63 protein-coding genes and 4 pseudogenes (1 of these 67 cut by a window edge) are annotated in these 54,910 nt (G+C 61.5%); 63 read left to right on the top strand and 4 right to left on the bottom strand.

Annotated elements, in window-relative coordinates:
* From ACPUER_RS18330 to ACPUER_RS18305, 6 genes are all read left to right on the top strand, one after another.
* Positions 1–217: the 3' portion of a hypothetical protein gene (locus ACPUER_RS18330; RefSeq protein ID WP_425131802.1), read on the top strand. The gene continues 59 nt to the left of window position 1, outside the view; the window shows 217 of its 276 coding nt (coding positions 60–276); its start codon lies off the left edge, out of view; it ends in the stop codon at positions 215–217.
* A gap of 59 nt (positions 218–276) precedes the next feature.
* A complete protein-coding gene (locus tag ACPUER_RS18325) occupies positions 277–537 on the top strand; it encodes a hypothetical protein (protein ID WP_310143834.1) in 261 nt (86 codons plus the stop codon).
* Between the two features lie 55 nt (positions 538–592).
* Positions 593–874, top strand: coding sequence for a hypothetical protein (locus tag ACPUER_RS18320; RefSeq protein ID WP_425131801.1), 282 nt, complete (start codon positions 593–595; stop codon positions 872–874).
* 46 nt (positions 875–920) lie between these two features.
* Positions 921–1,142, top strand: coding sequence for a DUF3717 domain-containing protein (locus ACPUER_RS18315; protein WP_105833893.1), 222 nt, complete (start codon positions 921–923; stop codon positions 1,140–1,142).
* A 31-nt stretch (positions 1,143–1,173) separates the two neighbouring features.
* Complete coding sequence (locus tag ACPUER_RS18310) at positions 1,174–1,386, top strand: hypothetical protein (RefSeq protein ID WP_425131800.1); 213 nt, start codon at positions 1,174–1,176, stop codon at positions 1,384–1,386.
* 84 nt (positions 1,387–1,470) lie between these two features.
* Positions 1,471–1,602 carry a hypothetical protein gene (locus ACPUER_RS18305; RefSeq protein ID WP_258181775.1) on the top strand — a complete coding sequence of 44 codons (132 nt, stop codon included), beginning with the start codon at positions 1,471–1,473 and terminating at the stop codon, positions 1,600–1,602.
* A gap of 185 nt (positions 1,603–1,787) precedes the next feature.
* Here the strand turns inward: ACPUER_RS18305 and ACPUER_RS18300 are convergent, their stop codons facing one another.
* Both ACPUER_RS18300 and ACPUER_RS18295 read right to left on the bottom strand, forming a co-directional pair.
* Positions 1,788–2,099, bottom strand: a complete 312-nt coding sequence (locus ACPUER_RS18300; protein ID WP_425131799.1) for a hypothetical protein — start codon at positions 2,097–2,099, stop codon at positions 1,788–1,790.
* Between the two features lie 336 nt (positions 2,100–2,435).
* Positions 2,436–2,693 carry a hypothetical protein gene (locus ACPUER_RS18295; RefSeq protein ID WP_425131798.1) on the bottom strand — a complete coding sequence of 86 codons (258 nt, stop codon included), beginning with the start codon at positions 2,691–2,693 and terminating at the stop codon, positions 2,436–2,438.
* A gap of 1,003 nt (positions 2,694–3,696) precedes the next feature.
* Between ACPUER_RS18295 and ACPUER_RS18290 the strand changes: the two genes are divergently transcribed.
* The 44 genes from ACPUER_RS18290 to ACPUER_RS18075 all read left to right on the top strand — a co-directional run bounded on the left by ACPUER_RS18290 (position 3,697) and on the right by ACPUER_RS18075 (position 44,045).
* Positions 3,697–4,125, top strand: coding sequence for a hypothetical protein (locus ACPUER_RS18290; RefSeq protein ID WP_425131797.1), 429 nt, complete (start codon positions 3,697–3,699; stop codon positions 4,123–4,125).
* A complete protein-coding gene (locus ACPUER_RS18285; RefSeq protein ID WP_425131796.1) occupies positions 4,122–6,044 on the top strand; it encodes a type IV secretion system DNA-binding domain-containing protein in 1,923 nt (640 codons plus the stop codon). Before ACPUER_RS18290 ends, ACPUER_RS18285 begins: the two co-directional genes overlap by 4 nt.
* Positions 6,041–6,478, top strand: coding sequence for a protein-disulfide reductase DsbD N-terminal domain-containing protein (locus ACPUER_RS18280; protein ID WP_425131795.1), 438 nt, complete (start codon positions 6,041–6,043; stop codon positions 6,476–6,478). Before ACPUER_RS18285 ends, ACPUER_RS18280 begins: the two co-directional genes overlap by 4 nt.
* 112 nt (positions 6,479–6,590) lie before the next feature.
* Entirely contained in the window at positions 6,591–9,410 is a 2,820-nt protein-coding gene (mobF, locus tag ACPUER_RS18275) for a MobF family relaxase (protein ID WP_425131794.1), read from the top strand.
* Between the two features lie 335 nt (positions 9,411–9,745).
* Positions 9,746–10,102: a hypothetical protein gene (locus ACPUER_RS18270; protein WP_425131793.1), complete on the top strand. Its 357-nt coding sequence runs from the start codon at positions 9,746–9,748 to the stop codon at positions 10,100–10,102.
* Positions 10,077–12,314, top strand: a complete 2,238-nt coding sequence (locus ACPUER_RS18265) for a diguanylate cyclase domain-containing protein (protein WP_425131792.1) — start codon at positions 10,077–10,079, stop codon at positions 12,312–12,314. Before ACPUER_RS18270 ends, ACPUER_RS18265 begins: the two co-directional genes overlap by 26 nt.
* Before the next feature lie 11 nt (positions 12,315–12,325).
* A complete protein-coding gene (locus ACPUER_RS18260; protein WP_425131791.1) occupies positions 12,326–13,354 on the top strand; it encodes a LuxR C-terminal-related transcriptional regulator in 1,029 nt (342 codons plus the stop codon).
* A gap of 122 nt (positions 13,355–13,476) precedes the next feature.
* The gene (dctP, locus tag ACPUER_RS18255; protein WP_425131790.1) at positions 13,477–14,517 is read left to right on the top strand and encodes a TRAP transporter substrate-binding protein DctP; all 1,041 of its coding nucleotides are present in this window, start codon (positions 13,477–13,479) and stop codon (positions 14,515–14,517) included.
* Entirely contained in the window at positions 14,514–14,747 is a 234-nt protein-coding gene (locus tag ACPUER_RS18250) for a hypothetical protein (RefSeq protein WP_425131789.1), read from the top strand. Before dctP ends, ACPUER_RS18250 begins: the two co-directional genes overlap by 4 nt.
* The gene (gene pxpA / locus ACPUER_RS18245; RefSeq protein ID WP_425131788.1) at positions 14,734–15,504 is read left to right on the top strand and encodes a 5-oxoprolinase subunit PxpA; all 771 of its coding nucleotides are present in this window, start codon (positions 14,734–14,736) and stop codon (positions 15,502–15,504) included. The genes ACPUER_RS18250 and pxpA overlap by 14 nt, the downstream gene beginning before the upstream one ends.
* 121 nt (positions 15,505–15,625) lie before the next feature.
* Positions 15,626–15,898, top strand: a complete 273-nt coding sequence (locus tag ACPUER_RS18240; RefSeq protein WP_105833903.1) for a hypothetical protein — start codon at positions 15,626–15,628, stop codon at positions 15,896–15,898.
* 433 nt (positions 15,899–16,331) lie between these two features.
* Positions 16,332–16,808 carry a lytic transglycosylase domain-containing protein gene (locus ACPUER_RS18235; protein WP_425131787.1) on the top strand — a complete coding sequence of 159 codons (477 nt, stop codon included), beginning with the start codon at positions 16,332–16,334 and terminating at the stop codon, positions 16,806–16,808.
* Positions 16,805–17,149: a hypothetical protein gene (locus ACPUER_RS18230; protein ID WP_425131786.1), complete on the top strand. Its 345-nt coding sequence runs from the start codon at positions 16,805–16,807 to the stop codon at positions 17,147–17,149. The genes ACPUER_RS18235 and ACPUER_RS18230 overlap by 4 nt, the downstream gene beginning before the upstream one ends.
* 28 nt (positions 17,150–17,177) lie before the next feature.
* Positions 17,178–17,570, top strand: coding sequence for a TrbC/VirB2 family protein (locus ACPUER_RS18225; protein ID WP_310143871.1), 393 nt, complete (start codon positions 17,178–17,180; stop codon positions 17,568–17,570).
* A 12-nt stretch (positions 17,571–17,582) separates the two neighbouring features.
* Positions 17,583–17,876: a type IV conjugative transfer system protein TraL gene (gene traL / locus ACPUER_RS18220; protein WP_425131785.1), complete on the top strand. Its 294-nt coding sequence runs from the start codon at positions 17,583–17,585 to the stop codon at positions 17,874–17,876.
* A gap of 6 nt (positions 17,877–17,882) precedes the next feature.
* Complete coding sequence (locus ACPUER_RS18215; RefSeq protein WP_105833908.1) at positions 17,883–18,473, top strand: TraE/TraK family type IV conjugative transfer system protein; 591 nt, start codon at positions 17,883–17,885, stop codon at positions 18,471–18,473.
* Positions 18,412–19,155: a TraK domain-containing protein gene (locus ACPUER_RS18210; RefSeq protein ID WP_425131784.1), complete on the top strand. Its 744-nt coding sequence runs from the start codon at positions 18,412–18,414 to the stop codon at positions 19,153–19,155. Before ACPUER_RS18215 ends, ACPUER_RS18210 begins: the two co-directional genes overlap by 62 nt.
* Positions 19,148–20,581 (top strand): TraB/VirB10 family protein, encoded by a 1,434-nt coding sequence (locus tag ACPUER_RS18205; protein ID WP_425131783.1) that lies wholly within the window; start codon positions 19,148–19,150, stop codon positions 20,579–20,581. The genes ACPUER_RS18210 and ACPUER_RS18205 overlap by 8 nt, the downstream gene beginning before the upstream one ends.
* Positions 20,574–21,368: a DsbC family protein gene (locus tag ACPUER_RS18200; protein ID WP_425131782.1), complete on the top strand. Its 795-nt coding sequence runs from the start codon at positions 20,574–20,576 to the stop codon at positions 21,366–21,368. The genes ACPUER_RS18205 and ACPUER_RS18200 overlap by 8 nt, the downstream gene beginning before the upstream one ends.
* The gene (gene traV / locus ACPUER_RS18195; protein ID WP_425131781.1) at positions 21,365–22,015 is read left to right on the top strand and encodes a type IV conjugative transfer system lipoprotein TraV; all 651 of its coding nucleotides are present in this window, start codon (positions 21,365–21,367) and stop codon (positions 22,013–22,015) included. The genes ACPUER_RS18200 and traV overlap by 4 nt, the downstream gene beginning before the upstream one ends.
* A gap of 2 nt (positions 22,016–22,017) precedes the next feature.
* Positions 22,018–24,624: a type IV secretion system protein TraC gene (gene traC, locus ACPUER_RS18190; protein WP_425131780.1), complete on the top strand. Its 2,607-nt coding sequence runs from the start codon at positions 22,018–22,020 to the stop codon at positions 24,622–24,624.
* Entirely contained in the window at positions 24,621–25,136 is a 516-nt protein-coding gene (locus tag ACPUER_RS18185; RefSeq protein WP_425131779.1) for a hypothetical protein, read from the top strand. The genes traC and ACPUER_RS18185 overlap by 4 nt, the downstream gene beginning before the upstream one ends.
* Complete coding sequence (locus ACPUER_RS18180) at positions 25,133–25,897, top strand: hypothetical protein (RefSeq protein ID WP_425131778.1); 765 nt, start codon at positions 25,133–25,135, stop codon at positions 25,895–25,897. Before ACPUER_RS18185 ends, ACPUER_RS18180 begins: the two co-directional genes overlap by 4 nt.
* 634 nt (positions 25,898–26,531) lie before the next feature.
* Positions 26,532–27,284, top strand: coding sequence for a hypothetical protein (locus ACPUER_RS18175; protein WP_425131777.1), 753 nt, complete (start codon positions 26,532–26,534; stop codon positions 27,282–27,284).
* Positions 27,281–27,640, top strand: coding sequence for a hypothetical protein (locus ACPUER_RS18170; RefSeq protein WP_425131776.1), 360 nt, complete (start codon positions 27,281–27,283; stop codon positions 27,638–27,640). Before ACPUER_RS18175 ends, ACPUER_RS18170 begins: the two co-directional genes overlap by 4 nt.
* 31 nt (positions 27,641–27,671) lie before the next feature.
* A complete protein-coding gene (locus ACPUER_RS18165) occupies positions 27,672–28,244 on the top strand; it encodes a phospholipase D family protein (protein ID WP_425131775.1) in 573 nt (190 codons plus the stop codon).
* 13 nt (positions 28,245–28,257) lie between these two features.
* A complete protein-coding gene (locus ACPUER_RS18160) occupies positions 28,258–29,055 on the top strand; it encodes a FadR/GntR family transcriptional regulator (RefSeq protein WP_425131774.1) in 798 nt (265 codons plus the stop codon).
* Complete coding sequence (locus tag ACPUER_RS18155; protein WP_425131773.1) at positions 29,048–29,266, top strand: hypothetical protein; 219 nt, start codon at positions 29,048–29,050, stop codon at positions 29,264–29,266. Before ACPUER_RS18160 ends, ACPUER_RS18155 begins: the two co-directional genes overlap by 8 nt.
* 17 nt (positions 29,267–29,283) lie before the next feature.
* Positions 29,284–29,814, top strand: coding sequence for a signal peptidase I (lepB, locus tag ACPUER_RS18150; RefSeq protein ID WP_425131772.1), 531 nt, complete (start codon positions 29,284–29,286; stop codon positions 29,812–29,814).
* A complete protein-coding gene (traW, locus tag ACPUER_RS18145; protein WP_425131771.1) occupies positions 29,801–30,439 on the top strand; it encodes a type-F conjugative transfer system protein TraW in 639 nt (212 codons plus the stop codon). Before lepB ends, traW begins: the two co-directional genes overlap by 14 nt.
* Positions 30,436–31,446 carry a conjugal transfer pilus assembly protein TraU gene (gene traU / locus ACPUER_RS18140; protein ID WP_425131770.1) on the top strand — a complete coding sequence of 337 codons (1,011 nt, stop codon included), beginning with the start codon at positions 30,436–30,438 and terminating at the stop codon, positions 31,444–31,446. Before traW ends, traU begins: the two co-directional genes overlap by 4 nt.
* A complete protein-coding gene (gene trbC / locus ACPUER_RS18135) occupies positions 31,443–32,144 on the top strand; it encodes a type-F conjugative transfer system pilin assembly protein TrbC (protein WP_425131769.1) in 702 nt (233 codons plus the stop codon). The genes traU and trbC overlap by 4 nt, the downstream gene beginning before the upstream one ends.
* Positions 32,145–32,208: 64 nt before the next feature.
* A complete protein-coding gene (locus ACPUER_RS18130; protein WP_425131768.1) occupies positions 32,209–33,267 on the top strand; it encodes a hypothetical protein in 1,059 nt (352 codons plus the stop codon).
* A 7-nt stretch (positions 33,268–33,274) separates the two neighbouring features.
* Positions 33,275–34,519 (top strand): conjugal transfer protein TraN, encoded by a 1,245-nt coding sequence (locus ACPUER_RS18125; RefSeq protein ID WP_425131767.1) that lies wholly within the window; start codon positions 33,275–33,277, stop codon positions 34,517–34,519.
* Positions 34,520–34,521: 2 nt separating this feature from the next.
* Positions 34,522–34,947, top strand: a complete 426-nt coding sequence (locus ACPUER_RS18120) for a hypothetical protein (protein ID WP_425131766.1) — start codon at positions 34,522–34,524, stop codon at positions 34,945–34,947.
* A gap of 246 nt (positions 34,948–35,193) precedes the next feature.
* A complete protein-coding gene (locus ACPUER_RS18115; RefSeq protein WP_425131765.1) occupies positions 35,194–35,502 on the top strand; it encodes a hypothetical protein in 309 nt (102 codons plus the stop codon).
* Between the two features lie 38 nt (positions 35,503–35,540).
* A complete protein-coding gene (locus ACPUER_RS18110) occupies positions 35,541–35,888 on the top strand; it encodes a hypothetical protein (protein WP_425131764.1) in 348 nt (115 codons plus the stop codon).
* 4 nt (positions 35,889–35,892) lie between these two features.
* A complete protein-coding gene (locus ACPUER_RS18105; protein WP_425131763.1) occupies positions 35,893–36,720 on the top strand; it encodes a conjugal transfer protein TraF in 828 nt (275 codons plus the stop codon).
* A 187-nt stretch (positions 36,721–36,907) separates the two neighbouring features.
* Entirely contained in the window at positions 36,908–37,369 is a 462-nt protein-coding gene (locus ACPUER_RS18100; RefSeq protein ID WP_425131762.1) for a hypothetical protein, read from the top strand.
* Between the two features lie 52 nt (positions 37,370–37,421).
* Positions 37,422–37,952, top strand: a complete 531-nt coding sequence (locus ACPUER_RS18095; RefSeq protein WP_425131761.1) for a hypothetical protein — start codon at positions 37,422–37,424, stop codon at positions 37,950–37,952.
* Complete coding sequence (locus ACPUER_RS18090; RefSeq protein ID WP_425131760.1) at positions 37,949–38,392, top strand: HNH endonuclease; 444 nt, start codon at positions 37,949–37,951, stop codon at positions 38,390–38,392. The genes ACPUER_RS18095 and ACPUER_RS18090 overlap by 4 nt, the downstream gene beginning before the upstream one ends.
* Entirely contained in the window at positions 38,389–39,531 is a 1,143-nt protein-coding gene (locus ACPUER_RS18085) for a phage Gp37/Gp68 family protein (protein ID WP_425131759.1), read from the top strand. Before ACPUER_RS18090 ends, ACPUER_RS18085 begins: the two co-directional genes overlap by 4 nt.
* On the top strand, positions 39,524–40,978 hold the full coding sequence (locus tag ACPUER_RS18080; protein WP_425131758.1) for a conjugal transfer protein TraH: 1,455 nt from the start codon (positions 39,524–39,526) through the stop codon (positions 40,976–40,978). The genes ACPUER_RS18085 and ACPUER_RS18080 overlap by 8 nt, the downstream gene beginning before the upstream one ends.
* A 10-nt stretch (positions 40,979–40,988) precedes the next feature.
* A complete protein-coding gene (locus ACPUER_RS18075; protein WP_425131757.1) occupies positions 40,989–44,045 on the top strand; it encodes a conjugal transfer protein TraG N-terminal domain-containing protein in 3,057 nt (1,018 codons plus the stop codon).
* Here the strand turns inward: ACPUER_RS18075 and ACPUER_RS18070 are convergent.
* A complete protein-coding gene (locus tag ACPUER_RS18070; RefSeq protein ID WP_425131756.1) occupies positions 44,035–44,427 on the bottom strand; it encodes a hypothetical protein in 393 nt (130 codons plus the stop codon). The two genes, ACPUER_RS18075 and ACPUER_RS18070, sit on opposite strands and share 11 nt — an antisense overlap.
* 86 nt (positions 44,428–44,513) lie before the next feature.
* Here ACPUER_RS18070 and ACPUER_RS18065 point away from each other — a divergent pair, with 86 nt between their 5' ends.
* The 13 genes and pseudogenes from ACPUER_RS18065 to ACPUER_RS18005 all read left to right on the top strand — a co-directional run.
* Complete coding sequence (locus ACPUER_RS18065; protein ID WP_310143972.1) at positions 44,514–44,849, top strand: hypothetical protein; 336 nt, start codon at positions 44,514–44,516, stop codon at positions 44,847–44,849.
* A gap of 221 nt (positions 44,850–45,070) precedes the next feature.
* Positions 45,071–45,337 carry a hypothetical protein gene (locus ACPUER_RS18060; protein ID WP_105833935.1) on the top strand — a complete coding sequence of 89 codons (267 nt, stop codon included), beginning with the start codon at positions 45,071–45,073 and terminating at the stop codon, positions 45,335–45,337.
* Positions 45,338–45,542: 205 nt separating this feature from the next.
* Positions 45,543–47,288 carry a zeta toxin family protein gene (locus ACPUER_RS18055; protein ID WP_425131755.1) on the top strand — a complete coding sequence of 582 codons (1,746 nt, stop codon included), beginning with the start codon at positions 45,543–45,545 and terminating at the stop codon, positions 47,286–47,288.
* Positions 47,288–48,601, top strand: coding sequence for a DUF1173 domain-containing protein (locus tag ACPUER_RS18050; protein WP_425131754.1), 1,314 nt, complete (start codon positions 47,288–47,290; stop codon positions 48,599–48,601). Before ACPUER_RS18055 ends, ACPUER_RS18050 begins: the two co-directional genes overlap by 1 nt.
* On the top strand, positions 48,598–48,765 hold the full coding sequence (locus tag ACPUER_RS18045; protein WP_425131753.1) for a hypothetical protein: 168 nt from the start codon (positions 48,598–48,600) through the stop codon (positions 48,763–48,765). Before ACPUER_RS18050 ends, ACPUER_RS18045 begins: the two co-directional genes overlap by 4 nt.
* Before the next feature lie 74 nt (positions 48,766–48,839).
* Positions 48,840–49,334 (top strand): PH domain-containing protein, encoded by a 495-nt coding sequence (locus ACPUER_RS18040; RefSeq protein ID WP_425131752.1) that lies wholly within the window; start codon positions 48,840–48,842, stop codon positions 49,332–49,334.
* Positions 49,335–49,348: 14 nt separating this feature from the next.
* Positions 49,349–50,002, top strand: coding sequence for an HNH endonuclease signature motif containing protein (locus ACPUER_RS18035; RefSeq protein WP_310143990.1), 654 nt, complete (start codon positions 49,349–49,351; stop codon positions 50,000–50,002).
* Positions 49,999–50,241: a hypothetical protein gene (locus ACPUER_RS18030; protein ID WP_425131751.1), complete on the top strand. Its 243-nt coding sequence runs from the start codon at positions 49,999–50,001 to the stop codon at positions 50,239–50,241. The genes ACPUER_RS18035 and ACPUER_RS18030 overlap by 4 nt, the downstream gene beginning before the upstream one ends.
* A gap of 38 nt (positions 50,242–50,279) precedes the next feature.
* Entirely contained in the window at positions 50,280–50,771 is a 492-nt protein-coding gene (locus tag ACPUER_RS18025; protein WP_425131750.1) for a hypothetical protein, read from the top strand.
* A gap of 65 nt (positions 50,772–50,836) precedes the next feature.
* Positions 50,837–50,947, top strand: a pseudogene (locus ACPUER_RS18020) (YadA-like family protein); the annotation flags it as partial.
* A 37-nt stretch (positions 50,948–50,984) separates the two neighbouring features.
* On the top strand, positions 50,985–51,770 hold the full coding sequence (locus ACPUER_RS18015) for a hypothetical protein (protein WP_425131749.1): 786 nt from the start codon (positions 50,985–50,987) through the stop codon (positions 51,768–51,770).
* Positions 51,771–52,112: 342 nt separating this feature from the next.
* A pseudogene (locus tag ACPUER_RS18010) lies at positions 52,113–53,011 on the top strand (Crp/Fnr family transcriptional regulator).
* 728 nt (positions 53,012–53,739) lie between these two features.
* Positions 53,740–54,249 (top strand): annotated as a pseudogene (locus ACPUER_RS18005) (IS66 family transposase); the annotation flags it as partial.
* 64 nt (positions 54,250–54,313) lie between these two features.
* Here ACPUER_RS18005 and ACPUER_RS18000 read toward each other — a convergent pair.
* Positions 54,314–54,910 (bottom strand): annotated as a pseudogene (locus ACPUER_RS18000) (hypothetical protein); the annotation flags it as partial.

Genomic DNA, 54,910 nt, shown 5'->3' with positions numbered 1-54,910 from the left:
CGTTTTCATGGTCCCCAACGTTCTGGTCACCGACAACGACGGGATGCTGCTGGAGGAAGGCGGGATTGATCTGTTTGTTGTGACGGTCAATTCGCCCTCGCCGTTTGCCCGGACGGACTTGTCGATTCCCGACGCCAGAACCCGAGAGGACGCATGGATGCTTGCATGGAAGTTCGTGGAAGAACGCGATCCCACGTTGTTATCTAGCGCGATCTAAAACGATTGCGGACTAGCGCGCCCAACACATCACCACTTTTCACCAGACGGAGGTTCAAGATGACCTATCAAGCTGACGCACTGATGATCGAAGGTATCACCGAAGGCCATTACGCGATTACAAGCGACGACGGATTCGCGCCGCATATTTCGGTCCACGACGCAGACGGCGACAAGATGTTCACGCTGCCGGCTGGTTGGACACCGGAACAAATTAACGCGGCCATCGCGGTCTACGACCGAGGGTACCGGCACGGCGAAAAATTCGGCTCAGCGAAAGCACAGCGCGCAATCCGCGACGCCCTCGGAATCGTTCATTAACCTCGTGCGCGTCCGCCGTGACGCGCTTTCGATCCTTCACATACGGAGTTGAACCATGCGCGGTCTTGATATTCGTGTTTCGTTCGCCCTTGCCCGGATAGCCGCAATCGCTGACCCGGAAAGTTGGGACATGATCGATGTTGAATGCGACGCCGAGACTCTTGGGCGCAACGATTACTGGAATGGGCGCAAAGAGTTGCCGACAATGTTCGCAGACGAACCGTTTCTCCGGGACGCATGGAAGCGTGGGGAAGCAGATGCGGCGATGTGCGACGAACTCGAAAACTGTTCAAGCTGCATTGCTGCGCGGGGCGATCCCTGCCCGATTCACGGATGAAGTCACCTTAGCGCTGAACCGCAGCGTCTATCACGGAGAGCACACGATGAACACCGCAACGATTCTGAGCATCGAGCAGCTTGAGCGAGCGATCAATATCTGGCGTTCGCGTCGACCGAGCGGGGACGGCGACCCGATCCTGTGCCGCGAGGCGCGAATTCTCGCCGATCCGTACGCCCTGATGATTTTCCACGGCGCGACGCAGATTGACGCGGCGAAGCTCACCGACGACCAGCGCGCCGCATACAACGGTGCGTTCACCCTGTAAAGCATCGTTCACCCACTCAACAGGAAAAGTGATGAACGTAGACCAACAGCATGAGTGTCTCGCCATCCTCACCGCAACCATTGGCGAGAACCCGGTTCACTGGTCGGAGATCAAAGCCGCCGTGAGCGAAAAAATGTCGATCCGGAACTGGCTCGATGTGCGTGGCGTGCTCCAGTGGGGAATCAAAAACGGCCGGTTCAAACGGCTTCCGGACATCCACGTCGAAGCGTATCAGCGTGTTTGAATTTTACGCCCGCGCCGGCGGGCGCCCCCCCTGCATCGGGAGGATCGAGATATGGTCGTATACAGTTATAGCGACGCGTGCGAAATGACCATCACGCGTGCGGAGGCCGAGGCGGAGGTTCGTAGGCACGACGGAAATTTCGCGGAATTTTTGGCCGACGTAGGCGACCGTGAGGAATACGAGGGACGGGAAATTCTCGACTGGCTCGGCTACTAAACCGCCCGTTCGGTCCGACGACGCTACGTTTTCGCGCGGCGTCGCGGGCTGGCGGGCGCTCGCCGCTACGCCGCGACCACCCGCCAGCCCGCGACCAATGCTTTATCCAGTTTGCGCGCTGCGCAAACGAATCGGGGCAATCCCGCTCAGCGCAAACTGCGCGCTTCGCCGGATTGCCCCAACGATCACACCGACGCGCCGTCCGCAACAGTAGCTGGCGTTTCGCCCTGGGCGGCCGGTGCCGGCGTCCGCTTCGCTGCGGTTTCGCTGAGCGCCGCTTTCACTGCCTCGAGCCGCACTTTCCACTTTTCCGCCCGAATCTCGTCGAGCCCTTCCGAACGCAGCAGCTCAAGTACTTCCTTCTGGTTCCGCTCGCGATCCTTCCGGACCTTTTCGCGCAGCTCATCCTGCAGCCGTTTCAACTTGGCTGCCGCCTTCGTAATCTCGTCTTCGATCGATCTCGGCTTCCGCGCTGCTTTTTCCGATTGCTCACTCATTTTCGGGTTCTCCCCATTGTGATATCGGCCCTCGCCGCGCATTGTACCCATTTGCCATTCCGAAGCGATAGCAGCAAATCTCATCCAGTTGCCCGCAAGCGGGCAAGCTCAGGCGAGCGTGCCGAATACCCTGGCACACTCGCAACCCCGCGCGATCCACATATCCACCGCGCCCCGCGCTCGCCCCGGTGTTGCCACACACTTCCGTGTGGACAACACCGCGCGGCCCCCGGCTCTGTGATCTGTATCGATCACGGCCGGGCGTCCGGCACCGTGGATATGTGGATCGCGCGAATTTCATCCAGTTCGGCCGCGCCGGTGCGCGTCCGAAAATCTTCACTGGCCCGCAATCAGTCCGCGGACCAGCTCAACGACGCGCGCGCCGGATTCCCACTCGCCGTCGTCGAGTGAAAATCCGGCGCGCGCCAAAATCACGTTTGTTTGCGGAATGCATGCATTCCGCAAATCACCGACTCCCCGCCCGACACCGACGTCGAGCGGTACACCGATCATCCGCACGCGCCCAAATTTTCCCGGCGCCGCATTGTCCACATGTCCACCGCGCCCCGCGCCCAAATCGGTGTTGCCGCACACTTACGTGTGGACAACACCGCGCGGCGAACGGCTCCGTGATCTTTATCGATCACGGCCGTTCGTTGGGCACCGTGGATATGTGGACAATGCTCATCATTCCGCTACCGCCTCACCTGCTGACCACGTCTTACCGATCCCACACTCTCGCGCCGAACCTGCACATTCCCCGCTACCTCACCTTCCATCCCTACTCCCGAAGTTGCACTGAACCGCTCCGCTACGCTTCGAGGTGAGAACGCCGAAAATCAACCGCTCACGATCCAAACTACGCCGTCGCGTTTTCCCCGTTTACGCCGATTCCCTTGAGCGGGAACCGCCGTACCTCACGGGGTGACGGCTCCGCGAACGGCCCAAACCTGAAGTGAAGTTGACCACGATCGTCTTAGGAAGCGGGGGAATCCCCGCCCCCTAAGACGATCGTCACACACCATGCAACGTTGTTGCGGTGTGTCGCGCCTTATGGCGCGGTGCCTTCGGCGTCAGACACCCGGCGAAACCGGTGTCACAGATGGCCATTTGATGGCCCGGTGTGCCGCAACCGTCATATCGTCCAACGTCAGACGAAACGGGGATCGATCTATATGATTCGCACTGCGTAGTGAATTGCGAATGCCATGTAATGATTGGGCTACTTGGTGGCCAGCGTCAGACAGTGGATTGCGATGTGTCTGACGCGTCACTTAGATATGTGCGCCGTCGCTAGGCCGAATATGGGGTTTGTGGTCAGACGCGCCAGCGCTCGAAGAACGCGAAGTGATGCTGATCGCCGTGGGAACCACGTCAATGCTCGCGTTCCGTGTCAGACAGTCGAATGCTCGACGTCTGACAATCAATAAGTAGCTCTATGAAAACAAAGCGCTTATTGCGGATTGAAGCTCAACGTGCTACTGTCGCTGCACAAAAATGCAGTCATGAGGGCCGTAATCGAGCGCGGTGTCGTATGCGAGGCGAGGTTTTTCCTCGACTCCACGGGCGCCCGCTCTATTCATTCCAGGCGCTTTTCATGACATCACGGAAATCCCCCTCGGGCATCGAAACCGGCCGAGTCAGTTTTCGCGACAATCCCGACGTCGTCCGCTTTTACAAGAAATCCGCGCGGGCGCGTGGAATCTCCTTTTCCGAATATGCCCGGCGGCTCGCCGAGCGCGGCGCTCTTGCCGAATCGGTCGATCAGCTCATTGAAACGGTCCAAACGTCTATTGCGAAGGCCGACACTCTGCTGCAAGAAGCTCGCCGAGCGTCCGGCACAGGGACAGCAACTGCGTCGAAGTCGGCAGTGTCGGCGCTGCCGGTGGAACTGGTCGAGGCGATATTTCTCTGTGAATTTCTCCTGACCGAGATTGTGTCGCGCAATGACATGACGGCCGAGCGCCGGGCGAAGGATGCGGCCAGGCAGCGCGCCTCCGTGTTTCTCCAGGGAGGCCAGAAATGACGCAAAAAAAGCCAAACGGGCTTTTCCAGGATTTCTCTACGGGCTCTGAAATCTGGACGCATCGAGTTCAGCTGGTCTTCGTTGCGATCCGCAACATCGTCTTGCTTTCGCTGTTCCTGGGTTTCGTCGCTGGTTTCATCTACGCCGCATTCTTTGTTGACCGCGAAATCTGGCGGATGGCAGTCGCAAACGTCATCGCTCATCTACGGTCGGTGCTCATGATGACTGCCGTCCCAATGGAGTACGAGGTCAACGGGCAGTTGGTGCATCTCCCGGTCGACCAGATAGCCGCCCTCACCGACCCGGTGTGGGATGTCGCCAGTTACGCGTTTCGTCGATTTCTGATCATCGTCGGAACTGTCACGGTTTGCACTTGCGTCGCGATCGCCGGTTACTGGTACGAGTTCGGTCGCAGCACTATGGCCGACAAAAATCTTCGGGGCGCAACGCTCGTAAACGGAAGGCAGCTGACAAGGCTGATACGCCAGAACGATGATGCCAGCCCGTATTCGATTGCCGGCGTCCCGATGCTGCGAAATGCAGAAACGATACATACGCTGGTTGTCGGCGCACAAGGTACGGGTAAATCTCAACAATTCTTCGACCGCCTCAGACAGGTCCGCGCCCGAGGAATCCGGGCGATTGTCTACGACCCGTCCGGTGAATACGCCGAGGAGTTTTACCGCCCTGGAAAAGACATCATGTTGAACCCGTTCGACGATCGCTCGCCAAACTGGAACATCAAGTACGAGATCGAAGAGGAGTACCACTACGACAGCATGTCGAATGGCCTGATCCCCGATCCGCGCGAGGGAGACCCCTTTTGGTCGCTCGCCGGCCGTGAGGTGTTTCGTGATGTTGTTCGGACGTTGCATAACGAAGGCAATCTGACGAACCGGAATCTCTATACGTCGATTGCGATGAGCAACCTCGACGGAATCTACCAGCTGCTCCGCAACACCGCCGGCGCGTCGTATGTTGATCCGAAGACCGAACGTACCGGCATGTCGCTGAAGATGACTGTACAGAATCAGCTTTCGGCATTCCGATACCTGCGCGACGACGGCGAGCCGTTCTCGATCCGGAAATGGGTTCAGAATGACGACGGCGATTCGTGGATCTTCATTTCCACACGCGAGGAAATGCTGGAGGCGATCAAGCCAATCCTCTCGCTGTGGGTCGATATCGCGATCAAGGCGGTACTGAACCTCACGCCGATTCATCGTGAGCGACTGCACCTCTCGGTCGACGAAGTGCCGACATTGCAGAAGCTCGACATCATGAAGCTGGCGGTCAGCAACACGCGGAAGTACGGCCTGTGCATGATGCTTGGTGCGCAGGACATGCCCCAGTTTCTTGACATTTACGGCGACTACTTGGCGAGGACAATCATCAACGGTTGCCAAACCAAGTTGCTTTTGCGCGTCACCGATGCCGAAGCGGCGGAAATGTTTTCGAAGATCATCGGGCAGACAGAAGTCGAAGAAAAGGATGAATCCCTGTCGTTCGGCGTCAACTCGCAGCGCGACGGATTCAGTATCGCAAAGCGCCGCTTGCTGCGCGACCTCGCGTTGCCTTCGCAGGTGTTGAGGCTGCCGAATATGACGGGGTATCTGGTCTATCCCGGCGAATATCCAATTGCCCGTGTGAAGTATGGCTTCGTGAAGCCGCAAAAGAACCAGCCGTCATTTATCAAGCGTAAAGCATTCAGCGAGCTGTTTTCGCCCGTCGACGGCGTGCCGATGCTGAGTCAAAATTCGGAGGCATCCCCTGCCACTCCGTCGCCGGACTGGATCGCTTACCCAGAGATTCTCGCATCTGCGACAGGTGGCGTCGACCCGGACACGGGTGAAATCGTTCCACCGAACCCCGGCTCTTGGCGCTGGGGCCGTGGCGCCGAGCAAGGAGACCGAGCATGAAGTTGATTCGCCATTTTTTGTCAGCTGCCCTTCTTACGGCGGCCCCGGCTTTACCGGCACTTGCGCAGTCAGCCCCTACGCTGCTGCCGCCCGGTGAAGCGTTCACCATGCGGATGGCCGATGCGTCCGACGGGTATGTGAGCGTGATATTCCACGTCACACCGGGCTACCGGCTGTATCGCGATCGCGTCACTGTCACGACGCCTACGCCGGGCCGGATGATTTACACGGTCCTGAAGCCGCCAGGAACGATTGTGTACGACGCAGCCTTGGGAAAATCGATCGAGACCTACGATCGCGATTTCCGGGTTGATGTCTCGATGTCACCCACCCGACCGATAGACCTGGTCGTCCGGATCCAAGGGTGTGCGATCGACGCCGGTGTCTGCTATCCACCAGTGGAAAGGAAATTCCACCTTTCCACGCGCGGGTAACGTGGGCAAACATCGAAATCCCAGGCGCGCGCGCCGGTTGAGAATGATCGCATCTATCCCTTGACCGACTCGGCGTGGTGATCAACGGCATTATCCGAGCACGCGACAAACCATGCTGAGTTTGCACAACATCGCCAGCGCAGCGCAGACGCGCAGCTATTTCTCGAAGGACAACTATTACACGCAAGATGAGAACACAGAGCACTCGGCCTGGTTCGGGGCCGGCGCAACCCGTCTTGGCCTGACCGGGCCGGTCCAGCCCGGTGTGTTTCTGAATTTGCTCGAGGGGCGGGTCGGGGATCAGCAACTCGGGAAATGGGTGACAGACGAGGCGACGGGAGAACGCAAGCAGGACCACCAACCCGGCATCGATCTGACCTTCTCCGCCCCAAAGAGCGTGTCGCTTCTAGCTGAAGTCGCCGGCGACGCCGGCGTCCGGGATGCACACGAAGCGGCTGTGCACGCCGCGCTTTCGTATCTCGAAGAGAACGTGATCCGCACGCGTGCTACTCAGAACGGCGTCACCACGATCGAACATACCGGCAACCTGGTCGCAGCGCTCTTCAAGCACAACACAAGCCGGGATCTTGATCCGCAGACCCACACCCACGCCGTCATCATGAACGCGACTGTGCGCTCTGACGGGAAGTGGCGGTCGATCGACAACCGAGAGATTTACCAGACTCAGAAGCTTGCCGGCGCCATCTACAACGCTCAGCTCGCATCCGGACTCCAGCAGCTCGGGTACCGCTTGTCGAACCCGGATCGCCACGGGAACTTCGAAATCCAGGGAATCTCTCGAGATCAAATTGAGCACTTCAGCCAGCGGCGGACAGCAATCAAGGAAAAACTCGGCAAGCGCCAACTCGAACTCGACTCGGCGTCCGCGGCCGACAAGGAGCGCGCGGCGCTTGCGACACGAGAACGGAAAACCGACGTCGACCACGAGCAGCTGCTGACCGACTGGCAGGGTCGCACACAGGAGCAAGGTATTGACCTCGCCGCATTGCGTACGGAAGCCGCAGAGCGCAAGGCGCAAGGCATCGAGCCGCCAGCAAAAATGACGGGCCGCCAGGCGCTTTCGTTTGCCGCCGCTTACCTGATTGAGCGAGAGGCAGTAGTGGACAAGTCCGAGCTCGTCGAGACCGCGGTCGTCCACGGTACCGGCCGGGTATCTCCCCAGGACGTGATGAAAGCATTTAAGCAGCTCGAGAAGAACGGCGACCTGGTGCCGTTACCAGATGAACGCTATACCACGCGCAAAATGTTGGAGAGCGAGCGCTGGGCCCTCGACTTCGTCAAGCAGGAACAGGGTAAAGCGCCGGTGGTGCTGGACGAGGCCAAGGTGCAGGAGCACATCGCCGAAGCGGAGCGTGTACAGCAGTTTGCCTATACGCTCGGTCAGCGCGATGCGATCGTGCTTGCGCTTACGTCCGAAGACCGGTTCGTCGCGATCCAGGGGCTGGCCGGCACCGGAAAGACCACCATGCTGCGAACGCTGAACGAAATCGCGGCGAAAGAAGGGTACGTCGTGCGAGGCATGGCGCCGACCGGCGCAGCCGCAAAGGTGATGGTGAAAGAGACTGGCATCGCAGCAGAGACGGTCGCAATGTTCCAGATCAAGGAACGGCAACTGCAGAAGGACATCGAGTTCGCCCAGCAGTACGCACCGGATTTCAAGCGCCGCCCGGAAGTATGGGTGGTAGACGAGTCGTCGTTTCTCGCGCAGCGGCAGATGGCGCAGCTACACCGGCTCGCAGAGCTTGCCGGCGCGAAAGTTGTGTACTTGGGTGACACGCTCCAGCTGCAGGGTGTCGAGGCCGGCAAACCATTCGAACTCGCGCAGAAAGATGGTATTTCGACCGCCTACATGACGGACATCAACCGACAGAAGACGGACGTCATGAAGGAGGTCGTGGACATTATCACCGGCAGAAACCAGCTGGATGCAACTACGCGCCTCACCGACATCGAACTCAAGCGGAATGCTCAGTCGTTTCAGTACCTGTCGAAGCAAGGTAAGGTTCTCACGACCGACGAAGTTGTGACATCAACGGTCGATCGGATCTTGGCCATGAGCCCGGAGCAGCGCTCGCGGAACATTACGATAACGGCATTGAACCGCGATCGCATAGCGATCAACCAGGGCGTGCGTGAAGGTCTGCAGGAACGCGGCGAACTGTCGAAGAAGGAATCGATGCACGAGATCCTCATCTCGAAGGGATTCACGCGCGCGCAGATCAAAGAGGCGCAGTACTACAGCGTAGGTGACGTCGTGCGCTTCAATCGTACGTATCAGCAGATCAACGCCGACAAGGGCGACTATACCCGTGTGAAAAGCGTCGATCACGAATCTGGTGTGGTGACCCTCACCAAGCGCGATGGATCTACCTTCGCGTGGGAGCCCGCCAAGCACAACAAGGTTGAGGTCTACGACCCGGAATCTCGACTATTGGCTGTCGGTGATCTTGTCCGCCTCACGCGCAATGACGAGACGTTCAAGAACGGCGAGACCGCGCGTGTCGTCAAGCTCGCCGGTGAGCATGCCGTCCTCGAGGTCGACGATCGAGGGATGATCAGCCACCATGCTGTGAATCTTGAGACGAGCCAGCACTGGGACCACGCGTATGCGTCGACCGTCCACGCGGCGCAGGGGGCGTCAAAGAACACGGCGATCTTTGCGATGAACATGCCGGACAGCGAAGACCCAAAGGAGCGCGAGCGAGAGTTTCAGGCGCAGGCGAAGGTGTTCGGCGACCGAAGCTACTACGTCGGCGTAACCCGCGCGTCTCATGACATTCAGATCATTACGAACGATGTCGAGCTCGCGCAGCGGGCGATTACCGGAAAGCTTGATAAGTCGACCGTTATCGAAGCGATGAACCAGGAGGTTCGCGAACAAACGATCCAGCGCGAACAACGAGAGATTTGAGCAACCGCTGCCGAATATCATTCGGTATGCAAATGAAAGTTGGAAACCGCGCGCTGCCGCTGGACTGGTTGGTGCGAGGTCGAGGTTGCGACGGCTTATCGGTCGCGACACTGGCCAAGTGTTTGAGCAGGAAAGTCCTCGTAAAAGTGACAGGAGTGATCAAAAGCCACAGGGAACTGGTTCATTTTGACTGACGCATCTTGTAATATTTTGTCGGCGAGTGGCCTACCCGTCACCGTCCTCCCATCAAGCGGCCAGCGGGAGAGCTGTCGATCATCCACCTAACCAAGCGATTCGATGACACAGATATGCGCTGCAGGAGCCCAATTTTTCCTTTGATCGTTCTGGCAACAGTAGCAAGGGCAGAGCCGGTTTTTCTGATTCGGGACACTCCCGCCCGGACGCTGTACCTGCAGACCGAGTCGGTCCGGCAAGACACGTTCGGCAACGTCGACTTTACGGTGAAGGCGATCGCGAAGCGCGGATATAAGCCTACAGGGGCGTCCGAAACGATTGCTATCGCCTTGACCGACTATCAGATGGATTGTTCGAGAAACCGCGTCAGAGAAACCGGTACCCGATACGTCACTGACGAAGATAAGGATGCCGGCCGGGCGCCGGATTCCAGCCGATCGTGGGCTGCTATTGCACCGGGGAGTGAGATTGATGCTGTTCGCAAAAAAGGCTGTTGAGGCTGCCGACCCTCAAGTTCATCCCAAGGGAATCGAACGAGCAACGATCGCGATTTTCGCCGTCTTCGTCGCACTTTGCCTGCTCGTCGTATTTATCGTCGACCAGGCACTTAATTCAGCCGAGCAGTTCACAAATCGTTCAGCGGATGCGCGAGCAACAGCGATCGCGCGATCCTATGCCAACTATCTTTCTGAACGGACAGCCGCTGCGGACATTCTTGCGCGAACCGTCGCCTTCCAGTACCGAAACTACAAGGGAAAGGTCGACCTTACCCGCCTGGTCGCCGCCGGGCTGCTTGCCCCGACAGACCAAACGCTCGTCACGCTCGTCGATGTAGACGGGAAGGTGGTCCAGGCCTGGCCGACGTCGCCCGAATCAATCGTGCATCTTGGCGACCGCGAACACTTTGTCGCACAACAAAATTCGGTCAAGGACGAGCTGTACATCGGCGCGCCAGTGTTCGGCCGAGTGTCGAACGCCTGGACGCTGCAATTCACACGGAAGTTATTCGACGATGCTGGCCGCTTCGCAGGAGTGGTCGTGGTGTCGGAGCCCCTCGACTTCTTCACGAAGAGCTTCGCAAACCATGCGAACCTTGGAACGGATGGTGCAGTGCTCGCGTTTCGGCAAGACGGCCGGCTGCTCGTGCGTGCATCGTCTGACGGTACACCCTTGCCGACAGGTGAAGCGCTCGAACGCTATGTTGCTTCCGACGAGTCATCGAACTTCATTTTCGATCCGGTCGACCATCATCGTCGGCTCTATGCGCGGCAGCCCGTCCCCGGCTATCCGGTAACCGCAATCGTCGCGCTATCCGTCCGTGACATCTATGCCGATCTCGAGCGACAGAAGAATGCATATTGGGGTTGGGCATTCCTCTTGGTGCTCGCCCTGACTGCTGCAGCGTTCCTTGCGAAGTCTTACGTCAGAACCCTGCTGCAACAGCGCGCAATCAACGCCAACATTGCCGAGACTGATCAGTTGACTGGTCTCGGAAACCGGCGCGCACTCGACACCTACACAACGAATCGGTTCAAGCGCGACGACCGTCCCCCGGTGGCGCTTGTGTTATTCGATATTGCTGATTTCGCGGTGATCAACGACCGGTATGGCGACGACGTTGGCGACAGCTTCTTGAAGATGGTCGCGAATCGGCTTACGCAGCTGACGAAGACGGCCGACCTCGTGGTACGAGTAAAGTCGGATCAGTTCGGCGTTTTGCTTTCCGGCAATGAACCAGCCGCTCGTGCTCTCGAGTTCGTGCGTGCGCTATTCGATTCATACCGCTTCCCTGTTCATTTCCGAGGCTACAGCCAAGACGTTACGTTGTGCGTTGGCATAGGTACCTCGGAATACGAGGACGCGCCTGGAGCCCTTCGCGGCCAGGCGAGCTACGCGCTCGACCTTGCGAAGCGCGCGGCCTCGCAAACGCAGCGGAATGAATATCGCGTCTACGATCACGCGATGTTCCAGCAGTTCGGAGACGAGCGCGGCGTCGAAGAAGCAGTCCACGAGGCAGTCTTGCATGGTGGAATTGAAGCGGCATGCACACCCACACTGAATCCGCGAGCGAACACCGTAGTCGGAATCTGGGCCGCGCCGTTACTCCGCCGCTCTGCGGGCGATACCCTTGCCGCAGGCACTTTCATGGACGCCGCAGATCGGAGCCGCTTGTCGAACTCCGTATGGACCCTGGCGATCGAACACGCGACGCACACGGTCGCGCGCTTCGGAGATGACGCGCTGCTGTGGGTCCGCGTGCCCGCGACATTTATCCGAGACATCGACCCAGACCGCTACATCAATCCAAACGTGTTGTCGCCGGCTCGATACAGACTGGCCGTCACAGGCCTACTCGATCGGCAGCTCGATGAGATCAGTGTCGCGCGCATTACTGCCTTGCGCGGGCGAGGCGTCATGATCTACGCCATTGTGGATCTCGACTGCGGCTCGCCATTCGCCCTATTGTCAAGTTTACCGGTTGACGGGATGGTGATAGAGGGGGCTTGGGTTCACGCGTCGCCTGGGTCTTCGACTGCAGCGCCGGTGCTGAATGGACTCATCGAAGCCGCCGCGGCGACAGGCTGGCAGACGGCGGTTACTGGCGTCACAACACCGGAACAATTGGCGTGGCTTAGCGCTAGATCCGTTGCGACCGTCTCCGGGCCTTACGTCGACGCGACGTGGCCGGTCTCGCTGCACCAGAACTAAGGTGACGTGCGATGGGCGGCATCTGGAACGGTGACGCGCTGCCGAACGACACGTTGCGCAACGTCGCGGTTCCAGTGTCGGATGGACGGCTTGTCTTGAGTGTCCGAGGAGGCGCGGACACCGGATACCTGTTGGAGCGCCGACGCTGGTACGTCGACGGCCACCTTGGGATTCAGCGGTTGTCGCTCGAGAACCCATCCGCGCTTACGGCGTTCGCAGAATGGGAGACCGCTTTCCTATTCCCGGAGCAACACTATGGCCCGCTTCGCGAGGCGGTGCCAAGAGCACCGCGCCGCTCGAGGGGCGGTGCCAGCCTGCTACACGTGACGAATCGAGCTGACGCCGAGCTCGTTCGCATGCTTTCCGACGCAGCAGAGCGCGCCGGATTGGCCGACTGTGTCTTTCACGCGTTTCTACTCGATGGAACCGAGCGAAACGTTGTCTTGCACGACACCCTGATCGCAGGGATCGGTCCGGACTCCGCACTGTGGTCGCAACACTACTCGAACAAGGCGCTTTATCGAAGTGATCCGGTGTTCCTCCAGACGCGTCACCACAACTACCAACCAGTCACCGCGTCCGATCTCCTTCATGCGCCAGGAAGCCCCCTCGAGGAAGTGCGCAGCTATCCTGCGTTTCAGAGCAGCGTTTTCTTCCCGGCGCGCCACGAGGCTGCGCTCGGTATCCTGCATGTCGGTCGCTCGTTTCCGGCACCGGCTGGAGAAGCTGCGTTTCTCAACGCCCGGTCGCGAAGCGACTGGACCACACTCGCGCACGACATCCTGCGCTACTATCTGGCCAACCGACGTGCCGAAGCGGTCAATCAGCTGGCCCTCACGGAGCTCGAACACCAAGTGCTCGCCCTGCTCGTCGCGGGGATCAAAGCAGACGAGATCGAAGCGCGCCTGGGGATTTCGCATGCGACCTTGCGAGACGCTCGCCAGTCGATCAATCAGAAAATGGGGACGCATGACATTCGAGTCAGCGTCAACGAGGCCAAGAGTTACGGACTCGTCGTACCTTCATATTTCTCCCGGTAATATCAGACAAGATTTTCATTGGCCACTCATCTATGGCAAATGTGGCTTGCCGCACAGTAACCTCTCGGTAAATCGGCAGTCCGCGCGATCCATCGCCTGCGGACCTAACAGCGAATACCGCAATGAAGCTGCGAACGATAGCGACACTAATCACGTTACTGGGGGCCACACAAGCCGCATTGGGTTTTGCCCAACAGCTGCCCCGCCATCCATCGACCAACTGGACGATCGCGACCGCTTATCCTGCTGACACCGTTTCCGGGCACGCTGCGACAGACTTTGCACGCATGCTTGAAGGTGCGCTCCACGGCGCCATTCACGTCTCCCCGCGTTTCGAAGTCAAGATGCTGCCGGCCGCCATGGCCGAAGACCCCGCCCGACTGCCTTTTGCTCTACTTTTCGCTGGCGATCTGGCCGCGAAAGAGCCGATCCTCGCGTTGTCCGTTCGTCCGTACAGCGTCACATCGATCGATGAAGCACGTGAAATGGCACAGCTGGCGAAACCAGCGTATCGCACGGCGCTCGCGCATCAGGGCTTGGTGCTGTTGGCTGTCGTACCGTGGCCGCCGACTGGCATCTGGTCCCGCAAACCGATCGGTTCGCCCAGCGATTTCTCCGGCATGCGCGTGCGCGCCTACGACGAGTCGTCGCGACGTGTCATGGCAACGCTCGGAGCGCGGGTCGTCTCTCTCCCGATACAGGAGGCGCTCGTCCAGCTGAAGGCGGGAAAGATCGACGCAATCATTTCGTCGGGCGACGGTGATGCCGGACGCGCGTATGCGGACGTGTTGCCGAACTTCACGGCGCTCCGGTACGCCTATCCGGTTTCGTTTTTGGTGGTCAGCAAGCGGTTCCTCGACAACCTCGCAGTTCCGCAACGGGCAGCGGTGTTCCAGGCCGGTGTAGAAGCTGAACGCCTGGCGTGGGAGCGGCTGCCGGAACGCGTTCACCGGAACTACCGGTCGATGTCGACCTGGGGTGTAACCGTTCATGATCCGGCGCCGAAGTCGTTGATCGCAGCCGTCGAGCGCGCGGCCAAGGCTGACACCACCATCGCGATTGACACGGACTACGAGACCACGCAGCTGCTGACTCAGTTTCACAGCTGCTCGGTATCCCATCGAGCGTGCGATCCGCAAATTGACCGGGAGGCGGCACGATGAGTTCATCCAAGCGCAGGCTCACGATCGTCGCGATCGTGCTCGGCTATCTCGCCGCACTTGCTCTCGGGCAGCGTCACGCCGAGTCCCAAAGCGGCGTCACCGTCCTTCCGGTGGAAGAAGCGAACTCACGTTGCCAGATTGAGAACCACTATGTTGGCGACGGGCAGATTCGCGGCCGGCAAACGTGTTCTCCGTCGAATCCGCAGGGTGCAGGCCATGACCGCGATTGACCTGAACGTCGACATTGGCGAGGGCGGCGCACACGACGACGCCCTGCTCCCCTATGCGACGTCGATCAACATCGCATGTGGCTGGCACGCGGGTGATCCGATGACAATGCACAGGACCGCCGCGGCAGCGCTTGCTCGAGATATCGCTATCGGTGCTCATCCGAGTTACCCCGATCGCGAGCATTTCGGTCGGCGTTCACTCGAAATGGACCGTGAGGAACTGTACGCCGGGATCCAATACCAAATCGGCGCACTTGCTGGCATCGTAAAAGCGCTTGGTGGCCGCCTGGCTCACGTCAAGCCGCACGGTGCGCTGTACAACGACGCCGAGCGGGATCCGTCGGTCGCCGACGCTGTCGTCGCGGCTGTTCAGGCTTTCGATCCGTCGCTTGCAGTTTTCGGTCTTTCAGGTGGCCGCCTTGTCGCTGCAGCTCGTCACGCCGGGCTCACCGCGATCGATGAAACGTTTGCGGACCGTGGCTATCGGCGCGACGGAACGTTGGTGCCGCGGTCGGAGTCGGGCGCTCTCATCGACGATCCGAACCAGGTCGCGCGCCGCACCGCAGAAATGGTTATTACAGGTCGCGTCCAGGCCCATGACGGGTCTTGGGTCTCGATCGCAGCCCAGACCATGTGCCTGCACGGCTATGGGCCGCACGCGATTGTGTTCGCGCACGAAATTCACGCGGCTCTCCGAGCCGTATCTTGCACGCTAAGCCGTCCGTTAAGGGTTGACACCAACTCTGCAATCCCTTAGCCTATAAATCAAACATGATATCAAAACATCAAATTTGATTTTTGATTATCTGAACTTGAGAAAACTGCGCAAATCACCCAAAACGTCTGCTTCTTTGTATTCGAGGAATGCCGGCACGAACATGGGGATCACTCAGGAAGAGCTATCGCGCAGGGTAATTTTGATAGACGAGACCTATGAGGTCGACGTCTATTTAGGACCGTCCAAGACGTGGCAGGTGGATCTGGTCTTGAAGTCTGGAAAACGTATTGAAGTTGAGACGCAGCGCGGGACGCCCAAGATGTGGCGAACGCTGGATAAGGCACTGGACTTTGCAATTGCCTTCTGCACCCAGCGATCCAAGCTGACCGTCCGGTACCAGGACTTAAAGCTAGAGAGTCCGCCGCAGGACTGAAGTGAGCGGTTGATGCAGGTGCGGGAACACCGGCATCAACCTGACCATATAGCAGTGTCTTGAGAGAGCACCCATGGCTTTGGCCATTGTACGCCATCCGGCGGGCGTCGCCGCGCTCGTACGCCAGCACGCGCGCGTTAACTCGTTACCCGATGTAACGCGCCCCGCCATTCGCTCAGCTGCCTCCGACGCTGCAGCAGCCATCGTGCGCCTCTCTCGCGCGCTCCCTGCCTGGTTCCATCGCACCAGCCGGTTACTTCACATTTCCCTCGACGCCAGTTTCGACAACCTCTTGCGTCGTGCCAGCGGACTTTCCGGCCCTCGGATGCTGGCGTTCCGCTTCGTGCAGCCCCCCTTGCACGAAGCGCTTTTTATTCCTACTCGGTCCTGCAGCTCGGCGCTGCGCGATCGGCGCCCCTGGTAGGTAGCGAAAATGCGCCTCCCGGCTCCTACCATAAGACAAATAGGACTACTGATTGCACTGGTAGTCCTGTCGTGTCGAATCGCACATGCGTCCTGCTGGGAAGACGCCGGTTCGCAGTATGGCATCGACCCGGCACTCCTGAAGGCAATCGCGTGGAAGGAGTCGCGAGGCTGGACGGGTGCCCGCGGCCCGATGCTGAAGGACGGAAACCAGGCAATCGGCCTGATGCAAATCAACACCGTCCATCTACCAACGCTCGAGCGCGTCGGCATTCAGCGCAGAGATCTGTTTGATGCGTGCACGAGCCAGCGCGTCGGCGCCTGGGTGCTGGCCAACTGCGTTTCGCAGTTCGGGTCGACCTGGAAGGCGGTCGGTTGCTACAACACCGGCCCTGCCTCCACCAATACGGCGGCTCAGCTCCGGTACGTCCGCGACGTGCAGCGCTACTACGCCGCCTACAAACGCGCCCAACCGGAGGCCCGATGACCCGTTCTATCACGTCGATCGCTGTTCGACTTGCCACGGCGGCGCTTTGCAGCGCGCTCGCCTTCTCGTGCGGCGCGCAAACCCTTGCCTCGCCGCAACCCGTTGGCCGGCTCTCAGACGTCACGCAGTTTGGCATGGACCCCGACGGCCAGTTTGTGCTCTGCGATGGCGACGATTGCCCTCCGCGGACGGTAAAGCACATTGCGCAAGCGCCTGTTGCGCGCGCACCCGAAACCGAGTGGACGGTACCCGAACCGGCTGCTCGGCCGGCCACGAAACGCAAGGCCGTTAAGCACAAGCGGCACGTCTCGCACAAGCCGCGCGTGCGTCTCTGCAAGTAGTTCTCAACCGTCACCGCAAGGAGCCAGCATGTCCGTCATTTTGAAGTCTTTCGCCACCTCGCTGATTGCGCCGGAACACGTCGCTTATCAGCTCGACCCCGGACGTCGCGACGCGATGTTCGAGGAACTCCGCCAATGGGCGAAGGCCCTGCTCTTCACCATCCTGATCGTCGCAATCGTCTTCACGTGTCTGCACGTGGCTGCCTCCGATGGCACCGAGTTCCAGGATGCTTCGCAGAAGTTCGAGAACTGGATCAAGGGCAACGCCGGCAAGCTCGCCGCACTCGTGTGCGTGATGATCGGCATGTTCATGGCGGCCGTACGCAAGGATTGGAACTGGCTCTTCGGCGGTGTCGCGCTGGGCCTGCTCGTCGGCATCATCGTCGGCATCATCAACGCGAGTTTCACGGCGACTATCTAAGGAGACCGAATCATGGCAGCCGAGGATCTCTCCCACGCCATCCCCGTCACGCTGGACGATGCCCCGAAGTTGCTTTTTTGGGATTGGGACGTCGCGATGGTGGTCATGACCGGCATCACTGTTGGCCTTGGCACCGGGTTCCCGATCCTCGGCGTTGCCCTCGGGGTCAGCCTGGCCGCTATCTACTCGAAGTTCTTCAAATCCGGTACCCACCAGGGTGCCCCATTTCACCTGCTCGGTTGGATGACCGGGCAGCCCCCCATGTCGGACCTGCCCGACAGCTACCTGCGTGAATTCCAGGGGTAACTGACCATGAAACCCGACCTCGCCGAGAATGAACGTGCCGACCTGCGCGGGCAAGTGAAGTTCCTCAAGCTCTGCCTCGTCTTCAGCGACAGCGCCATCGTTCTGCTTCTCATCCTCGTGATGTTTCTCGTACTGCGCGACCCTACCCGGCTCGTTCCGCCGGAGATCCGCCACGCCTACGTGATCGGATCCGGTACCGCGAACGGCGACTACCTCAGCGACATGTCCGACTATGTCCTGAACCTCCAGGCGACCACGACTCCCGAGACCGTCGACCACAACAACGCGGTCATTCTCAAGATGACCGATCCGGCATCGTACCCGGCCATGAAGACGATGCTCGACGCGGCAGCAATCCGGATCAAGCGCGAGCGCATCACTACGATCTTCGTGATGCGAACCAAAAGCATCGATCGGCCGAACAACCGCGTCACCACCACCGGCACGTACAAGACCTACATCGGCGACAAGCTTGTCGGCGAAGAGGATCGGATTCTTCTCGTCGCCTTCAACATCACCCTGACAGGACAGACCTATGTTCAGCAACTTGCGCAAGTGGATAGCCGCGGCAACGTTGTTCCCAACGGCAGCCGCTAACGTTCTGCCCGCGATGGCCGCGCCCCCCACAACGAGTGATCCGAGGGAATACACCGTCTCGGCCACTGAGCAGAACCGCCTCGAGATTGCGGGGCGAGCGATCAAGCAGGTCGTCCCGGCGCACAAGGGGGCGTTGACGTACGCCAAGGACAGGAAGAACGGGGTCTTCTACTTCGCGTTCGCCAACGGCGACGCGATGGGCACCGAGACCCTCTTCGTGATCGACGAACAGGGCGCGACGTACCAGTTGCTGTTGCAGCCTCGTCGTGTGCCGTCCGCAAACATCATTGTGCCGTCCAGTGGTAACGGCCCGGCCCGAAGTTCCGGAGCACGCACGGCCGCCACCTCGTCGGCCTATCAGAGCGCCATCAAGGATCTGGTCTATGAGATGGCTGCCGCGCAGGGCGATCCCGTTGCCGATCCGATAGCGTCTGCCGTCCCCGTGAATCAGGACGTGCCGCTGTGGAAAGAGGCCAGGCTGACCTTTCAGACGAAGTTCGTTGAGGACGCGTTCGTCGGTGAGCAATACACGCTTACGAACGTGTCCGGCACTGACATGGTGATCGCCGAACAAGAGCTGTATCGCCCTGGTGTCGTTGTGGTCGCAGTCGAGCAACAAACGCTCGCGCCGGGCGATAGCACGCGCGTCTATATTGTTAGGGAGCGGGCCCGCGATGAGTGACCGAGACGATTCGTCCGCAGTGGCGGGCACGAACGATCGCATCAAATCGCGCCAGCGCGTGATGATGATCGTCGCGATGGTTGTGATCCTCGCAGCGACAGGCGTCGGCCTGTTTCTCAGCGGTGACACCCCGACGACCGCGAAGCCGAAGCCTGTCGTTGAAGCGATTCAACCTCCCGGCTCGATCAGCGACCGCGACGCTTGGCGCGGGCAGTCGGATGCAAAGCTGCTCGACATTCAGCAACAGATCCAGCGCATCGCGGCTGACCAGGTTAACAGCAAGGCCGCTATCGACAAAGTGGCGTCGGACGTCGCTGGCCAGAAAGCGGCCGAGGCCACTGCAGCAGCGAGCGCAGCGGCCGCCGCGTCAGCTGCTGCAGCTGCGTCAGCTGCGACGTCGGCATCCTCCACACCGGCAACGTCGACGACGACATTGAACAAGCCGTTGCCGGTTGGCACGACTGGTCGCGGCCTGGGCGGCAAGCGCGTCCTGACGCCGCCCGGCGATAGCACGGCGCTGAATACTCCGATCGGCGAGAGCATGCCGGCCTCGAATGAACTCGAGATTATCGACTTCGACGATAACGCGGATGCCGGTGGCGGCAGTGGTGCGACGGGCGGTGCCGGCGGCAAGCTTGAGGTACAGGGTTTTCCTGTCGATGCGCGCGCACGGCGTTACAAGATGACGACGTCGCCGGACGGCGCAGCAGTTGGTGGCGTCGGCGGAAAAGGTGACGTCAACTTGTTGCCGGCCGGCTCATTCATCCCGGTCGCGATGCTCAACGGTGTCGACGCGCCCACCGGTGGGCAGGCACAAAGCGATCCGCTATCCGTCGACCTGCAAGCGATCAAGCCGGCAAACCTTCCGAACGGAAAACGGCTCGACGTGACGGGCTGCCGAATCGTCTCGAGCGCATGGGGCGATCTGTCGGCTGAACGCATGATGGGCCGCACGCAAATCTTGTCGTGCATTCTCGGCGGCCGCGCAATCGAGATCGACATCAAGGGCAAGCTCATCGGCGAGGACGGCAAGGAAGGCGTCCGTGGTCGCCTAGTCACCAAGCAGGGCCAACTGCTCGCGAACGCCATTCTATCGGGCACGCTCGGCGGCATCGGCCAGGCATTTCAGCAGTCCGCAACGGTTACGTCCTTCGGTGGCGGCGGTGTCACACAAACCGTCGACGGCAGCCAGGTTGGCCGAGCCGCGATCGGCGGCGGCGTTGGCACTGCTGGCCAGATGCTCGCGCAGTACTACCTGAAGGCCGCCGACAAGCTCTTCCCCGTCATCGAAACGGACGCGACTCGAACGATCGAAGTCTCGATCACGAAGGGCGTGTACGTCGATGCCGCAACCGCCGCCCTGTTCGAAACGCGTTCGACGCTGGACCGCTCCCGAAATCGCAATCGGAGAACCCGAGATGAATAACTGCCCTTTGCGCGTTCGCGTCCGGCTGCTCGTCGCCGCGCTCGCCATCACCCTGCCCTACGCCTCCGCCGTCCGAGCCGACGACGGTACGGCGGCCGCTCAGCAGGTCGCCGATCATCTGACGGCGACTTACCCGAAGACCCCGTTCCGCGATATCAAACCCGCACCGCTGCCAGACCTGTACGAGGTGTCGATGGGTGAGAACGTCGCGTACACCGACAGCACTGGGCGTTACTTCCTGTTCGGCCATCTGTACGACATGCAGGACCAGGTCGACATTACCGAGCAGCGCAAGGCGCAGGGATACAAGACCCGCTTTCCGGCCGCGGTCCTGAACCATGCAATCAGGACCGTCCACGGCGACGGGCAGCGTGTGCTCGCGGTGTTCTCGGATCCCGATTGCCCGTACTGCCACCAACTCGAGCAGCAGCTGGCGATGGTCGACAACGTGACGATCTACACGTTCCTCTACCCCCTCGAATCGCGTCACCCGGACGCGATGACCAAGTCCATCCGGATCCAGTGCTCGCCCGACCCAGCGAAGGCGTGGAAGGAATGGATGACGGAAAACCGGCTGCCGCCGCTGGTCTCCTGCCATCACCCGATCAACGACAACATCGTGCTCGGCTCCCGATTGGGTATCACGGGCACACCGACCATCATCGCCGAAGACGGCCGCATGCTGCCCGGCGCGGTGTCGGCGGCGCAGCTCAACGCGTGGCTCGACGCCGGAACGAGTACCGCCGCCGCGAGCACCTCGGCCCAACCGCAGGGAGCGCTGAAATGAACCGGATCCCGTCTCGCTCCACGGCACTGATCGGGGCGATCGCCGTCGTGCTCGCCGGATGTTCATTCTCCGGGCTGGACGCCTCCAGCAAATTCTCCTGCAAGGCCCCGGACGGCGTCGCATGCGCATCAATGTCCGGTGTGTACGCGAACATACAAGCGAACAACCTTCCGGGCCAACAGATCAGCCACGGTCCGTCGCTTGCGGCCACGACCAAGACGCCGGCACCTGGCAGCGCAGTCCTGTCGCGCCCGCTTTTCTCGGGCTCACCGATCCGCAGCGCACCGCGCGAACTCCGGCTTTGGTTCGCGCCCTGGGAGGATGGCGATGGCGACCTCTACGACCAGTCGTACGCGTATCTCGTGATCGACAACGGCCAGTGGCTGATCGCGCACAACCAGCGCCGGATTCGCGACCTGTACCGGCCGGCCCCCGGCATCGCCGTGCGCGACGCTGCCGGTGCGGGCGTTCCCGCGCCCGCTGCCGCCGCGCCGGTACCGCCGCTCGATTCCGGCTCGCCCGCGCCGAGCGCCGGCACGTCGGGTCTGGCCGATGAAGCGATGCGCCAGGCCGCGATGGCTGGCGACAAGCTCAAGCAGTTCGCTGCCGGCGTACGGATGCCGGACGCATCGGCCGTGGGGCGCTGACCATGGCACAGATCTTCGACCGATCATGGCTCCGGCAGGCCCGCGAGGCCGCGCAGACTTTCTGGCGCGACGCGGTGCTGGGTGAAACGCCCGTGCACGACGACATCGAGACCACGCTGAACTCTCGTGAAGGGATGTCACCGGCCGGCCTCCATCAAATCCTGAAGTACGACCAATACGACGATGCCACCGGGCTTTTCTACAACGACAACGCCGTAGCGTTCTGCTTCTCGGTGGTTTCGCAGACCGGAGCGGACGAGGACATGGTCAGCCAGCTGACCACGCTCTTTACGCCGATACCTCCGGGCACCGGCGTGCAGTGGTGTCTGTTCGGTTCGACTCGCGTCGATGCGGTTCTCGAGCACTACGAGGATCTCCGCCACGAAGCGGTCGAGGCCGGCAAGGTCGATCCGATGTTCCTGGAGATCGCCCGCCGGCGGACGGACTACATCCGTTCGATGCAGGGGCGGTCGCTGTGGGAGTCGGCGCCGTTCCTTGTGAAGCAAACACGACTGGTGTTCTCCGTCACGCGCTCGGGATCGCATCGGGATCACACGCTTGTGAGCGAGATGGCCGATCTGAAGTCGACGCTCATGTCGTCCCTCCGGGCGGGAAAGCTGCCGGCGCGGCAAATGGACGCCGACGATCTGATCGCCTTCCTGTTCCCGATCTTCAATCCCGAGTTCCTGTTCAACGGCGAACCGATGCCGGACCTGCGCTACGACCCGACGCGGCCGATCAAGGAACAGATCACGGCGTTCGGGCACCGTGCGCGCGTTCGTACCACCGAGATCCTGTTCGGTGTGCCGCCCGCGGACGATGAGCAGGATACACGCGTGGCCGTTCGGGCGTTTGGTGTACAGCGCTATCCGAGAAGCAAGCATCTGTGGGAGATGACGGGCATCGTTGGCTCGTTCACCGACACGCAACTCCAGTATCCGTGCCCGTACCTGATCTGCGGCGGCATATTTACGCTCGATCGGAACGTCGTCGACAGCCGTGTCCAGGTCCGCACGGCTCGCGCGCAGCAGAACGCCGAATCGAAGATGGCCAAGTTTCAGCCCAGTCTGTCCGCGCAGAGCCGCGACTGGAAGATGGTGCAGGTCCAACTCGATGCGGGCGGGCAGATGTGTGAGCTCTATCACACGCTGATCCTGTTCGCCCCGCGGCAGCAGATCAACCGGTACAGCCAGACCGCGATCAACCTTTGGGACAACGTCGGTTTTCGGATCGTGCCGCTTCGCATGATGAATCTGCAAGCGCTGTACGCAAGCATGCCGATGACGTTGACGAAGGGCGCGCGCGGCGACCTGAAGCGCAACCGGCTGATGAGCCAGAAAACCACCGTCAATGCGGTCGACATGTCGCCTGTACTCGGTGAGTGGAATGGAAACGGCAACCCGATCATGTTGTTCTACGGCCGGCGAGGGACGATAACGCCGGTCGATTTCTACCGTAACCGCCAAGGCAATTACAACCTGTTTGCCTCGGGCGTGTCTGGCGCCGGCAAAACCGTGATGCTCAACGAAGTGGCATTCGGCTATCGAAGCGTCGGCGCGCGCTGCGCGATCATCGACGTCGGTGCCGGCTACGAGAACTTCGTAAACATGCTGGACGGCGCGTTCATCCGCTTCACGTTGAACTCCAAAATCTGCATCAACCCGTTCTCGTGGGTCGGCGTCGATGAGGAAAACACGTTCGAACAAGAACTCCGGATGCTCAAGCCGCTAATCGGTCGGATGGCGTCCCCGGAGGCGCCGCTCAATGCGCTGCAATACGCGTTCATCGAGGAGGCTATTACCGTCGTGTGGGGCCGGCACAACCGTGCATCCAACCCGACGCTGATCTCCCAATATCTCCAGACCGAGATCAAGAACGAAAAGGGTGAGATCGAGCGGATCGCTTACGAGCTCGGCCGGCAGCTGCGCCCATTCTGTGAGGGCGGCGTATATGGTCGCTTCTTCAACGGCGAGGCGAACATCTCGTTCGACAACGACCTAACCTGTCTTGAGCTCGAGGAGCTGAAGAATGCGCCCGAGCTGCGCCGCGTCGTGCTGTTCGCACTGACGAGCAAGATCGCACACGACATGTATATGTCGCCACGCAACCTCCCCAAGCTTTGCATAGTCGACGAAGCGTGGCAGCTCCTGGGGGACGATCGCGAGACCGCGCTCTTCATCGAGGAGGGCTATCGCCGAGCGAGAAAGTACAAGGGCATTTTCGGTCTGGGAACACAGTCCATCGAGGACGCCTACAAGAACGACGCGTCGAAGGCGGCATACAACAATGCTGACTGGAAATTCATTCTTCGCCAGGACAAGCAAAAGCTCGACAACCTGATCAAGGATGGTCTCGCCAGCTTCACACCCGCCGTCGAGAAGATGATTCGGTCCCTGCAGAAAGAGGACGAGCAGTTCGCGGAAATGATCATCGACTCGCCTGACGGCCAGATGCTGGTGCGGCACATCCCGGACCCGTTCGCGTTTTTGGTGGCCACGTCCACCGGCGAAGACGTCGAGGAGCGAAATCGCCTGCTCAAGCAAGGCTACAACCACTTCCAGGCACTCGAGATCATGCTCGAACGCCGTCTCCAGAGGGCTGCAGCATGACGATCGAGCCGAGTGCCGCGCGGCAAGAGCCGACGTTGCCCGCAAGTCAATCATCTCCTGATGCCGACCCGGCGCCAGCCGCAGCGCCGGTTACACCGGGCCCTGCGCGGCGGGACTGGATGCACCATGTCGCGCCGATTCTCGCGTCGTCGCTGGTGACGCTCGCCGTGATCGGCCCTCTGCTGTACACGACCTCAGCGCATCGCGCGGCGCCCGTCGCGACCATCGACCTGCAGAAGCTCGTCGAGGCAGCGCAGGCGCGTGAGCTTGCAGCATTTCGCGCGAGCCACGGCGCGCAAGCCGTGCCGAGCGCAAGCGATGCCCAGGCTGCTGTCGACGACACCGCGCGGTTTGCGCGCGAGCTGTCCATCGCTGTGGAAGCGCTTGGCCGGACCTGCCGCTGCGTGCTGGTCAACAAAGCCGCGATCCTGAACACCGAGGCAGTTGTCGACTATACCGACACGCTGCGCACGCAGTTCAAACTGGATCTGCCGACGGGAGCACGGAAATGAACGTCGTCGTCGATTATCCGGAGGATTTCCCGCTCGTCGGTGTCGATCGCAAGGTCTTCGATCACCGGTTGCGCGATCTGTTCGCTCAACCGGATCCGTATGCCGCGCACACGCTCGACAAACTGAGAGAGCGGATTGGTCTCAAGTCTCGTTACCACTCAGGTGACTATGACGAGCTCGAGACACTGTTCACACTCGTGCGTACGGACCCCGACCAGGCGGTGCGCGATCAATTGCTCGTGCGGGCCGGCGACTTCCTCCTCGTGCATCTCCGCCTGGCCGACTTCCCCGATCGAAGCGAGGCAGGCAATCCAACCGCCGCTGGCGACGCATCCTGGTTGGGGTCCGGCGTCCCACTGTGGTGGGTTGCCGGCGGAACCGCGGCGATTGTGGCCGCTGCGGCTGCCACGCATTTCTGGATTGCGCCGGTGGTTGCATCGTATGTCGATTCCATTATCGGCCCGTCGACCGAGCCCCGCCCTTCCACACCTCTCGTCGCGACCGCCGATCCGGCGGCCTCCAGCTCGTCTGCCAACGTCATCCGGCCGAAGGCCGTACTGACTACGACCGTATCGACTCTTCCCGATGACGGAACGACCGCGCTCACGCTCACAACATGGACGCGCGATCCACTGAAGGCTGTTGACGGAATCAAACGACTGATGCCCAAGAGTGACGGTAGCGAGTACCAGATCGACGTCACGGTGTCGCAAACCTCTACCCCTCAGGCATCGCAAAACACGGGAGACGCACACAAATGAAAAAGAACGTCGAGTTGGCCATGGCGGCACCGAACGTAAGCCGGGGTGTTCGAATTGCTGGGGCGTGCGTTTTCGCAGCGTTCACTTTGGCGGCATGCAGTCAGGACTACCGGACGTCGGCACCTGAGCCGGTTTTCAATCAGCTCCTAACGGACCGGCTTAGCAAAGCGACACTGTCGCCGCAAGTCGCCCGAATCGACTGCTACGTCGACACTGGGTGGCCGCTCGATAGTCTGGCATGCGATGTCGCGATGATGGACGAACAGTCTGGCAAGGAAACGTCAATGTTCGAGGTTCGTAGCTATCTCGCCCCGTCTTGGATGAGATCAGGCCCGGAATGGCAGTTCGATGCTGAGACTCTGCACGACTCGAAATTTCGGCTTGTCATTGAGCAACCGAATCCTGCAGTCCTCCGTGTCCGAGTTCACGCTGACCTGGCGCGCGTGTCGTTTGAGGACGCGGAGCATCTAGCGAACAAAGCCTTTGCGGCAGTTGATGAATACCTCAGAGCCCATCCCACGAGCGACCCTCAAAGTTTGCGCGACACGTGGGCGAATCACGGTGATCGTGGCGGCAGTGATCGGGGGGCATCGACTGCTGCAGGATCCGCACCAGCGAGCGCCGGAGGCCGTCCATGAATGCATCGAAGCCCGTCTTTCGATTCCGGGGTGTGGTCGCCGGCTTGGCCGTCGTCACCCTGCTCGCTGCATGCAGCGACTACCGGGGTGACGCTAGCGCGTTGCCGCGTAATGAGCCGCTGACTGCAGCGCTTCGTGGCCACGCGGGGGACACGGCATATGCGTTGCCGAAGGAGATCCAATCGCTGAACTGCTATTTCGCACCGACCGGCATGTTGTGCGATGTGCTCCTTGACGTGCGCGATCCCGATATTGCGAAGCAGCTCAAAAATCCCGCTCAGCGGCTCATCGAGATTGATGACAAGAGATGGTATCGCCGAGATGGTACACCGCAATGGATCTACTACAAGCGTGAGTATCTCGCACTGAGCGACACGAAATTCAATTTTGTTGTCGAGCGCGATGCCACGTCGGGTGGATGGGTCGTTCGTGCAAATGTGGACGCGTCGCGCGTGCCGTTCGAAGAGGCCGCCGCGTTGATGCTTCTGGCCGTTGTGGACACAGCGTCCGACTATACGTCGACACTCAAGGAGCTATACGCGACCTCGCCGCGCGCGAATATGCAGTCCTGGAGCGACCGTGCTTCCGGAAAGGCAGGTGCGAAGGCGCGGACCATGGCGGACGAAGCAGCTGCAGCAGCGGCTGGACGTGCTGTAGCGGCATCGGATGCTGTGGCAAGTCCAGCCAGCACCCCACCACCCGTGCCAAACGCCCCACCTGCCTCGCATCAATCGGGAGGCGTGAAGTGACCGAGAAGAATCGGTTCACCGGCAATTTCGCCCTTGGGTTGCTCGCAGAGTGCAGCTACTTGTTGACCATGATCGGGGCGGCACTGTCCATTGCGCCGCCGGCTGATGTCGACATGTGTCCGTCGGGACTGACTTTCGTCCTTCTCCTGCTCACATCGGTGCAGCTGTACGCCGCGGTGTCGATCGGCGTCTCGATTTTCAAACGTTCGCCAGCGATCGGGGTGAGCTATTTCCTCGTGCTCGCGATCGTTGCATTGGCAGTCGGGATCGCAGCTGGCTTTTTCTTCTTCGACTTGACGCAATGGTGGGCGCGTGTGATCGCGCCAAGGAACCTGTTTCGGCATCGGTGCTTTTGAGCGACGGCGCTGACGCAAAAAGGATAGAGACATGAACACTACCGGCATTCCGCATCGTCCGCCCTCTTTGAATCGCATTCTCGCGGCGGTAGCGATCGCTATTGCTGCATGCGCAGCGTCGCCCGTGGGTGCTGCGGTGACCTGCGCTGTCGACGTCGGCTATTCGCCGGAGGGGACCGCCGAGCAACTGGTGCTGACTTCGATCGAGCGAGCGCGACAGTCAGTTCGGCTCGCTGCTTACACGTTCACGTCTCCGGCCATTGCACGAGCGCTCGTCGGAGCTAAGCACCGGGGCATCGACGTCGCGGTGCTGGCGGACGCTAAGGAAAGCTCGAAACGGACGCAGCAGGCAGCACTTAACGTGCTCGTCCAGGCCGGCATCCCGACTCGAACGATTTCGGCCTACGCGATTCACCACGACAAATTTATCGTCGTCGACGGAGCCGCCGTCGAGACCGGCTCATTCAATTTCAGCGCTGCTGCTGCACGGCGCAACAGCGAGAACGCACTGCTTTTGACCGGCTGCCCTGACTTGGCACGGAGCTATCTCAACCACTGGCAGTCGCGCTGGAGCCAAGGCGTCGACTACACGCTTGCCTATTAAGCGAGGTGCAGATTTGAACAGCGAAGCCCTCCATTCCCTGTTGGCACCGTTGCCTGTCGACGAGACAGCTGATGCAGCTGCTCCCGCGACCCACGGCGATCGGCATGTATCGACTGCCTTTCCCGAGCTCACGCGTTCGCGCGTGGAATTGAGCCTAGATCTGCTCGCCGGCACTATCGTGACGCGCAGCTATCCGGACCAGCTGCTGCCGCCGCAGGATGTCCTGGCAGCAGAGTTCGGTGTCAGCCGGACGGTGCTGCGTGAGGCGATCAGCCGACTGCTCGCGCGCAACATGGTAGAGGTCCGCCCGAAATCGGGCACACGGATCGTTGACGCTCGTCAGTGGCGCGTGATTGATCGCGAAGTAGTCAAATGGCGCCGGCAAGGTAGAGCGGGCTCGGTGTTCCAACGAGATCTGGCAGCCGTGCGCCAACTGGTCGAACCGCTTGCTGCGGCTGAAGCGGCCGCCTTCTCAGATGACGCAACTCGCGAGCGGATCTTGGCCGCCTGCTATCGCCGTCTGGCGCCGATCAGCCGCGCCGACTACGAGAAATCCAGGGAGACGCTGCACGTCGCGGTTCTGGCTGCGAGCCGCAATCAGCTCCTGCAGCAGATGACGTGCTTTGCGGAAGTTCGGCGCGATTCCGAACCGACCGACGGATCCGCAATGGTCGACATTGCCGAGGGCGAGCGTCAGGCGCTTTCGATGCTTGCGGCAGCGTTCCGCGATCGGGATGCCAGGGCCGCATTCGACGCCATGGAACGGGTCAATACGTGGGACTTGTCAGGCACCAGGAGCGGTCATGCGTGAATCGACGCGTACTTTGACTGATGGCGCCAGAGTCCAGCGCGTCCACCCGCGCTGGACCCCGATCGCCCTTTTTTGGTTACTCATCGGGTGCCTGGGCATTGGATTCGCCGCAGTGACGCTTGTTGTTGCTGGAATGGACGGCGCGCTGGGGTGCATGGTGTACGGCATCGTCGCGATCATCATCGCCCGTAGTGCCAGGCACTGGTCGTGATCGAAGGGAGACACACGATGACGACTGCACACACCGATTCCAACCTCTGGCCAGCGCGCTCTCGCCGGTATTGCGCGATTCGCCTCGCGGTCGTCGCGACTGCCGGCACCCTCGGCCTGGGCGGCTTTGCATGCTGGTCCATCAACCCGTGGTTCGACTACTCGATCAACCTGACGCATAGCCTGCCCGGAACCCTCTACATCACGCATATCGGTGAGCCCGTTAAGCGCGGCGATCTCGTCGCGTTTCGTTGGCAAGGCGGTGCTACCTACCCGCGCGGGGTGATCTTCATCAAGCGCGTCGCGGGTGTCGCCGGCGACACCGTGACGATTCGCAACGGCGTTTACTTCGTCAACGAGACGCCGATCGGACGTGCGAAGTCCGTCACCTTCGCCGGCGTGCCGCTGACGCCCGCACCGCCGGGTGTGATTCCGAACGGGCGCTACTTTGTGGCGACACCGAATCCGAACAGCCTGGATTCACGGTACGCGCTGACCGGGAACATTCCGCAGCCCGCGATCATCGGGAGGGCGTATGAAATTTTCTAAGGCGGCAGTTGCCGCATTCATGCTTGCCGGCACGATTGGCGTAACCCACGCCGGGATGCTGGGCGCAATCGGTCCGACCTACCCTATTGCGGAGCCGGACGCAGTCGCCCAGATCATGGCGACGCTGCGCGCAAAGGAGCGTACTGGCGAACTGACGCGCTTGCAGGAAGCGGCAACCGGTCGATCGCTCGACAGCGCTCAACACCCGGCGCCGGTCGACGGAATCCGTACCGCAACTGAACGCAGCCAGCGCCTGATCGACCCGACCGTCACCTACGGCAAGCCGGTGATGACCGACGACGGCCACGTTGTCGTCCCCGCGGGCACGAAGCTCAATCCGCTGGACCTGATGCCGTTCACAGAGACGCTCGTGTTTTTTGATGGCCGCGACCCCGAACAGGCCGCAGGTGTCGAGCGAATGATGGCGCACGCAGACGCACGCGTGAAACCGATCTTAATCGCTGGTTCGTGGTTAGACCTGACGAAGCAGTTCAAGAAGCAGGTTTATTTCGATCAGCGCGGTGTGCTGACGGAACGCTTCGGCATTACGGTTGTTCCGGCTGTGATTCGGCAGCGAGGCAAGCAACTCGAACTGTCCGTCATTCCCGCAAAGGAGCTGCAATGATGCGCTGCCTCGCGACTCTTATTGGTTTCGTTGCGGCGTTGCTGCTCACGAGCGGACCCGTGCTGGCCGCCGTGTCGTCGAACTGCAATGGCAAATTCGCCAATCCGATCACGGACATCTGCTGGAGCTGCATCTTCCCGATCTCGCTGGGCGGCACCCCGATTATCACCGCCGGCCAAGAGGACGGCGACAACCCCGCCGGCCTGCTTTGTGCGTGCGGTCCCGTAGTCGGCATAAAGATCGGATTCTGGGAACCGGTGCGTCGTGTCGACGTAACACGCGTGCCGTACTGCTTTGTTTCTCTCGGCGGGATAAAGATCGATCCGGGTATTCGTGCGCCGGAAGGCGAGATCCGGATGCAGCAGGATCTGACGAAGCAATCCAGTTACCAGGTGCACTGGTATCCCGACCCGATCCTGTTCTGGCTCGAAGTGCTGCTCGACTTCGCGTGCCTCGAGACCGGCAACTTCGATGTCGCCTACCTCACCGAAATCGATCCGACCTGGAACGACGACGAACTGACGATGCTGCTGAACCCGGAGACGTTCCTGTTCGGAAACCCAATTGCGCAGGCGGCCTGCGCTGGTGACTGCGTGCTGTCAACCGCAGGTTTCGGCAGCAACGCTTTGTTCTGGTGTGCAGGGTGCAACGGTTCGATCTATCCGTTCAACGGTCACGTGCAAGCGCACATCTCTCATGTGCAGGCGAGCTCGTTGCTCGTACAACGGATGACGGCGAAGCTACATCGCGAAGGGCTCCTGTGGGGAACGATGGGCGGCAGCGGCCTGTGCGGCAGCTACCCGATGCCGGTGATGGACAAAACCCAATACAAGTACCAGATGCTGTATCCGATTCCCGAAACGGCCAAAACGAACGGCCGTTGCTGCCAGCCGTATGGGCGTACCACTGCAATCTGGGGTGCCGGCAAGAGCTATCCGTACAAGGGCGAAGACTTCGCCTACATGGTGTTCCGCAAAAAGAATTGCTGCCTGGGAGTTCTTCCGTGATCCAGTCCATCATCGCCCCGCCCGTGAAGCGCCTTCTGCTCGCGACCATCGGTTTGAGCACTGCGATGGCGGCCGCGGCCGCCGGCACTCTCACCACGATGCCGTCCGACGCGCAAATCTCGGTCGAACGTGCCCGCATCGATCGTGAGCGCAAGCCGATGTTCGCCGATCCGAACCTCGTACGTTCGGCTGCGGGGAATGCGTTCCCCGCTATTCCGACACCACCACGCGCGCAGGTTGATCCGCTGGCGGTCGCGCAGCGCTACGCAGCGCGTGTGCAATCGCGCAAGCAGGAAGAACTGCTGGCCTTCGCCAGCCTCTCGATGCCCGCGGAGTCCCTCAAACGTCTCGTGCGCGATGTCGGCCGCGCCGGCGGCGCTGTCGTGCTGCGCGGTTTCAAGGATGGGTCGCTGAAGACAACTGCCACTGCTATCCAGGCGCTTGGTGTCGACGCGTCTGCCGTGCAAGTCAATCCGAACGCGTTCAAACAGTACCGCATCACGGCCGTCCCGGCGATCGTGCTCGTCAAAGCGGATCGCGCCCTCGATCTCGATGCCGAAGGGTGTTCATTACCGGCGAATTTCGCGGGCGTGATTGGCGACGTGACGGTGCCGTATGCGCTTCGGGAGATCGGACGCCGGTCGCCGGAGTATCAGCCGTTGGCTGATCGGATGCTTGCAGGCCTGGGGGAACACTGAAATGTTGACCAATTTTGCCCGACTCCAGTCCCGACATAGGACCAGCATCCACGTTCAGCGAGCGATGTTCGGGCTCGTGAGCCTGGTTGCGTCCGTCGCATTCGCGCAATCGACGCCAGAGGCCGCATTTCAGGCAGGGAAAGACTTCGCAGGCCATGGCAAGAACGCGGCCGCCGGTGCGATCAACTCTACGACCGGTCAGCAGAATCTGCCCTTCTACAACGCGAACGCGCCCGAGTCGGCCGATTTCGGCAACGGCATGGGTGCGGTCGGAGCTGCAGGCTCTCAGAAACAGATCACCTGCCAGTCTTACAAAGCTGGCTCGGCATTCGATCAGCAGGAATGCGACGCGGTGAATTTCATGACGCGCAACCCTGGTGAGCGCCAGAAATTCAAGATCGACAAGAACAAGGATCCGCTAATGACCGGGTCGAAGAATCTGATCGCGAATCCCGGTGCCGCACAAGGTAGTGACACGCAGCAATGTCACATCGAGCAGACCAAGATCCCGGGAAAGACCACGACCGAGACCTGCAGCGAGACCCAGACTCTCCGCGACCAATCCTGCCAGAAGGTTCTTTCGGTCGACGTGCAGATGAGTTGCCAGCCGGCCGAGTTGTTCCAGGCGCTCGACCTGCCGCGTAACGCCGTCGACCACGTCAAGATCTTCGCGAAGTGCGATCCCGCTGCGCAAACCCACTCCTACATCGAGATGACGGCAGATGCGTTCGGCATTCGCGGCGGTACGGTTCGCAATGCAACCGTCCAGGTGCCGAAGGATGTTGGCAGCATTCCAGCGTCGTCATGGACCCAGATCGTCGGCGGGGGCCTTGGCTACCTGCTCGTGATGACGCATCCAGACTGGTCGTACGCGATTCGCAACGTGCCGGTATACATCCTCAAGGATTCCACCGGCTGTCAGCCGGACTCCGATCGATGTGCGTATCACATCTATTGGGAATGGACCGAGTTGATGAACGTCTGCGACATGAACGACAACTGCCCGCTCGTCCCTGTCCTGCAGGCTAAGAACGACGGCTGGGCAACCGGTGTAATCCAGAAGACGTCGATCACGGACCACTGGGACAACCAGTGCTTGTACCTCGACTCCCGTTCGCAGTAGGTGCCCCATGTCGACACGAAATTTCCTTCGGATTTCACTTCTTTTCACAATGGCTTGCCTCGGCGCCGGAGGCGTTGCGCACGCTGACCCAACGTGCCAGAAGGTCAGCGAGGTGTGCGTCGACGGACCGTCGACCAAGAACATCTCCGGCGTCGACGTGACCCGAGATTGCTGGCGCTACACCGCCACCTACCAGTGTCGGTCGTCCGACACGTCGAGCGACTGCCAGGCGCTGCGCGATCGTGGCTGCGGGCAAGTCGGCACGCGATGCTTGTCCAGAGCCAGCGATGGATCGTGCATTACGCAGGAGAACACGTTTCTCTGCAAGACAACACCGGATCAGATCGTGAATCAGACCGTGTGCGACAAGGGTGCGTTTTGCCAGAACGGCGTGGGCTGTTTCGACACCAGCGCTCCACAGGACAAGGATTTCGGGAAAGCCGTCGCGATGCTCGAAGCAGCGCGCGAGGCCGGTGTATATGGCGTCAGCTCGAAGGCTGTCGAGATCTTCAAGGGCTACCACGAAACCTGCAGCATCAAGGGCGTCGGCGGTGCCACGCTGTCGAATTGCTGCTCGTCGAACGATGGCGGCCAGAGGTTCGTCAACTACGCGATGCTTGCGGTCGGGACCGGTAAAGCTCTGGCGGCCGGTTCGCACTATATGTACGACGCGCTGTACCAGAACATCGACAGCACGCTGATGAGCAAAGGTATTGGTGCCGCGAACAGCGTGACGTCACTGTTCACCGGTGGCGGATTTACGCCAACCTTTGGCATGTACGGCTTCACATTCAGTTTTTCGTTTTCTTCGGGCTTCACGTTTGTCGGCTTCGACCCGTCGACTTTTGCCCTGTCTGTCGCCATTCAGCTGGCTCAGATGTGGCTGAAGTGCAATACGGCCGAACAAACCCTGTCGCTCAAGCGCGGCCAGAACCTGTGTGTGCAGACGGGTACGCGTTGCACGAAAAAAGTCCTCGGCGTGTGCCTCGAGCGCGAGCAGGACCACTGCTGCTTCAACTCGATCCTCGCGAAGCTGATCAACCGTCAGGGTCGCGCGCAGCTCGGCATGGCGATGGACCAGTGCGGCGGGTTCAGCGCTGACCAGCTCACCCAGCTCGACTTCTCGCGGATCGACTTCTCGGAATTTATTGCGTCGGTTGCGCCAAAGAACCCCGACCAGGGCGGCATCACCGGCAACGTCGAGCAGACCGTCAACGACAAGGTGAAGAACTACTACGGAAACGGAGACTGAACATGGCGGAACACGATCATGCATTCGCACGCTTACACGAATTCCTGCCGCACAACGACCGCACGTCCAGCATGCCGCTCATCCGGGAAGTCGACGCGTGGACCAACGGCGTGCGCTTCGCGCTGGCGGCCGTCGCGCAGGCGTCGCTGGAGCCGCTACGCGCGACGCTCGACGCGTGTGCTCGCGAACGCGCGAGGCTGACGGCCGCCCAGGATCTGGCGCCGGCCGACGACGGCGCACTCGGTGATGTCGTTCGGGCAGCCATCCGGACGATCGATCAGCAGCTCGAACTGATCGCGACACGAGCGACGGGAAAGCGACTCGACAAAGCGCCGCTCGTCCGGTCGCTCACCCATCTGCGGGCCCGACTCGAGCGGGCAGTAGCGTCAGCACCGGCCCCGGCAAAGGAGACCAGCGATGCAATCTAAGGTGCGTACCGCGCGTCTGCTCAATCGGGCGATTTGCGTGGGGTGCGGTTGCGACGACTTCAATGCGTGTTGGGATGACGCGCACGACAGTCCCTGTTTCTGGCTGCGAGTCGACTACCCAGCCGGTCTGGGGGTGTGCGGCGCTTGTCCAGAGCACGCGGCAGGCTGGGATGCCGGTGACCGGACCGTCAATGTTCCGATCGACGACCTGTCGGCCGCCAACCTCGCTTCCAACGGGAGACCAACGTGAGCCAATCCACAATTTCGACCGCCCGGCATCCTGACGCCCAGCTCGCGCTCACGATGCTGATCCGGCACGTGCATCGCATTGCAGTCATCGAGGCGGCCCGCGTCGCTTCGGGCGAAGTCACCCCGCAACAGGCGTGTGCCTCGGTCATTCAGTGCGGCACGTCGCTGGCGGTCACCGCGCACTACTTCGGCGCCGACGACGTCGCCGACGCGATTGCCGAGGTTGTCGACCGGGAGGCTGCTCTCCTCAATCCGGTGTGGCGCGACACTGCGCAGCCACCAGCCGCGATCGGAGCAACCGCATGACTTCGCGCGTCCTCCGAAATCCTGTCGGTGCGCTCTGCATGTCCGCGCTGCTGGCCAGCGTGCCGATCGCGCCCGCCCGTGCGCAGGTCGATGGGCAGGTCTACGACGACACGCGGGTGCTGATTGCTGACACGATTCGTTACGGGCATGCACCGGGGATCGTTACGGGCCCGATCGCCGAACAGTTTCGTTGGCAGTTCCAGGCGACGGGGGCGCTGAAGGTCGCGACCAGCGTCGAGAAGGATCTGCCGCAAGCCGACTGCAAGCGCGTGCAATTCGTTTGGACGCAGGCGGGTGCCATCACGCCGAACGGCCGCGACGACGCTGTCCTGACCATGCACATGAACATCTGCGCCGACGGTAGCCCGCCCGGCGATCCGGAGTAACTCCATGCGCTCCAACCTTTCCATTCTCATTGCTTCGGCGCTCGCCCTGTCCGGTCCTGTTCACGCCACCGACAACCCGCTCGACTACCCATCGATCTGGAGTTGCCGTGCCGGTGACGTGAGTCCGTACGCCCCGCGCACGAACTGGTACTGCGACGACACGGACCAGGCGCAGTCACCTGCGCTAGGCGCCGCGTCTGCGCCGAGCGCTGCCCCCCAACGCATCGAGATTCCGGACATCCGGACGGCTGAGCAGATGCGCAAGGAGCTCGCTCGCCGGCTTGACCTCGCGACGATGGAGCCCACCGACGACCACATCCGCGACTACCTGCAGCTTTGGCAGGTCACCCAGCAGAAGGGTTCGACCTTCGCCGATGCGTGGCGTCGCGTGGTTTGGCAGGATCCCGCGCTCGACTACACCCTGACCCGCCCCGCCAACAACGCGGCGATCAAAGTGTTCGACACGCAGCGCGACCAGGATCAGGAGACGCAGCTGCGCGCGCTAGCCAAGGATCATGGGCTGATCTTCTTCTTCCGTTCTGATTGCCCGTACTGCCACGCGATGGCCCCGGCCGTGAAGATGCTCGCCGACAAATACGGGATCGACGTGCTCGGCGTTTCGGTCGACGGGCGCGGCATCGACGAGTTCCGGCATCCGGCCGACGGTCGTGCGCAAGCCGTCGCATGGGGCGTCGAGCGCGTGCCGGCGCTCTTCATCGGGTCGAAGCAGACGGGCGACCACGCCGCGATCGGCTTCGGTGCGATGTCCGTATCCGAAATCGTCAACCGACTTTTCGTGCTCACCGGCACGCAACCCGGTCAGACGTTCTAACGAGGCGCCCATGTGTAGCGATCATTTCGTTGCGGCGGTACTTCGTAGTTCGGTGAACGACCCGGATGGATCGATAGGCGATCCCTTCTCGCTCGCATTGGCCGCGCGGTGTCAATGGGCGCTGGCTACTTGTCTCCACCCCCACCTGACTGGAGACGAAGAGGACGCTCCACGCTACCGAGCGGCGATGAAAAGTGCCGAGCGACTCGCGCGGGAAGCGGCCGAGGCTTTTCCGCATGCTCCATGTTCACAGCTACTGATTGACGTGCCGATGCTTCAGGACGCCTTCGAGAATCACGCTGCGCTCGTGCTCGAAGAGCTGCGCGCCAGGACTGAACGGCACGAGCGGGACATCAAACGCGAGTACGAGCGAGAAGAAGAGCGAAGGCGGGTTAATGCATTGATCGAGAGCGGGGATTGGAAAGCATTGGGTCTACCGACTCCCGACGAACTTGTCGCGAAGTTGTTAGCCGGCGAACCAGACGAGATTTGTGGCCACTTCGTCGTGTACGAGAAGGAGCTTGACGTTGTCTGGTTCACAAACCCGTACGGCGTTGATGGCGCGCTTTGCAGCCAGCCCAACGTCGCGACGATGACATCGTTCCTGATCGACATGGCGCGGGGCGTCGAGTACGGCCCGATTCCGTAATTGTATGTGCGCACCGGGACCAGCCCGGGTCAAACCTTCCAACGAGGTACCTATGATCACCGAACAAGCCACCGTGCCGACCGTTGACGCAAATACTGATCGTGCGCGGCCCGCCATCCGGCTCAACCGCGCACAGATACTGCAGCTGCTCGCAGTGGCCGACGAAGAATCGAGTGTCGTGACCGTTCAGTTCGGTGCGGCGGGACAATCGGGTGCCGGCCTGTACGCATGGGATGAGGAGTATCCGGACGAAGGTGCGAGTTTTCTCGATCCGGCCGGTCGTGCCGATGGCGCAGCCATCGAATTGCCAGCGACGTCCGTCGGCGATTTGGATCCGATCTCGCGAAATCTTCATCCGCGTACGGCGGACCTCGTGTGCCGCTTCAGCATCGCACTGGCAACGAAGCTTGCGCAGGCCGAGCACAAATACGGTTACGCGGACTCGTGGGCGGCGCCCGACTGGATGGACGAGTGCCGCGAACAACTGTTGCGCCATGTCGCTAAGGGCGATCCGCGCGACGTTGCCGCCTATTGCGCATTCCTCTGGCACCACGGCGAGCCGACTGTGAAGGTGACGGGATGAGCCGCCTCACCAAAGCGCAGCGCGAGCAATTGCGCGGCAAGTACGACGGGCGGTGCGCATATTGCGGTCTGTCGTTGTCCGAGCGCTGGCACGCAGACCATTTTGAACCGGTGCGACGCGACTTAAAGCTCGTGGAGACGGACCGCGGTTGCCGCTGGAGGTCGGGACCGCCGACCCGGCCCGAGTTCGATGTCGTCGAAAACTTCATGCCTTCCTGTGCGCCCTGCAACATCGACAAGCATGCAATGGATCTCGAGGCATGGCGCGAGAAGCTTAGCCGCACGCTCGACGTGCTCAACAAGAACTACCCGACCTATCGGCACGCGCGTCGCTTCGGGTTGGTCGTAGAGACCGCGGCGCCGATCGTCTTCTACTTCGAACGAGTGTCGGCGCAGGCCTCACGGGCTATTCCTTTTGCGAACCAGGAGAGCATTTCGTGAGCGAAAACAGCAATATCGCCTGGTGTGACCACACGTTCAATTCATGGATTGGTTGCACGAAGGTCTCGCCCGGCTGCGACCACTGCTACGCCGAACGTGAGCGCGCCAGCACGGCACTCCGCGTTGTTTGGGGCGCGGGCAACCCGCGCCATCGCACGGCCGAGTCCACCTGGAACAATCCGAAGCGCTGGAACGCTCGGCACGCTGAATTTTTCGCTAAGCACGGCAGACGCCAACGAGTGTTCTGTGCATCGCTCGCGGACGTTTTTGACAACGCCGTGGATCCTGCATGGCGCCGTGACCTCTTCGAGCTGATCGCTTGCACACCGAATCTCGACTGGTTGTTGCTTACGAAGAGGATCGGCAACGCACGCATGATGCTCAACGACGTCGTCGACGAGTTGTCACATGGGCTCAATACCTGGGATGAAATGCCGTGGGGGAACGTCTGGGTCGGCGCGACGATCGTCAACCAACCTGAGGCCGACCGAGACATATGGAAGTTGCTCGTCGTGCCGGCGCGAGTGCATTTTCTTTCGATCGAGCCGCAGCTCGGCCTGATCGATCTCGAATCGGTTGCCTGGCCGAATACCGATGGCCACCGTGTCGACGTGTTGCGCGGCGGCTACTGGAATCAGGCGCCTTATATGGCGGGCGCACGCTCGGCCGCCCTCGGGGCCCCGAAGGGCGGCTTTACGAACCACTTCGACATGCCTGCCACTGTCGACGCGGTGTTTGTCGGTGGTGAGAGTGGCCCGCGCGCACGGCCGACACATCCGATGTGGATTCGCGCGTTGCGAGACCAGTGCGCCGGAGCCGACGTACCGTTCTTGTTCAAACAATGGGGCCAATGGCGGCCGGGCTCGGATGCAACCAACGAGCAGCTCGATGCCGCCCGCGCCGACGGCTGGGTTTCTCTCGACGGTGCGTTCCACGACGGGAAGGACGAACGGGCGTTTCGCCCGGGTGACGAGCGCGTCATCAGCATCGGTAAAAAACTGGCGGGCCGCACGCTCGACGGCGCGATTCACCACGCCTTTCCAGGCGAACGTTCGACAACCGGGCCGGCCGAGCGCCAGTCTGGCCGGCCGGTCCCGCAATCTCGAATCGTCTCGCATGACGGAGGCCAACATGCCTAAGCTTCTCGCTTTTCCCCTGGTTCGGCGGACTCTGCGCGGCCTGCAGGTGCTGTTGGCGGGCGCATCGATCGCTTGCCTCGCGTATACACAGCCGGCGGCCGCAATGTCGATGCAGCAGCTGTTCGACACCGTGAACGCCCAAGGGAACTATACCAGTCCGGCTGCGCTGCAGGGCCAGACGCTCAACATGTACTCGGGCGGTTCGCTGTTTATGCGTATGCCCAAGCGTACGTACCAGCTGAGCTCCCTGACCCCTCCGTCATGGAATGCCGGGTGCGGCGGGATCGACCTGTTTATGGGCGGCTTTTCGTTCATCAACAAGGAGCAGTTCGTCGCAATGCTGCGGAACATCGGCTCCAATGCGCTCGGTTACGGTTTCAAGCTTGCGATTCAAAACCTGTGTCCTACCTGCGACAACGTCATGCAGGCACTGGCGGCCACCGCGCAGCAGATCAACCGGCTGAACATGGATTCGTGCGAGACGGCGAAGGGACTGGTGAACGCGGCAGTCCCCGACTCGTGGACGCGCGGCCGGCAAGACGCCGCGAAGAATTTCGGGGTGGATTCGAACATTTTCGAGAACATCACGGACGCGTGGACCAACGTGATGAACGACGAGAACAAAGCCGACAACGTTATCAACCAGGTCAAGCAGGACAACCCTGCGGCGAAGGATGTTTTGCCGACTGGCAACGTCGTATGGAAGGCGCTCAAGAAGGTCGACGGGATGACCGACGAGGAACGCATGGTACTGATGTCGCTGGTCGGCAGCATGATCTTCCCGACTGACAGCAACGCTCAAGCCCCCAAGCCGCTGATGCCGACCGACATTGATGTCGCGACACTGATCGGTAATGGCGTCGACGGCGACACGATCAACTTACCAATCTGGCGGTGCGACACCACGGCCGCCGATGGCTGCTTGAACCCGTACAGCGACAATCTGTCGACTCGCAGTTTCCGTTCGATGGTTCTCGCCAAGATGAACGACATCGTTGACCACATCGCGGCACGCTCGCCTCATAGCGACGTGAGCCAGGTGGTCGCCTTCCTGAACACGACGGACCTTCCCATCTACGCGATGCTCGCGGCCGGTACGCGCTACAACAACACCGAAATTGCGGACAGCACGATGGGGGTCTATATCGATCTGATCGCCGCGAAGTACGCTGAAACCTACATCCGGCGGTGCACGAAGGATCTGCAGGAGGCTATCGGCAAGTACGCAGCACTTGCTGACGCATCGCAAACGCAGGCCTTGAATGACCTGAAGCCTCAACTCGAGCGTATTCGCAACACGGCGCACGAAGCGCTGATGCAGGCGTACACCCGGACCGTCAGCACGCATTCGCTCACGACTGAGCTGCAGGCGATGCAGCGTGCGGTCGATTCGAACCTGTCCGAAACATTGCGTTCGTCGCTGGCGTTCGGCAAGAGCCTGAACTAAAGGATCGCCCATGAACATGGAAATCCAGACCTACTGGAACGTCGAGACCCTTTACTACGTGCTCAACGCCATTGCGTCGGTGATGACGAGCGGAGGTTGGTCTGGGCTGGTCAAGTTCGTCTTCATCATCGCCCTCCTGATTGCGATGTTTGCGTACATGGGGCGTCACGGTGACATGGCGATGTGGTTTATCCAGGCGTTCGCGTTCGTGACAATCCTGAACATGCCGATTGCGCGCGTCATGCTGTCCGATCGAACGGACCTCCAGCCACCACGTCAGGTCGACCATGTGCCTGTCGCGCTGGCCGCGATCGCTCAGGCCAGCACGCTCTCGTTCGGGTTCCTGACTCGCGCATACGAAACCGCTTTCAACGTTCCGGACGATCTCGGGTTGGCGAAGGGCGACGTCGGTTTCGGGCACCGGATTTTACGGCAGGTCAACTCTGCCGTTGTCCGCGATCCCGCGCTGCGTGCTGACCTGATGCAGTTCTTCAAGGAATGTACGAAGTACGACATCCTCGATGGGGCGATCGCTCCCAACCAGATCGTCGGGGCGACCGATACGTGGAACACGATTTTCAGCAACACGAGCCCGGCACGCTTCGTCACGTACAACGTGCTAAGCCCCCAGCCTGTCACGGATACCTGCCAAAACGTTGCGCTGATTCTGAAACCTCGTGTCGACGCGGCTGTCGCAGACGCGCAGGCGTTCTACGGACGCAAGGCATTTCCGCAGGCGAGTTCGGACAGCATTGCACAGCAGATGTTTATGTCGACGGTCGCGACGTCGTATTCGTGGCTGCTAGACGCTTCGCAATCGTCATCCGACGCAATGAAGCAGGCGATGTTCAACAACATCTGGCGCGACGCCGGCCCCGGCATTGCGCGGGCGCACGACGACCCCGCTGCCATCGCGGATACGAACGCCCTGATCGCGGAAGCAGAGGCGGCTCGTCAAGCGAACGGTTCGAACAGCGCGCTGAGCCTGCTCGGCCAGGAGACGATCCCGCACATGCGGAACTGGATCGAGGCGATCACCTACGGGCTGTTCCCGCTCATGGTCTTGCTGATCATCCTGGTGCCGCAAGAGAAGGCGAAATTCGTGCTCGGTGGCTACTTCATGATCCTGCTGTGGATTGGGCTGTGGCCATTGCTGTTCGCGATCATCAACCACCTTTCTTTGATGTGGCTGCACTACAAGCTCACCGCACTCCACCTCTCGTCAGGGGTACCGTTTCAGCTGTCCACGGCGTTCGATTCGACGCTCGTTGACGAGCAGGCAATGATCGGCTACATGGTCGTCCTGGTGCCGTTCATCGCGGGGGCGATCGTCAAGATGGGTGACGGGGCGATCTTCGGTCTCGCTGACCGCGCCCTGACTGGATTTTCGACGGCGGGTAGCCGCGCCGGCGCCGCAATTGCGTCGGGCAACTACAGCATGGGCCAGGCTGGCCTCGATACCGCGTCGGTCAATACCACGACGATGCAGAAGTTCGACGGCAACATGCTGATGAACTCTGGCATGAAGACCGTGCAGCTGTCGGACGGCTCGATGATGGCTGTATCCAGCAATGGCCGCGCAGCGTACCAGAAGCTCGGCAACCACCTGCTGACTTCGATGCAGCTCGAGGACGCGCAGAATTCCGGCCACAGCTTCGACAGATTCAGCGGCTCCACCGCGACGTCAGGATGGAGCAGCTCGACGCGCTCGGGCAGCTCTGTCGGTAGCAGCGAGAGTTTTGGGCGCGCCACCGAGCGGGGTGATACCCAGAGCATCGCATCGGAAAGTGCGACGACGACGTCGGGCGGTACCAGCGGTCGGTCGATGCACGACGAGAGCGTGGGACAAACCAACCATATTGGTACGCGGTTTGGTACAGGGATCGGAGCGACAGACAGCATCCAGCTGCACGCCGGCGGGAGTGGGCATCTTGGAGTCGACGCCTCACAGGGCGGCGGCACGCAGCGCGCACCTGGTGCGGCCGCTGGCGACCGCGATGCGCGTCGGGTGGCGAATGCGATGCGACAGGGCGGTGCCACGCCCGATCAGATCGATTCTGCGATGCAGAACATGCGCGGTAGCCAGGCTGGAGGGGACGGTGCACCTTCGGTGAGACGTGGGGGCGGTGCGTCGCTAAGCCTCGGGGCGCAAGTAACCGGCATCCGCAACTACACGGCCGGGCACGATCGCGACTGGTCGTCCCAAGAGGACCATCGCACCGGTGACTCGGTAACGACCGGCAGCGAAGTCAGCCAGACGGGGTCCACCAGTGCACGAAACGCAACTGGTTCGCAATCGTCGCAGTCGGATCGCCACGACTCGACCGCCACTCGGTCCAGCTTCTCCGAAAGCGCGTTTCAGCGCGAGCACGGGGTACACAACGAGACTGGCTCGCGTTCTTCGTCGACGGATGGAAATTCCATGCGTTTCGCGATCGAACACAACCTTGCAGAAGATCCGGATTTCATGGCGAAGGTCGGGCGTCGCAATAATTTGTCGGCGACTCGTATGTGGCAGATGTCCGAGGACAAACTGATCGGGATGGCCGCCGAGTACCTGGACTGGAAGGCAATGGCGCAGAACATGCGTGGCCCGCACGCGCCTGGAGCGAACGATGACGCGATCGCGCCGAAGCTGAGCCACGACTTCGGGTCGCACCGTAGCGGCGCGCCGTCGTCGCGAGGACATGGAGGGGCTGGTCAGGGCGCATCGGGGGCCGGTGACTTTGATAACCGGGTCAAGGCAACCGGCTTCTCTTCCACGGATCCGGTCAAACCCAACATGACGGCGCCGAGCGAGATCTCGGCAGCGCAGCACGCGCTCGACCAAGGCCGCAACGTGAGTCAGCGCGCGAAAGGCTTTGATGAAGACGTGAAGAAGCACGCAAGCCCGGACCGCGCCCTTGGAGAGGGCCGAGTGACACAAACGGAGGTCAATGCGGCGAACGAGGATCGGGATCTTGCCGATACCGTCCGCCGGTCATGGAATGGGCCGCGCCGTGCGCTCGGACTGAAGGAATACGACGACTACGACACGAAGGACGTGCCGCCGAGGATCAAGAAATGAGCTTGGTCGCCGTCGTCCATTCGTCACCGGCCGGCATAGGAGTTACGCCGTGCGAGGTCACGTACATCGGAACGCTCGATGGTTTGGGCGCGAGCGTGGGTTCGTCCGTTGCGGCATCGAACGCAGCGGTTCGGGATCTGCGGAACGTGGTGCCGACAAGCGTTTCGATCACCACGATGATGAACCGCACCACGATCAGGTCGTTCATCACGGCGGACGTGCCCGTCATGCCCGCGCGGCTCAGCACTTCCACCGCACCGGCCCACAGCAGCAGTGCCGCGACGAGCCACACAGGCGCAAATCGCCGAAACCAGGCAAACCGAAGCAGATGCCGCAGCGGATGCCGCAGCGGATGCCACAGCACATCGAAGAAGGCTCTCATCTCGAATCCTTTCCGACCGTCACGCTCTTGTGCTGGATGCGTGCCACACGTGCCGGTATGTTGAGGAAGCCACAGGAGATAACACCATGATTCTTTGCAAGTTTACCGCGTTTCATGCTCCCCGTGGTCGGTTGAGTCTGCGCGCCACAGTGATTCCCGCAATCAGCGCTCTGGCCGTCACGTTGGCTGGCTGCCAGGACATCCCGATCGCTCGCCAGCGCCTGGCCGAGCTTATTGCTCCCCGTGACGTCCGCGCGGTGGCAGCGGTGCCGGCGTCCGGCGCGTCTAAAGCGTCATCGAACGTAGCTGCCCCGGTTGCCGCAAGCGCGTCCCGTTCTTCGCCCTCTTCCAAGCCCCGGGATTGGAACAACCCTTATCCGCTCAAGCCGGCCGACTCGACCGGCTACAGCCTTCACATGTAAGGAAACAGCCAGCCATGCGTCCTTTCCTCACCCTCCTTGCTTCTGTCCGGTCGGTCTGTTGCATCGCCGCATGTGCGTCTCTGTTTGTAACGGGATGCACCAACGCGCCGATCGGCGACCTGCAACGGCAGTTCGCCGGAACGCCCCTGACGCCGTACCAATCGACCGCGCCGGCTCTGATCTGCCGCGGTTGTGAACTTCGCTAAACCTGGAGACCGACCGTGCAGAAGAACGCCCTCTTTAACCACAGCATCATCCGCTACGAAGTAGCCCTCGGTGTCGTCGGCGCCGTAATCAGCAAGTGCGCGGAGCAAATCGGCGATGCGCTGCGCCAAACACCGCCGGATATGGTGGCCGTCACCCACCTGCAGGCGCAGCAACGTGAGCTGGAGGAAGTACGCACCGGCATCGATCCGTACGACACGGACAAGATCGACGCCGTCATCGCGCAGTACGGCCCGCTCGCCCGCGGCGAGCAGTTCCTGTGAGGAGCCGGCCATGCCACGCGAATTTGACAAAGGAAGCACGCTTTCCGGGACCACGGGGCGAGGCGGGTCGTCTTCCGGGTTGATCGAGGCTCTGACTGCATCGACGCGCGAGACACGCTGGGGAGCCGTGCCAGACCCGGTTGCACGCGAAGTTCTCAATTCACGAAGTATTCATGATCTGGACCACGAGCTAGCTGCGCTGGGAATGAAAGACCTGCAGCCGCTGTCCGCTGGAGCATCGTCGGTCGTGCTCCAGACGAGCGGCAAAGTTGTTCGCGTCGGGGTCGGCGAGCCGCCGCCCCGACCGAATATACCGGAGGTACTGCAGGCAGAACGGTCCGGATCTGTCGGCTACCTCAGATACGAAGTGCTCCCAAGAGTCGAAACCCATGGGATTACCCTTGCGGATGTGCAACAGCTGCAAGGTCAGCTCAAGAGCCGCGGTTACGAGTGGGGTGATGCTGCACCTGACAACGCGGGCCGACTGGAGGGGCGGCTTGTTGTGACAGACCCGGGCGGGATTTCTCGCGCCGACCGGGACAAGGTGCTGATTTCGGACAACGACCTCCATCGTCTCTACCGCGCCGTTGAGGTGGCCGACATCTCACGTACCGCGCACCAGGACGCCCCGACAGCGATCGTGCTCGGCGGCCAACCCGGCTCCGGTAAGACTGGCCTGTCTGGTATTGCGCTGCAGGAACTCGCAACGCGAGGCGGTGCCGTTGTGATCGATGCTGACCGCATGCGCGAGTACAACCCCGACTATCGGCGCTTGGCGGCCTCGGAACCCGAGCATGCCGCCGACCTGACCCATCCGACCGCCGCCCAGTGGGCGAATCAGCTGCACGAACGCGCGATCTTCGAGCGACGAAACCTGATCGTCGACGGCACGATGCGTGATCCCGAAGACGTTGCTCGGGTTGCACGCCAACTGAAGGACGCCGGCTACACCGTCGACGCCCGCGTGATGGCGGTGCCCGGCGACGTCTCGTACGCGCACGCACGTTTGCGCTACGAGGCGCTCGACAACGAAGTCCAGGCGGGTCGCGTTGTCAATCAAGCACAGCATGATCAGGCCTATGTTGGCATCCCCAAATCGCTCGAGCGCCTCGAGGCGGATAAGCTGGTCGACCGGATCACGATCTATGACACTGCGCGTCGAGAGGTCTATCAGAACACGCTCGAGGGTGGGCAGTGGAAGTCACCGCCCGAAGCCGCCAAGACGCTCGTTGCTGTCCGCGAGCGTGGTCGAACCCACGATGAGCGAGCCGAGTTTGTTGAAGCGCTCGCCACGGTCGAAGCACAGACCGGTGTCCGTAATTCGGTCTCCCCCGGTCGTGGTCCGCAAGATCGAGCAGACTGGACCGCCCGCCTTGACGCCGCCCGCAAGGATCTTGCCGAGTTCGAGAAATCCCCCGCATTTGCCCGTGCCAAAGCCTTCGACGACGGGCCAAGCGCACAGACGCTCGCACGCCACCCCGAGCTCGACGCGGCATACAAGCAGCTGGCCGACCTGCGCAAGGGATTTTCGCCCGAGACACCCGACGCCGAGCGCGATCGCCAGTATTCGGCCGCAGTCGCGAAACTGTCCGTGCAGCTCCATCGTGGCGAGGTGCCGAAGGGCGACGTCGGGCCGGAAGATTCGCGCCGGGTGATCAACGCGGCCGCTCGGGAGCGGAACCTGGTCGTTCGCGAACCGGAGCCGGATCGCATTGTGCAGGGCGAAGTCCTCGCTCGCTCGTCGCAACACGCGCTGGTCCACGTCGCAGGCAGCGACAACGTCGCAATCGTCTATACCCGCGCGCAGCTCGAGCGCGACATCGAGCCCGGCGAGAAGCTCGGATTCGCCCACGAGCAGCACGGCGCAACCCGCGTCATGACGCAGCAGCAGGCGCAGGAAATGACCGATTTCGCGCGCGACCGGGATACCGGGATGGAAAGGAGCCGCTGATGAGCGCCCGCTACGAATTGTTCGGCGAGACCTACGATGGGGACACTCGCGACCTGTACTCGCAGCTCGCGCAGGCATACGAGCAGAAGATCAGGCCGCTGTGCCGTTGCCGCGATCCGGAGCCGGGCGTCCCGATGTACATCGCCCGATTCGACGGCCGGTTCCTGATCAAGCGCATGCCCGGCACCGCCGGCCAGCACAAGCTCGGCTGCGACTCGTACGACTACCCGCCCGAGTTGTCGGGACTCGGCGACGTCGAGGGCAGCGCGATCGTCGAGGATCTCGAGTCCGGGCAGGTCACGCTGAAGTTCGGGTTCGCGCTGTCCAAAGGCGCTGCGCGGAAGATGCCCGAGCCGTCCGGGAAAGAGGCGGACAGCATCAAGGCCGACAGCAAGAAGCTGACGCTGCGCGGCACCCTGCACTATCTGTGGGAGCAGGCCGGGTTGAATCGCTGGTCGCCGGCGATGGCGGGCAAACGCAGCTGGTACGTGGTGCGCAAGTATCTGCTGCAGGCGGCGGCCGACAAGCAGGCGAAGCGAATGAACCTCACGGACATGCTGTACATCCCGGAGTCCTTCGTGCTCGACCAGAAGGACCAGATCCAGCAGCGCCGAACCGAACACCTGACGCACATCTCGGTCTCGGAATCAGGTGAGCCGCACTTCATTTTGGCGATCGGCGAACTGAAGGAAATCGCGTCGGCCCGATTCGGCTTCAAGCTGGTGCTGAAACACCTGCCCGATCATGGGCTGATGCTCGAGGAAGCAACCCACAAGCGGCTCAAGAATCGCTTCGAGGCCGAACTCGAGCTCTGGAACGCGCTCGAGGGCACGCACCTGATGTTGATCGCAACGGCCAGCCTGTCGCGCACCGGCATCGCAACCGTCCAGGAGTGCTCGCTGATGCTGACCACGGATCAGTGGATCCCTTTCGACGACAGCAGCGAGCACACGCTGCTGCAGGCGCTCGCGCGCCGGCGGTACGCGAAATGCCTGCGCTACAACCTGCCGTCGAGCCGGCCGCTCGCGAGCGCGGTGCTCACCGACGTCGAACGTGCCACGGCGCTCTATGTCGTGCCGCCGAGCGCTGATGAAGCGTATCAGATGGCGTTCGACGCACTGCTTGTGGACAGCGACCTCGATGCGTGGATCTGGAAGCCGCTGGAGGGCACGATGCCAGCCCTGCCAGAACCCGCGACGAACTGGCGGAAGTTCGTCGCAGCGCAGGCCGCGCGCGAGTCTCAGCGCGACAGTCAACTGCCGTTTGACTGCGAGCCGCACCACGAACGCGAGCATGGGGAGCACAAGGCATGAATCTAATGTTCAATCCGTTCGCATTCGGCACGTACGACTGGTACGTGGCCGAGGCGAAGCTGACGCCCGCGAAAGCGGCGAGCGCCATCCTTCGGAACGTCACATGGCGGTTTCCGATCAGCGCGGAAGCGCCGCAGCCGGAACGAGGGTATGACCGATCATGACCGCACCGATCTCACGCGAGCGAGCACGGTCGGTGACGACCAGGGTCGGGCCATCGGGTGGAGCGTTGCCGCCGATGCATGATCTGCCGACCTGGTACGACGCGTCTCCCTGCTGGTTGATCAACTTGCCGCAATTCGTGACTGCTGCCGCGACGGTCGGTTTGATCAGCGTCGCGTCTGTGCTGCTGTCGCCATACACGCCGCTTTGGCCGTTCGGCTTCAGCTTGACGCTTATCCCGATCGCGATCGCCACGAGCGCGGCCCTCGATACCGCGGCGATGTGCGTCGTCATCGATGCCGCTCGGGTCACGGTCAAAACCGGCATCGCCACTCGCCGGACCGCGAGTGTCGAGCTCTACCGCCTCGTGAATGTCGATGCCGTGACGGCGTGGTGGCAGCGTCCGCTCGGGTTCGGCACCTTGATACTCGAAACGAGCGACGCGTATCGACCGGTGTGGGTTGTGCCGGGTGTCCGCAACGTCGAATTCATGCGCGAAGTGCTGACCCGCCAAACGCTCGAGCTGCGCATCGCACGTGGCGTTCGCGAAGTGAACATGGGGCGCCTGTGACGGTGAGGGAAACCATGACCAAACGTAAGGCTGGATCCACGATGTCGCCGGACAAGAAATGGTTGCCGCCAGAAATTGAGTATCTGCGCGAGCGGTACCCGCACGTCAAGGCAGACCTCATTGCGCGCGTGCTCGGCTGCCCGGTTCACATGGTGCACAGCAAAGCGGCGGCGTTGGGGATTCGCAAGTCCCCAGAATTCTATGCGGATGCCGACTCCGGTCGCCTCGACGGCTCGAGAGGCGCTGCATGTCGTTTTCCTAAGGGCCACGTGCCCTGGAACAAGGGCATGAAGGGCATCCAAACGGGGGGAGAAGCCACGCGGTTCAAGAAGGGGCACCGACCGGCGAACTGGATGCCGATCGGCAGTGAGCGCTATTCGAAGGAGGGTTATCTGCAGCGCAAGATGACCGACACCGGTTATCCGCCACGCGATTGGGTCGCTGTTCACATTCTCTTGTGGGAAGCCGAACGCGGCCCGGTGCCGGTGGACCACGCTGTGTGTTTCAGGGACGGCGACAAGTCGCACATCGCGATCGAGAACCTCGAGTGCATTGCACGCACCGAGCTGATGCGCCGCAATTCAATTCACAACCTGCCCGCGGAGCTGAAGGGCGTAATCCGCCTGAAGGCGGCCGTCGTACGAACCATCAACCGGAGAAAAGCATGAACACAATCGAGGATCTGCGTGCGCATCTGTTCGAGACGCTCTCGGCGCTGCGCGACAAGGAGAAGCCGATGGAAATTGAGCGGGCGCAGGCGATTGCCGAAGTCGCCCAGGTGGTGATCAACAGCGCGAAAGTCGAAGTCGAACACCTGAAGATCGCAGGCGGCAAGGGCACTGGCTTCATCAGGGAAGGCAACCTGCCGCCAGGAATTACCGGCTCGCAGCAGCATCGAGTGCGCTGACACGTGCCGCTATCAACGCAAACCGATTGGAGAAATTCATGAGCCGTCTTACTACCTTGGCCCTTCTCATGGTGATGTCGTTGCTGACATCGGTCGACGCGCGCGCCATCGCAGCGGACGCGCGCCCGGCACCACTGATGGGTGTGCCGGTTATGACCGGCCTCTCGCGCGTTCGTCAGCCCGAAACGCTCGCTGCAGCTCCGACGTCTCTCGACACCGTTCGTAACAAGCTGAAGGCGATCGCGCCGTTCGCCTATCAGGCGTTGCAAGCAGTTGAGGCACAACGAGGTGCGCAGTATCGCGACAACGAGATCCCGGCAGTTGCGCGTACGCCCGAGTTTCAGGCGGAACTGAATCAAGCCGTGCAGCGCTTCTGTGAGAGCCCACAAAACGCAAACAGCCTCGCGTGCCAGCCGGTACCGACTGCCGCGAACGCCTCAGCGACCGCCAGACCTCGCGATAGCGACGTCCTTGCAACGGCGCGAAAAACGCTCTCGGGAAATGAAGAAGTGATCGCCCCGAGCAACTGATCCTGTACCCCGTAGACGCAATAAAAACCTCACAACGACCGGCCATCCGATGAGCGCACATACCTGTCGCGGTCGGTATGTCAACGTACGCCGGCCGCTGGATCCTGAAGGCGTCCGGCTCGACCAACACGCGCGGCACGGTGGCCGCCGGTGCCGGCGCCGCCTACGTCTGGTAATGCCTCCGCCGACCTTCTCATTTACCTGGAGACTCTGATGAAACGACCCAACAAACGCACTGCGCTCGTTGCTGCCTGCGTTGCTGCCTGCGTTGCTGTCGCAGCGTTCCTTGTCACCGTTGGTGCTGGTCACCGCGCCTGGCCGATCGTCGCGGCGTCGCTGCTAGCGATTCCGCTGGCCACCTGGTTCGTCGATGTCACGCAGCGATGGCGGCAACGCCAGATCGACGGCAAACCCGTCGTGACGATTACCGAGGCCACCGTTTGGGAGTTGCGGTTGAACGATGTGCCGGCGGCCGAGGTGCGCGAGCACGTCGTCCGCCGCATCGAGCGCGAACTCGATGAGGAACGGCGCTGGGATCTGAAAATCGCGTCGACTCTCAGCTATGCCGGAGCCGTGTTGCGTCAGCTTGTGTACGTCGCGCTTTGCGTGCCGTTCGCGATCTTCGCATTCGCGGGTCTGTCATGGGCTGCCAATCCGGGCGGCTTTGCGCATCTCGTGCACCAGATCCTCACCGCAAATGAAACGGACTTTCGTGCAGCGATAGACGCCGTTGTGTGGACCGCGATCGGCTTCAGCGGTCTGGTTCTGGTCACTTGGCGTGCTTTCGGAGGGGGCACCCGATCGAGAAATCACTACGACGAAGCGTGGCACGAGGAGCTTCGTCTCGCCGCGCGCATCGCACCGCGCGGTGAGCTCACGCTGCACCTGTCGGGCCAGGAAGTGCCGGCGGGATTCCGCGTCACACGGGGCCCGCGTCTCACCGTGCATTACTGGCCGAACAGCCGGCACAGCTCGCACGATCGACGCGACGTTGCCTGAAGAAAATCGCCCGCGCAAAAGAAAAACCCCCGTTGCCGGACGGGGGCTTTTCAAGATGATGCGCGACGGAGAAAAGAGCCAAAGTCGGCGACACCCACAACGAAGCCGATTCTATCGAAGCTCTTTTCGCTGTCAAGCGACATCTGTGTGACCACAACCATCATAAATTGAGCGCCAGATGAATCGAATCACCGAGGACGGGAAACACTCCCGAAATGAGGAGCTCGCCGCGCCAGCAACGCTCCGAGATGGCCGTCGCCGCAGGCACGGACCAGCGCGCTCACGAACAATCGATCAGCCGACGTCTATCGGCAAGGAGCGCGGCCGCCGCTAGGTTCGCGCGTGAGCTTTCCTTCCATCGATCCGTTCCTGGCAGGCCGCTGCAACTCGGCCAGCATGGGCGCGCCCGATCCGTTCGCGGCAGCGGCCGCGGCGATCGACATGCATGGCGTCGGCACAACCAGGGTGCCGCGGCCAGAGCGCGTATGGCCGGACGATATTCCATCGCCGGCGCCGGCGAACGCACCGCGGATTCTGCGCGAGCTCAAAGCCCGGCTGTCCCGCTACCTCGACAAGCCGTCGCAGTGGCTCGCGCAGTTGAGCGCCGCGAACGGCAGCCGGCGCCAGCAACGCAGCGAGCGCCGCCTCGCGTGCGTCCAGCTCGCCCGCGCGATGATCAAGTACTGCGACCTGCGCACGATGCGTATCGGCGTGCCTGGCGAGGCCGGCTGGATCGACTTCACACTGCCCTATCTGGCTTCTCAGGCCGGGCTGTCGGAGCGCCGAGCCGAGCGCGCGCTCCGCGACCTGCAGAAGGCACGGCTGGTGAAGGTGCGACGTCAGTGCGAACTCGAACAAACCGAGCGCGGCGTGCGTTACAAGGGCGTCGCGTCGATCAAGTATCTGACGTCGACGCTGTTCGAGGCCTTCGGGCTCGGTAAATGGTTGCGGCACGAGCGCACGCGCGCGCATCTGCGTGCGCAGCGTGGCGCGAACCAGCAGCACAAACGAACACATCGGGGTTCCACGCTGGGTGCGCAGCTCATCGAGCAGCTGGCGGCATTGAGGCCCGCGCTCGACGCAAAGCTGCGGCAGTCGATGCCGCACAGCGTGATGCGGCCGATCTCGAGCGCGCGATCAAGCTTCGCGTCGGCGAACTGCTGCACGCCCATCCCGACTGGGATCGGGACACTCTCTACGCTGCCGCCCGGCGGCAGCTTGCCCCACCTGGTTCCGCCTAGCCGGCGCGATCCAGCCGGCTCCACGACCTGACCTTCCACCATCGCGCAAGCGAGGTACCCACACGGCTGGATGGCCGATTTTGCGGCTTTCTATGGGCGTCAGCGCGGCAGTATCGGCAAAAATATGACGGCGACCACTCGGTTTTGCGATCGTTGCTCGTAGCGCTGTGGATAAAGGTATTTAAATGTCGGGTCCGATCGCATTTAAATGTCGGCTCTTAATCAGATCACAGATCTGACCTACCCCTCCAAATCCACCCGCGGCTATGCCGCGGCTTCACGCGGGCTTCGCCCGCTTGCTGAGACAACACCCTCGCGCCACATACGCCACCCACCGGCAGGCCGTAAGCGCTACGGCGGCCAAAGGCCGCCGCACCGCTAACGGCGCGTAAATCACCAGCACCCGGCTTGCCGGGCGCTGGCTCAACGCGCGCGAGGGCGCGCCCGGCTGCCCGCTATCCTGACCGATCACCAACGGTCTAAGTCTTGCAGCAGTCCCAGTGCTTCCAGCACAAAGCTGGCATTGGGCCAAAGCGTCACGCCGGCCCCCATGGTTGCCGGCACAGCACGGCGCTCATAGGGGTAGCTTCAGAATTCGGGAAAAATCGTACGCTAAGGCGGATCGTCCCCTAGCGCGCCGGGCTCCGCGGGAGGTCGGCGTTATTTCAGCCCGTTGACTAGTTGCCGCGTTGCGACGCGAGATCGATCTCCGTGCGCAGTGCGGAGATCGCGCCGGCGCGCTGTACCAGATCGGGGCGCAGATCCGCGGCACCCCGAAGAGCGTCGACGAATAAGACGAGCTCGTACGGTTCCACTGATCGACAACATGAAGCGGTGGTTCGAATCCACGCTTCTGACGCCGTCGGGGAAATCCGACACCAGCAAAGAGCGATTCAGTACGCGCTGAACTGCCGGGCCGCGCTCGCCTACTACTGCAGCGACGGTCGAGCCGAGATCGATAACCTGCCAGCCGAGCGAGCTTTGCGTGGCGTGGCAATCAGCAGACGCAATTACCTGTTCGCTGGCGCCGATTCGGGGGCGATCGCGCGGTCGCCATGTAGTACCCCACGTACAGTCTCATCGGTTCGGCGCGCCTGAACGAGATCGATTCCGAAGTCTACCTGCCTCACGTCATCGACCATATCGCCGATCACCCGATTAACCACATCGACGAACTGCTGCCAAAGAACGTCGTGCCGATGCTACCTGCCACCGCTCGCACCGCGCCGGTTCACTGAATTGCCAATCTCCTTCCGTCAACTCCTATCGCTACGGTTCCAATCGCACACTTACACGGCGTCTTCACATCCAGTGCTTGATCAACGGCGAGCGCTGCTCCCCCCGATCAAGTCTACCGAGCGCGGCTTCATAGGCGTCGCGGACTGCTTGTGGCGTGCCGTGCACGGGCTTCGGCCGCGTAGCGAAATATTCGTCGAGCGCTTGTTTCAGATCAAGCAACAAGTCATTGTTTGCGTCGTCTTCGAGCGCACTGCTCAGATCCTGGACTCGGGTGGCCAATTTGTCTCCAATGCCGTATTGCTTCAATGCGGCGATCGTCTCGCTGGCGTTACCTACGGACACCAGCCTCTTGATTTCCTCCAGTGCCGACTGGGTAAAGTCGCTGCCTCTCCGGTGCCGAAGCTGGATCACTTCGTCGATGAAATCCGAGGCCTGTTCATTGGCGATGCTTGGGTAGCGTTCGGCGATATGCGCACGCAACATTGTCCGATTATCGGACGTGTAGTTGGCGTCACCGTTGGCCACATAGCGCGGCATCATGCTGGAGATCGCGGCAGCAGATGCCTTTACGGTGGCGAGCTGTGGCGAGACGACAACCGACGCGACTTCCGTTTTTACCTGGTTCTCCACCTCGGCAGCAACGCCCGATGACACCCTACG

It is taken from the genome of Burkholderia sp. DN3021, from assembly GCF_049805555.1.
In the GTDB taxonomy this organism is placed as follows: Bacteria; Pseudomonadota; Gammaproteobacteria; order Burkholderiales; family Burkholderiaceae; genus Burkholderia; species Burkholderia pyrrocinia_C.
Note: the sequence above shows the minus strand (reverse complement) of the source record. Positions and strands in the feature narration are given on the sequence as shown.

What these genes read in the sequence shown, in the direction of transcription:
- ACPUER_RS18325 (WP_310143834.1), top strand. Translation starts at nt 277, where the DNA reads ATGACCTATCAAGCTGACGCACTGATGATCGAAGGTATCACCGAAGGC.
- ACPUER_RS18320 (WP_425131801.1), top strand. Translation starts at nt 593, where the DNA reads ATGCGCGGTCTTGATATTCGTGTTTCGTTCGCCCTTGCCCGGATAGCC.
- ACPUER_RS18315 (WP_105833893.1), top strand. Translation starts at nt 921, where the DNA reads ATGAACACCGCAACGATTCTGAGCATCGAGCAGCTTGAGCGAGCGATC.
- ACPUER_RS18310 (WP_425131800.1), top strand. Translation starts at nt 1,174, where the DNA reads ATGAACGTAGACCAACAGCATGAGTGTCTCGCCATCCTCACCGCAACC.
- ACPUER_RS18305 (WP_258181775.1), top strand. Translation starts at nt 1,471, where the DNA reads ATGACCATCACGCGTGCGGAGGCCGAGGCGGAGGTTCGTAGGCACGAC.
- ACPUER_RS18300 (WP_425131799.1), bottom strand. Translation starts at nt 2,099, where the DNA reads ATGAGTGAGCAATCGGAAAAAGCAGCGCGGAAGCCGAGATCGATCGAA.
- ACPUER_RS18290 (WP_425131797.1), top strand. Translation starts at nt 3,697, where the DNA reads ATGACATCACGGAAATCCCCCTCGGGCATCGAAACCGGCCGAGTCAGT.
- ACPUER_RS18285 (WP_425131796.1), top strand. Translation starts at nt 4,122, where the DNA reads ATGACGCAAAAAAAGCCAAACGGGCTTTTCCAGGATTTCTCTACGGGC.
- ACPUER_RS18280 (WP_425131795.1), top strand. Translation starts at nt 6,041, where the DNA reads ATGAAGTTGATTCGCCATTTTTTGTCAGCTGCCCTTCTTACGGCGGCC.
- mobF (WP_425131794.1), top strand. Translation starts at nt 6,591, where the DNA reads ATGCTGAGTTTGCACAACATCGCCAGCGCAGCGCAGACGCGCAGCTAT.
- ACPUER_RS18265 (WP_425131792.1), top strand. Translation starts at nt 10,077, where the DNA reads ATGCTGTTCGCAAAAAAGGCTGTTGAGGCTGCCGACCCTCAAGTTCAT.
- ACPUER_RS18260 (WP_425131791.1), top strand. Translation starts at nt 12,326, where the DNA reads ATGGGCGGCATCTGGAACGGTGACGCGCTGCCGAACGACACGTTGCGC.
- dctP (WP_425131790.1), top strand. Translation starts at nt 13,477, where the DNA reads ATGAAGCTGCGAACGATAGCGACACTAATCACGTTACTGGGGGCCACA.
- ACPUER_RS18250 (WP_425131789.1), top strand. Translation starts at nt 14,514, where the DNA reads ATGAGTTCATCCAAGCGCAGGCTCACGATCGTCGCGATCGTGCTCGGC.
- pxpA (WP_425131788.1), top strand. Translation starts at nt 14,734, where the DNA reads ATGACCGCGATTGACCTGAACGTCGACATTGGCGAGGGCGGCGCACAC.
- ACPUER_RS18240 (WP_105833903.1), top strand. Translation starts at nt 15,626, where the DNA reads ATGGGGATCACTCAGGAAGAGCTATCGCGCAGGGTAATTTTGATAGAC.
- ACPUER_RS18235 (WP_425131787.1), top strand. Translation starts at nt 16,332, where the DNA reads ATGCGCCTCCCGGCTCCTACCATAAGACAAATAGGACTACTGATTGCA.
- ACPUER_RS18230 (WP_425131786.1), top strand. Translation starts at nt 16,805, where the DNA reads ATGACCCGTTCTATCACGTCGATCGCTGTTCGACTTGCCACGGCGGCG.
- ACPUER_RS18225 (WP_310143871.1), top strand. Translation starts at nt 17,178, where the DNA reads ATGTCCGTCATTTTGAAGTCTTTCGCCACCTCGCTGATTGCGCCGGAA.
- traL (WP_425131785.1), top strand. Translation starts at nt 17,583, where the DNA reads ATGGCAGCCGAGGATCTCTCCCACGCCATCCCCGTCACGCTGGACGAT.
- ACPUER_RS18215 (WP_105833908.1), top strand. Translation starts at nt 17,883, where the DNA reads ATGAAACCCGACCTCGCCGAGAATGAACGTGCCGACCTGCGCGGGCAA.
- ACPUER_RS18210 (WP_425131784.1), top strand. Translation starts at nt 18,412, where the DNA reads ATGTTCAGCAACTTGCGCAAGTGGATAGCCGCGGCAACGTTGTTCCCA.
- ACPUER_RS18205 (WP_425131783.1), top strand. Translation starts at nt 19,148, where the DNA reads ATGAGTGACCGAGACGATTCGTCCGCAGTGGCGGGCACGAACGATCGC.
- ACPUER_RS18200 (WP_425131782.1), top strand. Translation starts at nt 20,574, where the DNA reads ATGAATAACTGCCCTTTGCGCGTTCGCGTCCGGCTGCTCGTCGCCGCG.
- traV (WP_425131781.1), top strand. Translation starts at nt 21,365, where the DNA reads ATGAACCGGATCCCGTCTCGCTCCACGGCACTGATCGGGGCGATCGCC.
- traC (WP_425131780.1), top strand. Translation starts at nt 22,018, where the DNA reads ATGGCACAGATCTTCGACCGATCATGGCTCCGGCAGGCCCGCGAGGCC.
- ACPUER_RS18185 (WP_425131779.1), top strand. Translation starts at nt 24,621, where the DNA reads ATGACGATCGAGCCGAGTGCCGCGCGGCAAGAGCCGACGTTGCCCGCA.
- ACPUER_RS18180 (WP_425131778.1), top strand. Translation starts at nt 25,133, where the DNA reads ATGAACGTCGTCGTCGATTATCCGGAGGATTTCCCGCTCGTCGGTGTC.
- ACPUER_RS18175 (WP_425131777.1), top strand. Translation starts at nt 26,532, where the DNA reads ATGAATGCATCGAAGCCCGTCTTTCGATTCCGGGGTGTGGTCGCCGGC.
- ACPUER_RS18165 (WP_425131775.1), top strand. Translation starts at nt 27,672, where the DNA reads ATGAACACTACCGGCATTCCGCATCGTCCGCCCTCTTTGAATCGCATT.
- ACPUER_RS18155 (WP_425131773.1), top strand. Translation starts at nt 29,048, where the DNA reads ATGCGTGAATCGACGCGTACTTTGACTGATGGCGCCAGAGTCCAGCGC.
- lepB (WP_425131772.1), top strand. Translation starts at nt 29,284, where the DNA reads ATGACGACTGCACACACCGATTCCAACCTCTGGCCAGCGCGCTCTCGC.
- traW (WP_425131771.1), top strand. Translation starts at nt 29,801, where the DNA reads ATGAAATTTTCTAAGGCGGCAGTTGCCGCATTCATGCTTGCCGGCACG.
- traU (WP_425131770.1), top strand. Translation starts at nt 30,436, where the DNA reads ATGATGCGCTGCCTCGCGACTCTTATTGGTTTCGTTGCGGCGTTGCTG.
- ACPUER_RS18130 (WP_425131768.1), top strand. Translation starts at nt 32,209, where the DNA reads ATGTTCGGGCTCGTGAGCCTGGTTGCGTCCGTCGCATTCGCGCAATCG.
- ACPUER_RS18125 (WP_425131767.1), top strand. Translation starts at nt 33,275, where the DNA reads ATGTCGACACGAAATTTCCTTCGGATTTCACTTCTTTTCACAATGGCT.
- ACPUER_RS18120 (WP_425131766.1), top strand. Translation starts at nt 34,522, where the DNA reads ATGGCGGAACACGATCATGCATTCGCACGCTTACACGAATTCCTGCCG.
- ACPUER_RS18110 (WP_425131764.1), top strand. Translation starts at nt 35,541, where the DNA reads ATGTCCGCGCTGCTGGCCAGCGTGCCGATCGCGCCCGCCCGTGCGCAG.
- ACPUER_RS18105 (WP_425131763.1), top strand. Translation starts at nt 35,893, where the DNA reads ATGCGCTCCAACCTTTCCATTCTCATTGCTTCGGCGCTCGCCCTGTCC.
- ACPUER_RS18100 (WP_425131762.1), top strand. Translation starts at nt 36,908, where the DNA reads ATGAAAAGTGCCGAGCGACTCGCGCGGGAAGCGGCCGAGGCTTTTCCG.
- ACPUER_RS18095 (WP_425131761.1), top strand. Translation starts at nt 37,422, where the DNA reads ATGATCACCGAACAAGCCACCGTGCCGACCGTTGACGCAAATACTGAT.
- ACPUER_RS18090 (WP_425131760.1), top strand. Translation starts at nt 37,949, where the DNA reads ATGAGCCGCCTCACCAAAGCGCAGCGCGAGCAATTGCGCGGCAAGTAC.
- ACPUER_RS18080 (WP_425131758.1), top strand. Translation starts at nt 39,524, where the DNA reads ATGCCTAAGCTTCTCGCTTTTCCCCTGGTTCGGCGGACTCTGCGCGGC.
- ACPUER_RS18075 (WP_425131757.1), top strand. Translation starts at nt 40,989, where the DNA reads ATGAACATGGAAATCCAGACCTACTGGAACGTCGAGACCCTTTACTAC.
- ACPUER_RS18070 (WP_425131756.1), bottom strand. Translation starts at nt 44,427, where the DNA reads ATGAGAGCCTTCTTCGATGTGCTGTGGCATCCGCTGCGGCATCCGCTG.
- ACPUER_RS18065 (WP_310143972.1), top strand. Translation starts at nt 44,514, where the DNA reads ATGATTCTTTGCAAGTTTACCGCGTTTCATGCTCCCCGTGGTCGGTTG.
- ACPUER_RS18055 (WP_425131755.1), top strand. Translation starts at nt 45,543, where the DNA reads ATGAAAGACCTGCAGCCGCTGTCCGCTGGAGCATCGTCGGTCGTGCTC.
- ACPUER_RS18050 (WP_425131754.1), top strand. Translation starts at nt 47,288, where the DNA reads ATGAGCGCCCGCTACGAATTGTTCGGCGAGACCTACGATGGGGACACT.
- ACPUER_RS18045 (WP_425131753.1), top strand. Translation starts at nt 48,598, where the DNA reads ATGAATCTAATGTTCAATCCGTTCGCATTCGGCACGTACGACTGGTAC.
- ACPUER_RS18040 (WP_425131752.1), top strand. Translation starts at nt 48,840, where the DNA reads ATGCATGATCTGCCGACCTGGTACGACGCGTCTCCCTGCTGGTTGATC.
- ACPUER_RS18035 (WP_310143990.1), top strand. Translation starts at nt 49,349, where the DNA reads ATGACCAAACGTAAGGCTGGATCCACGATGTCGCCGGACAAGAAATGG.
- ACPUER_RS18030 (WP_425131751.1), top strand. Translation starts at nt 49,999, where the DNA reads ATGAACACAATCGAGGATCTGCGTGCGCATCTGTTCGAGACGCTCTCG.
- ACPUER_RS18025 (WP_425131750.1), top strand. Translation starts at nt 50,280, where the DNA reads ATGAGCCGTCTTACTACCTTGGCCCTTCTCATGGTGATGTCGTTGCTG.
- ACPUER_RS18015 (WP_425131749.1), top strand. Translation starts at nt 50,985, where the DNA reads ATGAAACGACCCAACAAACGCACTGCGCTCGTTGCTGCCTGCGTTGCT.